Source organism: Hydrogenophaga sp. (assembly GCF_011772445.1).
Classification (GTDB): Bacteria; Pseudomonadota; Gammaproteobacteria; order Burkholderiales; family Burkholderiaceae_C; genus Hydrogenophaga.
Map to the genome: position 1 here is coordinate 1 of NZ_WVZN01000025.1, position 40791 is coordinate 40791.

A 40791-nucleotide genomic window follows, 5' to 3' on the forward strand; every position below is an offset into this window, starting at 1 on the left:
TCAAATCCGCGCCGCGATGCCCCGCTGCGCACGCCGTTGGCTACATGCGTGAAATATCCGGGCTAGCGGCGGCCCTTTCCCGACGCAACGCCCCACCGGCCCCATGGCCCGTGGGGCGTTTTCATTCACCTGCGACAATCCGCCCCCTGGCCCCTGCCTCGATGGTGAAATTGGTAGACACAGCGGACTTAAACTCCGCCGCTGCCCGAAAGGGGGCGTACCGGTTCGACCCCGGTTCGAGGCACCAGGCGCTTTCCACGCGGGGGCCTAGGTTTTTTCCGGACAGCCCGGTAGAGTGAGTTTCCATGAGCAGCCGATACGACGCCCCTTTCGAAATCCACGTGCACGGTGACGTGCCCCTGCGCGACGACGTGGTGTTCGACCAGATCCAGGAGGCCTTGAAACCCCTGTGGCAGTACGCGGGTGGCCGCTCGCTGGCCGCGGCCGCCGAAAGCAGCTACGAGGACGAGCCCGGCATCCGCTTCGACGCCGAGTCGCACACCCTGCAGATCTGCTGGACGGTCAATGGCGACGAGGACTTCCGCCAGGCCGTCGAGGACGCCTGCATGGGCCTCAATGAAATCGCCTCGGCCGGCGCGCCGCTGGAGGTGTCCTTCTACGACACCGAGTTCGACGAGGAAGACGAGAACAGCGAAGAGGAAGCGCGCGACGATTTCCTCATGTGCTTCGTCGGACCCACGCCCGCGGCCATCATGCAGGTGCAGCGCGACCTGCTGGTGCAGGACGTGGTGCAGGTGATGGAACGCCACTTCGACGCCTCGGAACTGGGCGACGTGGTGGCCTCTATCGACAAACTGTTCAACCAGCGCTTCGACGCGCTGGTCAGCTCCATGCAGCTGGGCAAACCGCCTCGTGGTCACGGTCCCTCGGGCCACGGCGGGCCGCGCAAACCGCGGCACCTGCACTGATGGCGTCTGGCGCCCTGAACCCCGGCGTGCGCAAGCGCGAGGTGTTCGGCTGGGCGATGTACGACTTCGCGAACTCGGGCTACACCACGGTGGTGCTCACGGCCGTGTTCGCGGCCTATTTCGTGGGTGCCGTGGCCGGCGGCGCCACCTGGGCCACCTTCGCCTGGACGGCCGCGCTCAGCGTCTCCAACCTGATCGTGATGTTCACCATCCCGGCCATGGGCGCCTGGGCCGACCGGCACGCGCGCAAGAAGCGCCTGCTGATGCTCACCACCCTGGGCTGCGTGGCCTCCACGGCCGGCCTGGCCCTGGTGCAGCCGGGCGCGGTGGCGCTGGGCGTGGTGCTCATCGTGCTGTCCAACCTGTGCTTCGCCTGGGGCGAATCGCTGATCGCGGCCTTCCTGCCCGAGATCGCCCGGCCCGAGGCCATGGGCCGCGTGAGCGGCTGGGGCTGGAGCCTGGGCTACGTGGGCGGCATGCTCACCCTGGGGCTGTGCCTGGCCTATGTGCTGTGGGCGCAGGCGCAGGGCCAGAAGGCGGGACAGTTCGTGCCCGTCACCATGATCGTCACGGCCGCCATGTTCGGCCTGGCTTCGCTGGTCACCTTGTCGCTGCTTCGTGAGCGCGCGCAACCCCAGGCCGGGCGCGAGGGCGGCTGGCGCGCCTCGCTGAAGCGGCTGCACGCCACCTTCCAGCAGGCGCGGCATTACCGCGACTTCATGTGGCTGCTGGCCTGCACCGCCGCCTACCAGGGCGGTGTGGCCGTGGCCGTGGCACTGGCCGCCATCTACGCGGAGCAGGTCATCGGCTTCGCTCAGCAGGAAACCATGGCGCTGATCTTCGTGCTCAACCTGGCGGCCATGGCCGGCGCCTTCGCCTTCGGCTACGGGCAGGACAAGCTCGGCCACAAGCTCGCACTCAGCCTCACGCTGCTGGGCTGGATCGCCACCTGCGTGATCGCCGCGCTCAGCACCACCAAGGGCATGTTCTGGTACGCGGCGGCCATTGCGGGCCTGTGCATGGGCTCCAGCCAGTCGGCCGGGCGCGCCATGGCCGGCATGCTGGCGCCGCCCGCGCAACTGGCGGAGTTCTTCGGCCTGTGGACCTTCGCCGTGCGCGTGGCCAGCATCGTGGGCCCGCTCACCTACGGCGCCATCACCTGGGCCACCAGCGGCAACCAGCGCCTGGCCATCCTGTCCACCGCGCTGATGTTCGTCGTCGGCCTGGTGCTGCTGGTGCCGCTGAACATGCGGCGCGGGCGCGAGGCAGCGCTCACGGCACCGTCGGCCGACGCGCCGGCCGGCGTTGCGGCCCGCGTTCAGCTCTGAATCGGCTCCACCACCGGCGACAGCCCCAGCCACTGCCGCGTGGCGCGTGCCAGCGCCTCGGGCTGGCCCGTGCAGCGCCAGACAGCGTCGCCCATCGAGGCGGCGCCGGGCACCGCGGCGGCGTCCGCCAGCACGTTCAGCACGCGGCGCGCCACCGCCTCGGCGGGGTCGATCAGCGTGAGCGGCCGCTCGCCGCAAGCGGCCCGCCAGCAAGGCAGCACCAGCGGGTAGTGCGTGCAGCCCAGCACCAGCGTGTCGATGTCCGGCGCCTCGTCCAGCAGCGCACGCAAGTGGCGGCGGCACAGCGCCTCGGCCCCGGTCTCGTCGCCGCGCTCGATCGCGTGGGCCAGTCCATCGGCCGCGCGCTCGTGCACGGCGGCGCCCGGCGCCGCGCTGGCCATGCAGGCCCCGCGCAGCGCCCGGTAGCGCGCGCTACCGAGGGTGGCGCGCGTGGCCACCACGCCCACCTGGCCGCTGCGCGTGGCGGCCAGGGCGGGGCGGATGGCGGGTTCGATGCCCACGATGGGCAGGTCCGGGTGGCCGGCGCGCAGCGCGTCGATGCCAACGGCCGTGGCCGTGTTGCAGGCCAGCACCAGCAGGTGCAGGGGTTCGCGTTCGCGCCAGTCGCGTACGAGGGCAAGGAGGCGTTCCTGCAAAGCCTCCGCGGGTCGCTCGCCATACGGCGCCCAGGCGTTGTCGGCCAGGTAGCTCAGGTGGGCGTGCGGCAGGGCTTCGCGCAGGGCCCGCCACACGCTCAGGCCCCCGACGCCGCTGTCGAAGACACCGACGACGGGGCGCGGGTCGCTCAAGCCGTGGCCAGGGAGATGCCCTTGAACTCGCCCGAGGCGATGCGCTGGCTCCACTCGGCCGGACCGGTGATGTGCGCGCTGGTGCCGCCGGCGTCCACCGCCACGGTCACGGGCATGTCCACCACGTCGAACTCGTAGATGGCTTCCATGCCGAGGTCTTCGAAGCCCACCACCCTGGCGGTCTTGATGGCCTTGGACACGAGGTAGGCCGCGCCGCCGACGGCCATGAGGTAGGCGCTCTTGTGCTGCTTGATCGCCTCGATGGCGACCGGTCCGCGCTCGGCCTTGCCGATCATGGCGATCAGGCCGGTCTTCTCCAGCATCATGCCGGTGAACTTATCCATGCGCGTGGCGGTGGTGGGGCCGGCGGGGCCCACGACCTCGTCGCGCACCGGGTCCACCGGGCCCACGTAGTAGATGACGCGGTTGGTGAAGTCCACGGGCAGGGGCTCGCCCTTGGCCAGCATGTCCTGGATGCGTTTGTGCGCGGCGTCGCGGCCGGTGAGCATCTTGCCGTTGAGCAGCAGGGTCTGGCCGGGTTTCCAGGCGGCCACGTCTTCCTTGGTCAGCGTGTTCAGGTCCACGCGTGTGCTCTTGTTGTAGTCGGGCGCCCAGTGCACGTCGGGCCACAGGTCCAGGCTGGGGGCGTCCAGGTAGGCCGGGCCGCTGCCGTCCAGCACGAAGTGCGCGTGGCGCGTGGCCGCGCAGTTGGGGATCATGGCCACGGGCTTGCTGGCCGCGTGCGTGGGGTACATGGCGATCTTCACGTCCAGCACGGTGGTGAGGCCGCCCAGGCCCTGCGCGCCGATGCCCAGGGCGTTGACCTTCTCGTGCAGCTCCAGGCGCAGCTCTTCCACCTGCGTGAGCTTCTCGCCCTTGGCCGCCTTGGTCTGCAGCTCGTACATGTCGATGTCGTCCATCAGGGACTGCTTGGCCATCAGCATGGCCTTCTCGGCGGTGCCGCCGATGCCGATGCCCAGCATGCCCGGCGGGCACCAGCCGGCGCCCATGGTGGGCACGGTCTTGAGCACCCAGTCCACCAGCGAATCGCTGGGGTTGAGCATCACGAACTTGCTCTTGTTCTCGCTGCCGCCGCCCTTGGCCGCCACCGTCACGTCCACCGTGTTGCCGGGCACGATCTCGGTGAAGATGACCGCGGGCGTGTTGTCCTTGGTGTTCTTGCGCGCGAACTGCGGATCGGCCACCACGCTGGCGCGCAGGGTGTTGTCGGGGTGGTTGTAGCCGCGGCGCACGCCTTCGTTGATGGCGTCGTCCAGGCTGCCGCTGAAGCCCTCGAGCCGCACGTCCATGCCGATCTTGAGGAAAACGTTGACGATGCCCGTGTCCTGGCAGATCGGCCGGTGGCCGGTGGCGCTCATGCGGCTGTTGGTGAGGATCTGCGCGATGGCGTCCTTGGCCGCGGGGCTTTGCTCGCGCTGGTAGGCGCGGGCCAGGTGGGCGATGTAGTCGGCGGGGTGGTAGTAGCTGATGTACTGCAGCGCACCGGCGATCGATTCGATGAGATCGTCGGCCTTGATGGTGGTGGGCATGGTCGGTCGTGGGCTGGGTGGATAACCTCGGGATTATCCCTCTGTGAGGATGGGCGCGCCGGGAGCGCCTCGGCAGTCCCCAGCCCGGCGCAGGGGCTCACTCCAGCGTGATCTTCGCCCGCTCCACCACCTGCTTCCACTTCACCAGGTCGGCCTTGACGCGCTCGGACAGCGCCTCGGGTGTGCTGGGAGTGACCTCGTAGCCCAACTGGCGCAAGCGCTCGACCAGATCGGCCTGCGCCAGCGCCGTGGCCGTGGCCTCGCGCAGGCGCTGCAGCACCTCGGGCGGGGTGCCCGCCGTGGCAAACAGGCCGTACCACAGGTCGTGCGTGGCGCCCACGCCGTTCTCGGCCAGGGTGCGCACCTCGGGCAGCAGGGGCGAGCGCTTGTCGCCGCCGATGACGCTGATGCCGCGCAGCTTGCCCGCCTTGATGTGCGCCGCCAGCGCAGGCACGGTCACCACCACCATGTCGATCTGCCCACCCAGGACGTCGTTGATGGCCGGTCCTGTGCCACGATAGGGGATGTGCTGCACGCGGGTGCCGGTGTTGAAACCGTAGAGCTCGCCGAAAAGGTGCGGGGAGGTGCCCACGCCCGGCGTGCCGTACTGCAGCGTATGCGCCTGGGATTCGGCGCGCAGGGACTGCGCGTCCGTGGCCTTGACCCGCTGCGGGTTGACGGCGATCGCCATCTGCGTGGAGCCCACCAGCGAAATCGGCGCGAAGTCTTTCGCCGGGTCGTACTTCAGGTCCTTGTAGAGATTGGGATTGGTGCCGAGGAAGTCGTTGGCGAACAGCAGGGTGTAGCCGTCCGCCGGGGCGCGGGCCACGAACTCCGCGCCAATGTTGCCCCCCGCGCCGGGCCGGTTGTCCACGATCACGGGCTGGCCCAAGGCGGCGGACAGGCGCTCGGCGAAGGGGCGCGCGATGCCGTCGAAGCCACCACCGGGCGGGAAGGGCACCACCATCTTGATCGGGCGGTTGGGATAGGGCTGCGCCATGGCCAGTGCCACCGCGCCGAAGGCGAGGCCGCCGATCAGCAGGCGGATGAAGGTCTTCATGTCTTGTCTCCTGTGCGGTGTTCGTTGTCGTGCCACCGCGCGTTGCCGGGCGGTGTGCAGGGAAATCAATGGCCGGTGAGTGGCGGTATGTGCATCTCCAGCAGTTCGCTCGGCCGGGAGGCGCGCACCGTGGCGCCGTCGGCATCGGTGCGCAGCGTGGCGTGTCGCTTCCACGTGCCCAGGGGCGACGTGCCTTCGCCGTCGAGCACGAAGACGATGGCGTGCGGGGCGAGGGGCACAGGCGTGTCGGCCGACAGGCCGATGAGGCTCAGGCGCGTGCCCCGGGCCGAGAAGCGGCCCAGCGGCTTGCGGCGCACACCCGGTGCAGCCGGATCGTCCTGCCACTCGATGGCTGCCGGGTCCAGGAAGACCGGCGCGTCCAGTTCGCTGGGCGAGTAGGCGATGCGCCGCCCGTGCACGTGTTCCCACACGGCTTCGTAGGCGTCCTGGTTCTTTCTGCCGCTCTCGCCTTCATGTCGGCGGAACACGCCGTTCTCGAACGTGCCGTGGCGGCGAAGCTCGTCCACGGCCTGCTGGAAACGCGCTTCCGAGATGTAGCCGCTGCCGCTGGCACCGCCGAACTGCAACACCAGCGTGGCCGATTCGCCGGCGATGCTCTGCGGCCCATAGTGCACGCCCTCGGGGAAGTAGGCGATGGAGCCGGGCCGCATCACGCCGTTGCGCGCGAAGTCGGCGTCGCCGTGCAGTTGCACGCGCACCTGATCGAAGTTGTGCCGGTGGCGCGGCGAGTGGAAGTCGGCGTAGGTGTGCGCGAGCTGCAAGTAGAAGTTCTCTGGCGTGCCTTCTTCGCCGTGCAGCAGCGACTGCGAGCGGAACAGGCCGGCGCGCGCGTGCTGGCGCTCGATGACGGGCACATCGTCGAGGTTGACGAGGGCTTGCATGGGTCTCCTTCGGTAGTGGGGCGGGTCGAAGGAGCCGGAGTGTCGGCGCGCGAACGACATCAATCAATACAATGAACCGACTATCGAATATCACCCAGATGCATGTCAACGACATCGACCTGAACCTGCTGCGCCTGTTCGACGCCGTGTTCCGCGCGCGCAGCGTGAGTCGCGCGGCCGACAGCCTGAACATGACGCAGCCGGCCGCCAGCCAGGGCCTCACGCGGCTGCGCGCGCTGCTGCACGATCCGCTCTTCATCCGCGCGCCGGGGGGTGTTCAGCCCACACCCAAGGCGCAGCGGCTGGCCGAGCCGGTGCGCCGCGCGCTGTCCGGCATCGAAGAGGCCTTGAACGAGACAGCGGCGTTCGATCCGGGGCTGTCGCGCCGCACCTTCCACCTGCACATGAGCGACAGCGGCGAAATGCGCTTCCTGCCGGCGCTCATGGCCGCCGTGCGCGAACAGGCGCCACACGTGCGGCTGGAAACGCGGCGCGTGCCGCGCGAGCAGATCACCGAGGCGCTGGACACCGGCCGCATCGACTTCGCCTTCGGCTTGCTGCCCACGGTGAAGGACACGCGGCGTGTGCAACTCATCCGCGACCGCTACGTGGTGCTGCTGCGCGAGGGGCATCCCCTCGCCGTGCGGCGCCGCACGGCCAAGGCCCTGCTGGCGGCCATGCGCGAGCTGGATTTCGTGGGGGTGCGATCGCACGCGGACACTTTGCGCATCCTGCAACGGCTGGGCGTGGAAGACCGCCTACGACTGGTGACGGACCACTTCACCGTGCTTCCATCCATCGTGCGCTCCACCGACCTCGCGGCCGTCATGCCCGGTGTGATTGCGCGCGGTTTCGATCGTGGCTACACCATCCTCGAGCCCGACTTTCCCTTGCGCGAATTCACCGTCTCGCTGCACTGGAGCCGCCGCTTCGAGGTGGACCCGGGCAACCAGTGGCTGCGCGAGTTGGCCGTGGGCCTGTTCAGCGGGACGGATTGACATGGCGGAGATGAACGAATACGTACCCGTGGAGATCCGTGCACAGGTGTCCGCGGCCTGCACCGCGCTGAACCGGCACTTGGGCGATGCGCTGCTCGGCGTTCACCTGTTCGGCTCGGCTGTCGATGGTGGGCTCAAGCCCTTCAGCGACATCGACCTGCTCGTGACCGTGGAGGACCGTGTGCCCCAGTCCGTGCGCCGTTCGCTGATGGTGGATCTGCTGCACGTGTCCGCGCCGCCCGGGTCGGCGGGCCTTCGCGCGCTGGAGGTCACCGTGCTGGCCCTGCCCGAGGTCGTGCCCTGGCGTTACGCGCCGAGGCGCGAGTTGCAGTTCGGCGAATGGTTGCGCGCGGATATCGTGGCGGGTGTCATCGAGGGGCCGGTGAACGACCCCGACCTCGCGATCTTGTTGACGAAGGCCCGCCAGCACAGCGTGGCATTGGTGGGCGAGGCGGCCAATGGCTGGTTCGATGCGGTGCCTCGGGCCGACCTCGTGCGCGCCTTGCTGGACACCGTGGCTCAGTGGAACGGGCCGGACGATTGGGCGGGCGACGAGTGCAACATCGTGCTGGCGCTGGCCCGCATCTGGTACACGGCCAGCACCGGCGGCATCGTGTCGAAGGATCACGCCGCCGCCTGGCTGCTGGACCGGGGCGAGGCCGCCCCGCACCGCGCCGTGATCGAAAAGGCGCGCGCGGCCTACCTGGGGCAGGCGCGGGACGAACTCGTCCGCCATCCCAATGCCGTCGCCGCCTTCGTGGTCCACGCCCGTCAAGCCATCGAGCGGCTGTGCACCGCGCCGCGCTGAAAACTCAGCGCTTGCCTTTGCCCCCGGCCTGCCGCTTGCGCCAGTACTGGAAGGCGTCCTCATGTAACTCGATGTCGAGTTCCAGCAGGCGCTGCTGCAACCGCTCCTGCACCTCGGCCACGGTCTGGTTGTAGACCAGCGGACCGATCTCCTCCAGAAAGAAGTTCAGCAGCGCGCCCGCGCCGATGTTGCCGATGCGCTGGTCCAGCTCCTCGTTGAAGTAGCGCTCGATGGACGCGATGGCCTGCGCGCGTTCGTCGCGGGGAAGTTCGATGGGCATGGCTTGGCTTCGTTGAAATCAATACACCGCAAACCGCCCCGTCCACTTCCTCTCGTAGTCCATCTTCGCGAAGTGCCCCGCCATGAAGTCGATGAAGGCGCGGACCTTGGCCGAGAGGTGTTTGCGGCTGGGGTAGGCGAGGTTGATGGTGAGGTGGGGCAGGTCCCAGTCTTCCAGCACAGGCACCAGGCGGCCGGCCACGATGTCGTCGTAGACGATGTAGCTGGGCTGGATGAGGATGCCCATGCCGTCCAGCGCGGCGGCGCGCACGATCTGGCCGTCGTTGGTCTCCAGCAGGCCCTTGATCTGGATGGTCTTGTGCTCGCCCGTGCCCACCTGGGTGAAGCGCAGCTCGTTCGGCGTGTTGGCGTGCAGGTAGACCAGCAGCTTGTGCTGCTGCAGGTCGTCCAGGCTCTTGGGGAAGCCGTGCTTCGCCAGGTAACCCGGTGAGGCCGCAAGCACCCGCCGTGTCTCGCCCAGCCGGCGGATGGTGATGTTGCTGTCGGGTTCGTACTCGCGCGTGCGGATCGCCACGTCGATGTTGTTGTCGATGATGTCGAGGTAGCGGTTGGCCGCCTCCACGTGCACGCTCACATTGGGGTAGCGCTCGGTGAATTCGCGCAGCAGCGGCGCGATGTGGTGCATGGAAAAACTCAGCGAGGCCGTCACGCGCAGCAGGCCGGTGGGGTTGAGCGCGGCGGCGTTCACGTCGGACTCGGCGTCGCGCAGGTCGCTCAGGATGTTGCGCGCGCGCTGGAAGAATTCCTGCCCCGTGTCGGTGAGGTACAGGCGCCGCGTGTTGCGCTCCACCAGGCGCACGCCCAGTCGCTCTTCCAGCGCCGCCAGGTGGCGGCTGGCGCTGGCATTGCTCAGGTTCAGGGTCTCCGCCGCGCGCGACAGGCTGCCGGTTTCGGCCACCTGCACGAACAGTTCGATCTCGGTCCAGCGGTCCATCGCTTGTCTCGTTGTCTTCTTCGGGTTGTCCCTGAGTCTCTTTCACCGGACGGAAAAGTCTTTTCGGTTCCGGGCATTGGTTTTCCATTTCGAGCGGCCTACATTCTGCCGCCACGGTGCCCCATGGGTGCAAGGATTTCGGAGACAAGACGGTGCGCAACCTCAACCAGGACAACATCACGCAGGCGGTCATCGCCCGCCTGGCCCAGACGCCGGACCCGCGCCTCAAGCAGGTGCTGACGAGCCTGGTGCAGCACCTGCACGCCTTCGCCCGCGAGGTGAAGCTGACCGAGGCCGAGTGGGCCTACGGCATCGACTTCCTCACCCGTGTGGGCCACACCTGCGACGACCAGCGCCAGGAGTTCATCCTGCTGTCGGACACGCTGGGCCTGTCGATGCTGACGGTGGCGCTGAACAACCAGAAACCCGCCGGCTGCACGGAGGCCACGGTGTTCGGGCCCTTCCACGTGGAGGGCGCGCCCGAGGTGCCGCACGGCGCCGACGTGGCCAACGGCGCGCCCGGCAAACCCTGCGAGGTGGCGGGCAGCGTGCGCGGCCTGGGCGGCGAGCCGGTGGCCGGTGCGGTCATCGACGTCTGGCAGGCCGACGCCGAGGGCCTGTACGACGTGCAGCGTGAAGGCCCGGCCGAGCCGCAGGGCCGGGCCGTGCTGCGCAGCGACGCCGACGGACGCTTTCATTTCCGCAGCGTGGTGGCCGAGCCATACCCCATTCCCGACGACGGTCCGGTGGGCGAGATGCTCACCGCCACCAAACGCCACCCGTGGCGGCCCGCGCACCTGCACTTCCGCATCCAGGCGCCGGGCTACCAGACGCTGGTGACGCACGTCTTCCGCGACGGCGACCCCTACCTCGATTCCGACGCCGTCTTCGGCGTGCGCAGCTCGCTCGTGGCCGACTGGGTGGAACAGCCCGACGGCCGCGTGACCCTGGACTTCGATTTCGTGCTCAACCCGAGCGCCTGACCGCTGACCGTTCCACTACAACAGGAGACAAGACCATGACGATCCAGAAACGCGCCTTCGTGGCCAGCGCCCTGGCCGCTGCGCTGATGGCCGCCGGCCTCACCACGGCCCAGGCGCAGCAGACCTTCAAGCTCACCATCGCCTCCAGCCACCCCACCTCGCTGCCCTGGGTGGGACTGATGAGCACGCTCTTCGTGCCCGAGGTGAACAAGCGTGTGGAGGCCCTGGGCAAGGGCTACAAGATCGAGTGGAAAGAGGCCTATGGCGGCCAGCTCTACAAGATGAACGCCACGCTCACCAGCGTGGGCCAGGGCATCGCCGACATCGGCTGGGTGTTCGCCAACCTCGAGGCGGCCAAGATGCCGCTGACGCAATACGCCACCGTCACGCCCTTCGCCACCGGCGACGTGCGCACCCTGCTGCAGGTGGCCAATGAGCTGAACGAGAAGGTGCCCGCGCTCAAGGCCGAGTGGGACCGCAACAACCTGGTGTTCCTGGGCGCCAGCGGCGTGGACACCTACCACCTGTTCACCAAGAATCCGATCAGCACCTACGCCGACCTCAACGGCAAGAAGCTCTCGGCGCCGGGCGCGCTGGGCCTGTGGCTCAAAGGCTCCGGCGCGGTGCCGGTGGATGGCTCGCTCACCAGCTACTACACCGACATTCAGACCGGCGTGAGCGAGGGCACCATTTCCATCGCCACCGGCATCCTGCCCAGCAAGGTGTACGAGGTGGCGCCCTACGTCACCACGGTGGACATCGGCGCGCTCTACAACGGCGGCATGGCCATGAACAAGGACAGCTTCAATGCGCTGCCGCCCGAGGTGCAGAAAATCGTCAAGGACGTGGGCCTGGAGTACTCGCGCGTGTTGGGTGACACCCTCATGCAGCGCTACGAGGCGGCACTCAAGGCCATCGGCGAGCAGGGCGCCAAGCAGGCGGTGCCGGTGAAGATCGCGCCCATGGCCCCCGGCGAGCGCGAGAAGTGGGCCAGGACCATGCCCAACATCGCGGGTGATTGGGTGAAGGCCAACGCCTCGCGCGGCCCGTCGGCGCAGATCGTGAAGACCTACCTCGAGGAACTGCGCAAGCGCGGCGCCAAACCCCTGCGCGACTGGGACAAAGAGCTCTGATCGGCCGCTTTCATGAGCTTCGAAGCCAACACCAACCTGGAGGAGGCGCCGGTCCCGTCGGCGCCGTCCAGTCCCTTCGGGCATGTCGTCGACGCGCTCAACGGCCTGGGCTCCCTCGTCATCGCCCTGGTCATGCTGCTGATGTGCGCCGACGTGTTCATGCGCAACGCCTTCAACCAGCCCATCGACGGCGTGGCCGAGATGGTCGCGGCCTCGATCATCGTGATCGTGTTCCTGCAGCTGCCGGCCACGCTGCGCCACGGCCGCATGAGCCGGGCCGACCTGTTTCTCGACCCTTTCCTGCTGCGCCGCCCGCGCGCCGGGCGCCGCTTGCGCGCGCTGTTTTCGCTGGTGGGCATCTTCGCTTGCGGGGTGATCGCCTACGCCACCTGGCCACTGTTCCAGCGCGCCTGGACGAACAACGAGTTCTTCGGCGTGGAGGGCGTGTTCACCTTCCCCACCTGGCCCATGCGCATCGTCGTGTTCACGGGCGCGCTGCTGGCCGCGGTGCAGTACGCGCTGCTGGCCTGGCAGGACTGGCGAGACAGCGCGCGGGCCGGTGCGGCGGAGGGCGGCCATGTCTGACCTGCTGCTGGGCTTCATGGCCATCGGGGTCATGCTGGCCTTCATCGTCCTGGGCATGCACATCGGCATCGCGCTGATCGTCACCTCCTTCGTGTCGGTGTGGCTGATGCGCTCGCCCGAGATCGCCGCGCGCTTCGTCGGCGCGGCGGCGAACGACGCCATCCGTGATTACCTGTTCGGCGTGGTGCCGCTGTTCGTGCTCATGGGCATGTTCGTGAGCGTGAGCGGGGTGGGGCGCGACACCTTCGACGTCTTCCAGTGGCTGCTGCGCAAGCTGCGCGGTGGCCTGGGGCTGGCCACGGTGGGCGCCAACGCGGTGTTCGCGGCCATCACGGGCATCTCCATCGCCTCGGCCTCGGTGTTCACCAAGGTCGCCACGCCCGAGATGATCCGCCATGGCTACACGCCGCGCTTCTCCGTGGGCGTGGTGGCGGGGTCGTCGGTGCTGGGCATGCTCATCCCGCCCTCGCTGCTGATGATCATCTACGGCGTCATCGCCGAGGAGTCGATCGGACGCCTGTTCCTCGCGGGCATCCTGCCCGGCCTGCTGCTGGCCCTGCTGTTCTGCGCGCTGATCCTGGGCTTGGCCTATCTGCGCCCGGCCAGTATCTACGCCTCTGGCCAGGCGGCGTCGGCCGACGACCAGGACACGGAAACCTGGCGCAGTGCCTCGGTGAAGTTCTTTCCCATCCTGGTGCTCATCGTGCTGGTGCTGGGTGGCCTGTACAGCGGTTTCTTCACGCCCACCGAGGCCGGTGCCGTGGGCGCGGCCGGCGCCTTCGTGATCGCGCTCGCGCGACGTCGCCTCACCTGGCGCAAGCTGTGGAACGTGCTCACCGAAACCGGCTATGTCTCGGTGTCCGTGCTGTTCCTCATCGTCGCGGCCTCGCTGTACAGCCGCATGCTCGCGCTCACCGGCATGCCCGCCGCCATCACCACCGGCATCACCGAGATGGGCCTGGGTCCCTGGGGCTTCCTCGTGGCCTACCTGCTCATCGTCATCGCGCTGGGCTGCATCATCGACTCGGTCTCGATCATGCTGATCATGCTGCCCATCGTGCTGCCCATTGCCGCCAGCTTCGGCATGGACAAGATCTGGTTCGGCGTGCTCACCGTGGTGGCGGTGGAAATCGGCCTGCTCACGCCACCCTTCGGTGTCTCGGTGTATACGGTCAAGAGCGCGCTCAACAACCCCTCCATCACGATCAAGGACATCTTCGCCGGCACCTTTCCCTTCGTGCTGGTGATGGTCTTCTCGCTGTTCGTCCTCGCCATCTTCCCGGGCCTGTCCACCTGGCTGGCCCGCATGTGAACCCATGATCTACGTCTTCCACCTCCTCGACAAACCCGGCGGCCTGGAACTGCGCCAGCGCCTGCGCCCCGAGCACAAGGCCTACCTCGGTGCCATGGCCGATCGCATCGCATTCGCCGGCCCCCTGCTGGCCGACGACGGCAGCACCATGGTGGGCAGCGTGCTCGCCATCGACTTCGACAGCCGCGAGGCCGCGCTGCAGTGGCAGGCGAGCGAGCCGTTCACGAAGGCCGGGCTGTACGCCAGCGTCTCGGTGTACGCCTTCCAGAACCTGTGGCCGCAGAAGGCGGGTTTCCCACCCAGCGCCTGAGGATCCGATGGCCACCGTCAAGCACATCGTGATGTGGAACATCCTCGGCGACACGGCCGAGGAGAAAGCGCGCAACACGCAGCGCCTGAAGGAAGCCTTCGAAGGCATGCGCGGGCGCATCCCGGGCATGCTCGCGCTGGAGATCGGCGTGGACATCAGCCGCGTCGACTACGCCTGCGATGTGGTGCTGTATTCCGAGTTCGAAACGGCACAGGCCCTCGCGGACTACGCCATCCACCCCGAACACCTGCGCGTGCGCCAGCAGCTCGAAGGCCTGCGCATCGCTCGCCACCAGGTCGATTACCTGCCTCTTTGACTTCCGAACCGAAAGGACATCCCTCCGTGACCCCGCTCGACCCCGCTGCCATCGACACCATCTTTCGCCAGGCCCGCACGGCCAACGGGTTCCTCGACCAGCCCGTGTCCATGGACCTGCTCAAGCAGGTGTACGAGCTGGCCGCGCTCGGCCCCACCTCGATGAACACCCAGCCCACGCGCTACGTGTTCCTGCAGTCGAAGGAAGCGCGCGAGCGCCTGCTGCCGGCCATGTCGCCGGGCAACCTGGACAAGACGCGCACCGCGCCGGTGACGGTGATCGTGGCCACCGACACGAAGTTCTACGAGTACATGCCCCGCGTGTGGCACCGCGAGGGCGCCAAGGAGAACTTCGAGGCCAACGCCGGCCTGGCCAGCGGCACGGCCACGCGCAACGGCACCCTGGGCGGGGCCTACTTCATCATCGCGGCGCGGGCGCTGGGGCTGGACTGTGGGCCCATGAGCGGCTTCGACATCGCCAAGGTGGACGCCGAGTTCTTCCCCGATGGCCGCTGGAAGACCAACTTCCTGATCAACCTCGGCCACGGCGACGACAGCAAGCTGTTCAATCGCAACCCGCGCCTGGACTTCGACGAGGCCTGCAAGGTGCTCTGAGCGCGCGGCGCGCACAAAAAAGCGCGGCCTGGCCGCGCTTTTTTTGTGGAAATCGGCAGGGCAGGGCTTACTGCACCTTGGCCTTGTCGCGCAGTCCCTGCTGGTACTGCTGCATCTTCTGCTGCGTGATCTGCTGGGTGATCTGCGGCTTGAGTTCGTCCAGGCTGGGCAGTTGCGCCTCGCGAATGTCGTCCACGCGGATCACGTGCCAGCCGAACTGGCTCTGCACCGGGGCGTCGGACAGCTGGCCCTTTTCCAGCTTGACCATGGCCTGCGAGAACTCGGGCACGTAGCTGGCCGCGGGGGCCCAATCCAGGTCGCCGCCGTTGGCGCCGGAACCCGGGTCCTTGGACTGCTTCTTGGCGATGTCCTCGAACTTGGCGCCCTTCTTGAGGTTGGCGATGATGGCCTTGGCCTCGTCTTCCTTCTCGACCAGGATGTGGCGCGCCTTGTATTCCTTGCCGGCGCTGGCGGCCGCGAACTTGTCGTACTCGGCCTTGACCTCGGCGTCGGTCACGGGGTTCTTCTTCTGGTAGTCCGCGAAGAGGGCGCGGATCATGATGGTCTGGCGGGCCAGTTCCATCTGGTTCTTGAACTCGGGGCTGTTGGCCACGCCCTGCTTCTGCGCCTCCTGCATGAAGATCTCGCGCAGCACGACCTCTTCCTTGATCTGGGCGCGGACCGTGTCGTCGACAGGGCGGCCACTGGCCTCGATCTGCTGCACCAGGGCGTCAACGCGCGCGGTGGGCACGGGTTTGCCGTTGACGATGGCCACGTTCTGCGCGGCCGCCCAGGGGGCGGTGGCCATCAAGACCGCCGCGGTCAGTGCCGTGAGGGTGACTTTCATGGAAATCCTCGGAGTTGGAAAGGTGTTGGAGCCGCCGCGCCCACGACGGTTCGCGGGGGGATGTGACAGAAGGTAGTCGGGGGCTGCGTCAGCGCTGGATCTCGATGGCCAGGGCGTGCAGCCCGGCGTCCGTGAATTGGCGCAGGGCATCATACACAAGGCGATGCTGCGCCACGCGGCCCAGCCCGGCGAAGGCCGGGGCCGCGATGCGCACCCGGAAATGCGTGCCGTAACCGAGCCCGTTGGCACCCGCGTGGCCCGCGTGCGCGGCGCTTTCGTCGATGACCTCCAGCGAGGTCGGCGAGAGGGTGTCGCGCAGCCGCGCCTCGAGCGCCGCGGCGGTGGGGATGGCCTGGGCGTTCATGCTTCCGAGCGGGGTTCGTCGTCCTTGATGTGCCGCGCGATGTACAGGCCCTGCGCGACGATGAAGGCCACCGGGAAGACGTAGCCCCAGAGCTTGAAGTTCACCCATTCTTCGGTGGTCTGGTAGGCGGCGAACCAGGCGTTGATGGCCGCCATGAAGAGGAAGTAGCCGACCCAGGCCACGGTGAGGCGCGCCCACACGGCCTCGGGCAGGCTCAGCTGCGTGCCCAGCAGCATCTGCAGGAAGTTCTTCTTCCAGCCCCACAGCGCGGCGGCCAGCACCACGGCCATGCCGAAGTACAGCACGGTGGGTTTCCATTTGATGAAGCGCTCGTCCTGCAGCACCAGGGTGAGCACACCGAACACCAGCACCAGCACCAGCGTGATCTTGTGGATGTTCTGCAGCTTGCGGTCGAGTGCGTAGACGATGCCGGTCTGTACCACGGTGGCGGCCATGAGCACGCCGGTGGCGAGGTAGATGCCCTGCAGCTTGTAGGCGGCGAAGAAGAGCAGGATCGGAAGGAAGTCGAGGAGCAGGCGCATGGGCGCGATTATCCGTGGACACTGTGTCAGGGAACCGCGGCGGGGCTTGCCGGCTCCGATGTCAGGGCGCTTTTCGCGCCGGGCGCCGTGTGACAACCCGATGGAGATTCCATGAACCCCCAAGAACAGCAAGCCGTCCTCACCATCGCCCTCATGGCCGCCCTGGCCGACGGCGACAAGGCCGACACCGAGCGGGAAAGCATCCGCGGCATCGCCGAATCGCTGGGCGCCGAGGCCGGCGCCAACGGGCTGGCCAAGGTGTATCAGGATGTTCTGCTCAAGCGCGTGGACCTGGCCGCCAGCGTGGCCCGGCTCAGCGACCCGGGGCAGCGCGAGCTGGCCTACGAAATGGCGGTGTGCGTGTGCGACGCCGACGGCGCCCGTTCGCCGGCCGAGACGGCCTTCCTGGCCGATCTGAAGGCCCGCCTGAAGCCCGACGCGGCCGAGTCGGCGGCCTTCGAGAAGGTGGAGGGCGAGCTGGTGGAGGCGGCGAGCGTGGCGGTGCCCGTGGCCGTGGCTGCCACGCCCGCAACCGCCGCGCCGGCCGCCACCGAGGTGCGCGGGCCCGACGGAGCTGCGCTGGACAAGTCCATCCTCAACTATTCGCTGCTCAACGGCGCGCTGGAGCTGTTGCCGCAGTCCTGGGCCTCGATGGCGATCATTCCGCTGCAGGTGAAGATGGTCTACGAGATCGGCCAGGCGCACGGCGTGGAGCTGGACCAGGGCCACATCCGCGAGTTCATCGCGGCGGTGGGCGTGGGGCTGACCTCGCAGTACCTCGAGCAGTTCGGCCGCAAGCTGATCGGCGGCCTGCTGGGCAAGGCGGCGGGGCGCACCATCGGCGGCGTGGGACGGGCGGCCACCGGCATGGCGTTCTCCTTTGCCACCACCTACGCCCTGGGGCAGGTGGCCAAGCGCTACTACGCCAGCGGTCGGCAGATGAGCACGGCGCTGCTCAAGCAAAGCTTCCAGGACCTGCTGGGCCCGGCCAGGCAGATGCAGGCGCAGTACCTGCCGCAGATCCAGCAGAAGGCGGCGACGCTGGACGCGGGGCAGGTGATGGCGATGGTGCGCGGGCGCTGAGCCGCTCGCTCAGACGGCGGCGGGCGCGCCCTCGCGCATCACCGCCGCCGCGATGTCCAGCGAGCGCAGGCGAAGCGCCGGGTCGAACACGTCGCTGACCAGGATGAACTCGTCGGCCTCGGTCAGGTCGGCCAGGCGCTGCAGGCCGGCGCGCACCGTGTCGGGGCTGCCGATGACGGCGGCGGCCAGGAAATCGGCGATGCCCTGGCGCTCGTGCGGCGCCAGCGAGGCCACGAAGCCCTCCACCGGCGGCGGCAGTTGCCCGCGCCGGCCGGTGAGGATGCCCAGCACCCGCTGGTAGGTGCTGCTGGCCAGGTACTCCGCCTCCTCGTCGGTGGGCGCAGCGATCAGCGGCACGCCGATGGCGGCGTAGGGCTTGTCCAGCGTGGCCGAGGGGCGGAACTCGGCGCGGTACACCTCCAGCGCCTGCAGCAGCAGGCGCGGCGCGAAGTGCGAGGCGAAGGCGAAGGGCAGGCCGCGCTGCGCCGCCAGCCGGGCCGAGAACAGGCTGGAGCCCAGCAGCCAGATCGGCACGTTCGTGTTCTGCCCCGGCACCGCCACCACGCGCTGGCCGGGCTGCACCGGGCCCAGGAAGGCGGCCAGCTCGGCCACCTCGCGCGGGAAGTCGTCTTCGGTCTCCACCCGGTCGCGGCGCAGGGCGCGCATGGTCAGGCCATCGGTGCCGGGCGCGCGGCCCAGGCCCAGGTCGATGCGGCCCGGGTACATCTCGGCCAGCGTGCCGAAGGCCTCGGCCACCACCAGCGGCGCGTGGTTGGGCAGCATGACGCCGCCCGAGCCCACGCGCATGCGCTGCGTGGCACCGGCGATGTGGCCCACCAGCACGGCCGTGGCCGAGCTGGCGATGCCGCTCATGTTGTGGTGCTCGGCCAGCCAGTAGCGCGTGAAGCCCAGGCGCTCGGCGTGCTGCGCGGTGCGGGTGGCGATGGCGATGGCCTCGGCCACGGTGCCGCCTTCGCGCACCGCGACGAGGTCGAGCATGGACAGCTTGATGTCGGCCAGGTTCGGCATGGCTTCAGTTCCCCTGGTGCTCGAGGGAGGCCGAGTTCATGCAGTAGCGCAGGCCGGTGGGCGCGGGGCCGTCCTCGAACACGTGGCCCAGGTGGGCGCCGCATCGGCTGCACACGACCTCGGTGCGCACCATGCCGTGGCTGCGGTCGGTGATTTCGGTGATGGCGCCCGGCACGGCCTTCCAGAAGCTGGGCCAGCCGCAGCCGGCGTCGAACTTGGTGCCGGCGTCGAACAGGTGGTTGCCGCAGCAGATGCAGTGGTAGCTGCCATCGGCCCAGATCTCTTCGTATTTGCCGGTGAAGGGGCGCTCGGTGTGGGCCTGGCGCGTGACCTCGAAGGCGCCGCGCTCGGCGCCCTTGGCGGCCAGGATCTCGCGCCACTCGGCGTCGGTTTTCTTGATGGGGAAGTCCATATGCATTCCTTTCATGGGTTCAACGCTGACGCCTTACGCCTGCACGGGCCTCACCCAGGGTGCCGCGGAACCGGCTTTGCCGGGCCGCAGGCGCCGCCCCCTGGAGGGGGTCGCGCGAAGCGCGGCGGGGGTGTTTCACTATGACGAGCAGGAGATCTCGATCTGCTGCGCCCAGTCGGGGGGGAAGGCGGCGAGGTCTTCCTCGCCTTCTCGTTCGTCGAAGGGCGCGGACAAAGCTTTCAGCAGGCGGTCGACTTCGCTGAAGTCGCCTTGCTGCGCGCGCTGGATGGCGATCTGCGCCAGGTGGTTGCGCAGCACGATGCGCGGGTTGACCCGGCGCATGGCGGCGGCCGTGGCGGCGGCGTCGAAGCCAGCCTGGGCGTGCAGACGCTCGCGCCAGCGCACGGCCCAGGCGTCGAAGGCCTCGCGCTGCAGGAACAGGTCGCGCACGGGCTCGATCGCACCCGCCGCCGCGTCGCACAGCCGGCGAAAGAGGATGGTGAAGTCCACCGCGTCCCTGGCCATGAGCTGCATCAGCTCTTCGGTGAGTTCGGCATCGCCCTCGCGCGTGTCGGCCAGCCCCAGCTTGGCGCCCATGCGGCGCGTGAGGGCGGCGGGGAACAGGGTCTTGTAGGGCTCCAGCGCGTCCAGCGCCTGCTGCTGGTCGTCCATCAGCGGCAGCAGGGCCTGGCCCAGGCAGAACAGGTTCCAGTAGGCCACGTTGGGCTGGCGGTGGTAGGCGTAGCGGCCGCCGTGGTCGCTGTGGTTGCAGATGTGCGCCGGGTTGAAGGCGTCCATGAACTGGAAGGGGCCGTAGTCGATGGTGAGGCCCAGCACGCTCATGTTGTCGGTGTTCATCACCCCATGGCAGAAGCCCACGGCCTGCCACTGCGCCAGCAGCTCGGCGGTGCGCGCGCTCACCGCCTCCAGCAGGCGGGCGTACGGGTTGCCGGTGCCGTCGCGGCAGGCGGGATAGAACGCGTCGATGACGAAGTCGGCCAGACGCCGCAGTTCGTCCGTGAGGCCGTTGGCGGAGAAGTGCTCGAAGTGCCCGAAGCGGATGAAGCTGGGCGCCACGCGCGTGACCACGGAGGCGGTTTCCACCGTCTCGCGGATCACCGGCTGCGGCGAGCCCGTGACGATGAGCGCGCGCGTGGTCGGGATGCCCAGGCCGTGCATGGCCTCGCTGCACAGGTACTCGCGGATGGAGCTGCGCAGCACGGCGCGGCCGTCGCCCATGCGCGAGTAGGGCGTGCGGCCCGCGCCCTTGAACTGGATCTCCATCGGCCCGGCGGGCGTGTCCAGCTCGCCCAGCAGCAGGGCGCGGCCGTCGCCGAGCTGGCCGGCCCACACGCCGAACTGGTGCCCGCTGTACACCGTGGCCAGCGGCCTCGCGCCCTCGATCGGCAGCGAGCCGCTGAAGGCGCGCACGGCGCCGTCCTGGCGCAGGCGCTCGGGGTCCAGCCCCATCGATTGCGCCAGCGGGGCGTTCAGGCTCACCAGGTGGGGCTCGGGCAGCGGGGTGGGGGGCAGCTCGGTGAAGAAGGCCGGCCCCAGCCCGGCAAAGCGGTGGCGCCACGGCAGGGCCAGGTCCAGCGCCGCCGGCGTGGCGGTGTCGGTGTCGTTCATGTGGGGGATTGTCCCCTGGGGGGGTATTCCGGCCTGTTTTCAGGGCCTTGACCGATTGCCAGCCCCGCGGCGGACCAGATAATGTGCGCCGGTTATGCGCCGGCCAGACGCTGGCGCCAGGGGGAATAACAACCATGCACGAGAAAAATGCGCACTGACGCCCAGGCCATCCTGTTTGTCGACGACGAAGCCGTGTCCCGCCAGTGGTTCTCGCGTTGCTTCGGCGACGAGTTCGAGATCGCCACCGCCGCCAGCGTCGAGGACGCGCTGACCATCCTCGCCGATCGCGGCGAGTCCTTCGCAGCGCTCATCACCGACTACCGCATGCCCGAGCAGGACGGCATGAAGCTGCTCAAGGTCGTGCGGCGCGAGCACCGCTACCTGGTGCGGCTGCTGGTGACGGCCTATGCCGAAAAGGACGTCGCCATCGCGGCGGTCAATCAGGGCCAGGTGCTGCGCATCCTGGAGAAACCCCTGGAGGACGAGCCCACCCGCGAGGCCCTGCGCGAGGCGCTGTCGCTCTACCGCCACCAGGCGATGGAGCGCGCGCTCAACGAGGGGCGGGCCGCCGCGCTGCGCGAAAGCCTGGGTTTCCTGGCGCACGAACTCAACACGCCGCTGGCCACGGTGCGCGGCAGCGTGGCGGCCGTGCTCGAACGCCACCGCCCGCCCGAGCCGGGCGACCCGCCGGGCACGGTGCGCTTCGAAGGCCTGGGTCCGAAGGAACTGCTGGCCGCGCTGGAGCGCGCCGAGCGGCGCGCGCTGTATTGCCAGTCGCTGGTGGCCACCTTCGTGCAGTCGGCGCGCGACGCCTACCCGGGCGCGGCGCCCCAGACCGTGAGCGCGTCCGGCCTGCTGGGCGCGTTGCTGGACGAGTACCCGTTCGAGGACCGCGAGCGCCGCTGGGTCGAGGCGGAATTGCGGCACGACTTCCGCCTGCCCGGGCGGCGCGACCTGCTGTACCTGGTGATGTGCACGCTCACCAAGAACGCCATCCTGGCGCTGCGCGAGACCCCCTCGCCGCGCCTGCACGTGGCGGTCGACAGCGTGGCGGGGCCGGGGCAGCCGCGTGGCTTCATCCGCTTCATCGACAATGGCCCGGGCATTGCGCCCGACGTGCTGGCGCGGCTCACGCGCGAGCCGGTGACCACCCGCGCCGCCAGCGGGGGCAACGGCATGGGCCTGATGTTCTGCCAGCGCGTGATGCAGGCCGCGGGCGGGCAGATCCGCGTCAAGTCCATCCTGGGTGAGGGCACCACGGTGGAGCTGATGTTCGAGCGCGGCGTGCAGCCGGTGGACGCGGTGGCCTGAGCCGCGCGGGCCCGCCGGTTCAGTCGGCTTCGCTCACCGCCTCGGCGCCCAGCAGGCGGGCCCGGTACTGACCCGGCGACACGCCGAACCAGCGCTTGTTCGCGCGAAAGAAATTGCTCTGGTCAGCAAAGCCGAGCAGATCGGCCACCTGCGCCAGGGCGTAGCGCGGTTCGGCCAGGTACTTGCGCGCCAGGTCGCGCCGCGCGTTGTCCAGCAGCTGCTGGAAGCTCGTGCCTTCTTCGTGCAGGCGGCGCTGCAACGTGCGGTCGGCCATGGCCAGGCCGCTGGCGATGTCCTCCCGCCGGGGCTCGCCCAGGTGCAGGCAGCGGATGATGGCCTCGCTGGCGCGCTGGCCGACGCGGGCGTTGCCCAGGTGCACCATGCGCGCTTCGATGACGCGCCGGTGCATGTCCAGGAGCGCCGGGTCACTTGAGGGCAGGCGCGTCTCCAGGTCCGCGTTGTCGAGCAGCAGGCGCGTGGCCGGTCGATCGAAACGGACCGGGCAGCCGAAGGCGCGCTGGTAGGGCTCGGCGCTCACCGGCTCGGGAAAGATGAACTCGGCGGCCAGCGCCTGCACCTCGCGCCGCGTGATCCAGCGGCACAGCATGGCCAGCGCGAGCAGGCCGTATTCCTGACGCTGGCGCGGGATCGGCTGCGTATTGCCGATGTGACCCAGCACCAGCCAGCATTGCCCCGTGCCTTGTGGCTCGAGTTCGAAGGTGGCGGCGTCGGAGATCACGGCCAGGTAGCGCGCGAAGCTCTCCAGGCCGCAACGCAGCGTGGGGCTGGCCAGCATCACGTAGGCCACCATGTCGTAGTTGACGTGGCGGGTGGCGAGCTCGCGGTCCATGCCCAGCGCCGGCTGGCCCGACCACGCCACCGCCAGACGCCACAGGCGGCTGATGTCCTCGGCATCGAAGCGGGCTTCGGGCTGCTGCAGCAAGGCGATGTCGATGCCGGCCGCCGCGAAGAGGCGCGGCACGTCCAGCCCCTGCGAGGCAAACATGTCGGCGATGCCCCGGACCCAGGTGACCGAGCTGGTCCGTTTCGCTGGGGGTTGGCGTTGTGAAGTCACTGGATTGGCCACGTTGCGATAGCGGCGCGGGGCACGCCCGTTCCTAGAATTTTTTGCGAGGACGGTGTCGCCAGGCGGAGCCGGATTCAACGGGATTTCAGTGCACGGCGCAAGCTGTTGTTTACCCCGAAAACACGAGGAGACAAGACATGTTCGAAAGCACACCGGTGTCGGTGAAATGGGGCATGGCCGCGGCCTTCGCGCTGCTGGCTGCGTGCGGTGGTGGCACCACGGCCGAGCCACCGACGCCTTCTGCGCCACCCGCGCCCGAAGTCCGACAGCTCGCCCAGGGCAGCGTGCGCGGCGTCGATGCCGCCGCTATCAACGGCACCTACCACTGGAAGGGCATTCCCTACGCCCAGCCGCCGGTGGGCGCGCGGCGCTGGAAGGCGCCGGCCGCGCCCCTGGCCTGGAGCGGCATCCGCGACGCCACCGCCTTCGGCGCCGCCTGCCTGCAGAACGGGCGCATCTATGGCCCCGGCGCCAACAACCGGCACGACGCAACCATCGGCACCACGCTGAACAACCCGGTGGGCAGCGAAGACTGCCTCACGCTCAACGTGTGGCGCCCGGCGAACGGCGGCACCGGCCTGCCGGTGATCGTCTTCGTCCACGGCGGCAGCAACATCTCGGGCTACACGGCCGACCCGGTGTACGACGGCGCGGCCCTGGCGCGCGACACCAACACCGTGGTGGTGACGCTGAACTACCGGCTCGGCGTGCTGGGCTTCATGAACCTGCCACAACTCAAGGGCGGCACCGACCCCGACGAGGACTCGGGCAACTTCGCGCTGCTCGACATCGTGCAGGCCCTGCGCTTCGTGCGCCAGAACGCCGCGGCTTTCGGCGGCAACGCCGACAGGCTCACGCTGATGGGCCAGTCGGCCGGTGCCATCAACGTCTGGGCGCTGATGGCCTCGCCGCTGGCCGCCGGGCTGTTCCAGCAAGCGGTGCCGCTGTCGGGTGGCATTTCCCTGGCGAGCAACCTGCCGCCCGGCACCATCCCCACGCTCAACCCCGCCTCGACCTACCTGACGCAGGCCAACGGGCTGCTCGCGCGCCTGGCCATCGCCGACGGCCTGGCCGCCGACTTGCCCGGCGCGCAGGCCTGGGTCGGCACGCAATCGGCCACGCAGATCGCCGACTACCTGCGCGGCAAGAGCGGCGCCACGCTGCTGAGCACCTTGCTGCTGAACGGGCTCACCGGCTCGGGGCCGATTCCCGATGGCGCGGTGCTGCCCACCGACCCGATCGCCGCCATCGCGGCCGGCCACTACCACCGGGTGCCCGTGCTCGCGGGCAACACGGGCGAGGAGGGCAAGCTCTTCGCGCCCTTCCTCACATTGTTCGGCGGCCCGCCGGGCTTCCGGATCGACGACGCCACGCGCTTCAACATGATGGAAGCCTTCGACCCCGACGCGCCCACGGCGCTCACCGAGGGCGACATCCTCGACGCCGCCTACACGCCGTCGAACACGCCGGTCACCGGCTGGAGCGCGCGCGCGGCGCAGCTGTCCGCCGCCTTCATGGCGCCCAGCCGCGACAACGTGCTGAACACGCTCAAGGCCCGGCAGGCTGAGGTCTGGTATTACCGGTTCGACTGGGCGCAGCAGCCCGCGCCGTGGAACACCGTGTACGGCGCCGCGCACGCCTTCGACCTGCCGTTCCTGTTCGGCAACTTCGGCCCTTCGCTGTTCGCCAACACCATCGGCGGCAACGCCAACCGCAGTGGCCGCCTCGCGCTGTCCGCGCACATGATGGCCACGCTCGGTGCCTTCGCGCACCACGGCAACCCCAACCACGCCGGCCTCGGCGTGAACTGGCAACCCTGGCCGGCGCAACTGCGCTTCGACGCGACGCTGACGGTGCCGCAGATCAGCGTCGTGCCCTGAGCCTGTCCCGGATCGGACATGTCGGGGTTTTCTCTCGGGGAGACGCGGCTCTGCACCGCGCTTCAGCCGCTACGATGAACGCCCCATTCCCTTGCCGGTAGACAGGAGACATTCACATGCTGGGCCAGATGCAGAGCCAACCGCTGCTCATTTCGAACCTCATCGTGCACGCCGAGCGGCACCACGGCGCCACCGAGATCGTTTCGCGCCGCGTCGAGGGCGACATCCACCGCACGACCTGGGCCGAGGTCTCGCGCCGCTCACGCCGGGTGGCCAATGCGCTCGACGGGCTGGGCCTGGCTTTCGGTGACCGGGTGGCCACCCTGGCCTGGAACGGCTACCGCCATCTGGAACTCTATTTCGGCGTCAGCGGCACCGGCCGCGTGCTGCACACGCTCAACCCGCGCCTGCACCCCGAGCAACTGGTGTGGATCGTCAACCACGCCGAGGACCGGGCCCTGTGCTTCGACATGACGTTCCTGCCGCTGGTGAAGGCCGTGTGGAGCAAGTGCCCCACGGTGAAACACTGGATCGCGCTGTGCGACGAGGCTGCACTGCCCGCCGACAGCGGCATCCCCGGCCTCACGAGCTACGAGGCCTGGATCGGCGCGCAGAAGGACAGCTACGCCTGGCCCGAGTTCGACGAGAACAGCGCCTCCAGCATGTGCTACACGAGCGGCACCACCGGCAACCCCAAGGCCGCGCTGTACTCGCACCGCTCCACCACGCTGCACGCTTATGGTGCGGCCATGCCCGACGCCATGGGCTGCTCGGCGCGCGACAGCATCCTGCCCGTGGTGCCCATGTTCCACGTCAACGCCTGGGGCCTGCCGTATTCCGCGGCGGCCGTGGGCTGCAAGCTGGTGTTCCCGGGCCCGGCGCTGGACGGCAAGTCGGTCTACGAACTCATCGAGGCCGAGCGCGTGACCATGGCCGCCGGCGTGCCCACGGTCTGGCAGATGCTGCTGGGGCACCTGCAGCAGAACGGGTTGAAGTTCAGCACCCTCAAGCGCACGGTGATCGGCGGCTCGGCCTGCCCGCCGGCCATGATCAACGCCTTCAACGACCAGTACGGCGTGGACGTGCTGCACGCCTGGGGCATGACCGAGATGTCGCCGCTGGGCACGGTGTGCACGCTGAAGAACGCGCAGCTGGCCTTGCCTGCCGAAGAGCAGCTCAAGGTGCGCCTCAAGCAGGGCCGCGCCATCTTCGGCGTGGACATGAAGATCGTGAACGAGGCCGGCGAGGAGCTGCCCTGGGATGGCAAGGCCTATGGCGACCTGCTGGTGCGCGGGCCCTGGATCATCGCCAGCTACTTCAAGGGCGAGGGCGGCGACCCGCTGCGCTACGACGCCCAGGGCCACGGCTGGTTCCCCACCGGCGACGTGGCCACCATCGACGCCGACGGCTTCATGCAGATCACCGACCGCACCAAGGACGTGATCAAGTCCGGCGGCGAATGGATCAGCTCCATCGACGTGGAGAACATCGCCATGGCGCACCCGGCCGTGGCCATGGCGGCCTGCATCGGCATGAAGCACCCCAAGTGGGACGAACGGCCCATCGTGGTGGTGGTGAAGAAGCCCGGCGCCGAGGTCACGCGCGACGAACTGCTGAAGTTCTACGAGGGCAAGACCGCCAAGTGGCAGATCCCGGACGACGTGGTCTTCGTCGAGGCCATTCCGCTCGGTGCCACCGGCAAGATGCAGAAGATGACGCTGCGCCAGCAGCTGAAGGGTTACGTGCTGCCGGGGCTGTGACGGTCGCTCGGTGACACCCGCGTGGCCGCACCATGACGGCGCGGGGTGTCGCCCAGGGGATAGGAGCCCGGGCAATCCCTGAAGCGCCCCGGTGCCGATGCGACTTACCCTGCGCAGGTTTGTGGTTCAACGGATTCATCAAGGAGACAAAGGCATGAAACTGACCGTGAAGATCCTCGCCGGCGCCGCCATGCTGGCCGCCGCGGGCGCGTCCTTCGCCCAGGCGGGCGAGACCGTGAAGATGGTGCGCATCGACCCCCTGACCGGCCTGCTGGGCCCCGTGGGCGTGAGCCAGTTCAAGGGCTACCAGTTCTTCGCCGAGAAGTTCAGCGGCAAGGGCAACCCGGCCGGCGTGAAGTTCGAGATCACGGCGATCGACAACAAGCTCAGCCCCGCCGAAAGCCTCAACGCGCTGAAGGCGGCCATCGACCAGGGCGCGCGCTACATCATCCAGGGCAACGGTTCCTCGGTCGCGCTGGCGCTGTCCGACGCGGTCGAAAAGCACAACGCGCGCAACCCCGGCAAGGAGGTCATGTACCTCAACGACTCGGCCGTGGACCCGGACCTCACCAACAGCAAGTGCAGCTACTGGCACTTCCGCTTCGACGCCGACACCTCCATGAAGATGGAGGCCATGTCCAGCTTCATCGCCACGCAGCCGGACATCAAGAAGATCTACCTGCTCAACCAGAACTACTCGCACGGCCACCAGGTCGTGAAGTACGCCAAGGAAACCATCGGCCGCAAGCGCCCCGACATCCAGTTCGTCGGCGAAGACCTGCACCCGCTGGCCCAGACGCGCGACTTCGCGCCCTACATCGCCAAGATCAAGGCCGCGGGCGCCGACACCGTGATCACCGGCAACTGGGGCTCCGACCTGTCGCTGCTGATCAAGGCCGCCAACGAGAACGGCTACAACGGCAAGTTCTTCACCTACTACGCCGGTGTCACCGGCACGCCCACCGCGCTGGGCACCAACGGCGCCGGCCGCGTCTACCAGATCGCCTACAACCACTACAACATGGGTGGGCAGATGGAGAAGTGGATGAAGGAGTTCAACCAGAAGTACAACGACGACTTCTACACGGGCTCCACCATCCGCATCTACGAGATGCTGGGCGCGGCCATGGCCAAGGCCAAGTCCACCGATCCGGTCAAAGTGGCCGCCGCCATGGAAGGCCTGAGCGTCAAGAGCTTCAACGGCGAGGTGCAGATGCGCAAGACCGACCACCAGCTGCAGCAGCCGCTGTACATGTCGGTCTGGCAGAAGGCCGACGCCAAGTACCCCTACAGCCCCGAGAAGACCGGCATGACGCTGGCACCGGTGGCGGAGTATCCGAACTACGTATCGAGTACACCCACGAGCTGCCAGATGAAACGCCCGGGTTGAGCGAGCAGAGCTCCCCCGAGGAGCCCGAGGCGGGGTGCCGTTTCGGGCTCTTTCAATTTCAACGATGAAGGTCTGAGGGAATGGAGTTTTTCATCATCTCGATGCTGAACGGGCTGAGCTACGGGCTGCTGCTGTTCATGCTCAGCTCGGGGCTCACGCTGATCTTCAGCATGATGGGCGTGCTCAATTTCGCGCACGCCAGCTTCTACATGCTGGGCGCCTACGTGGGCTACACGGTGGCGCAGTTCGTGGGCTTCTGGCCGGCGCTGGTCATCGCGCCCATCGTGGTCGGGCTCATGGGCGCGGCCTTCGAGCGCCAGTGCCTGCGCCAGGTGCACAAGTACGGCCACGTGCCCGAGCTGCTGGTCACCTTCGGCCTGTCCTACGTCATCGTCGAGCTGGTGCAGCTCATCTGGGGCCGCATTGCCGTGGAGTTCCGCCCGCCGGAGTTGCTGCAGGGCCCCGTCTTCACCCTCATCAACCATTCCCTCGATGGCCTGCGCCTGGTCTGGGGCGCGGCCGCGCCCGAGCTGTGCAGCGCCACCGACGCCGCGGTGCGCGTGGTCTGCTCGCCGTTCCCCGCCACGCGCGGCTTCATGATGCTGGTGGCGGTGGTGATGCTGCTGTCGGTCTGGCTGCTGCTCACGCGCACCCGCATCGGCCTGGTGATCCAGGCCGCGCTCACGCACCCGCAGGCCGTGGAGGCCCTGGGCCACAACGTGCCGCGCGTGTTCATGCTGGTGTTCGGTGCGGGCTCCGCACTGGCCGGCCTGGCCGGTGTCATCGGCGGGAGCACCTTCCTCACCGAACCGGCCATGGCCGCCACGGTGGGCTCGGTCATCTTCGTGGTGGTGGTGGTCGGCGGCATGGGCTCGCTCTCGGGCGCCTTCGTGGCCTCGCTGCTGATCGGCGTGATCCAGACCTTCGCGGTGGCCTTCGAGTACTCGCTGCTCACGCTGTTCGAGCAGATCGGCGTCCCGCTGTCCGACAGCCTGCGCAACAACTCCTACATCCGGCTCACGCTGTCGCAGGTGGCGCCCATCCTGCCGTACCTGTTCCTGGTGCTGATCCTGATCTTCCGCCCGCGTGGCCTCCTGGGCAAACGCGAGACATGAAAAACATGAATACACCCCAGCCGCGCTTTGCGCGACCCCCTGAAGGGGGCGTTACCAGCGGCCCGGCAAAGCCGGTTCCGCGGTACCTCCCGGTTCGACCTGGGCATGCGTCGCGCATGGCCATCTGGGGCGGCTTTGCCCTGCTGCTCGCCATCGCGCCGCTCATCTGGGGCAGCGGCCTGGGCCTGACGGTGCTCTCGCAGATGGGCATCGCCATCATCGCCTGCCTGTCCTACAACATGCTGCTGGGGCAGGGCGGCATGCTCAGCTTCGGGCACGCGGTCTACACCGGCCTGGGTTCGTTCATGGCCATCCATGCGCTCAACCGGGTCACCGAAGGCGCCATGCAGATGCCCGTGTCGCTGATCCCCATCGTGGGCGGCCTGGCGGGCCTGTTCTTCGCGGTGCTGTTCGGCTACGTCACCACGCGCAAGTCGGGCACCACCTTCGCCATGATCACGCTGGGCCTGGGCGAGCTGGTGTTCGCGCTCTCGCTCATGATTCCCGAGTTCTTCGGCGGGGAAGGCGGCGTCTCGGGCGACCGCATGGCGGGCGAGCCCTTCATGGGCATCACCTTCGGGCCGCAGCGGCAGGTGTACTACCTCATCGCGGTCTACACCTTCGTTTGCGTGGCGCTCATGTACGCCTTCACGCGCACGCCGCTGGGCCGCATGCTCAACGCCGTGCGCGACAACCCCGAGCGAGTGGAGTTCGTGGGCTACGACACGCAGAAGGTGCGCTACCTGGCCTTCATCATCGCGGGCTTCTTCGCCGGCATCTCGGGCGGCCTGGCCGCGCTCAACTTCGAGATCGTCACGGCCGAGGTGGTGGGCGCCGCGCGCTCGGGCGCCTACCTGCTGTTCACCTTCCTGGGCGGCGCCACCTTCTTCTTCGGGCCCATCATCGGCGGCGTGCTGATGGTGCTGGCGCTGATCCTGCTGTCGGAGCTCACCAACGCCTGGCTGCTGTACCTGGGGCTCATCTTCCTCTTCATGGTGATGTACGCGCCCGGCGGCATCGCGGCGCTCATCATGATGAACGTTCGCGTGGCCGCGTACGGCCGCCTGCGCGAACTCACCGGCAGCTACCTCGCGCTCATCGCCGCCACCGTGGTGATGCTGCTGGGCGCGGCGGCCATCATCGAGATGGTCTACCACCTGCAGCTCAGCACCACGCTGGGCGACGAACTGAACTTCCTGGGCCTGACGCTGCACGCGCGCGGCTGGGCGAGCTGGATCGGCGCGGTGCTGGTCGCGGCGGTGGGCTTCGGCCTGTTCGAGCTCACGCGCAAGCGCTTCGCGCGCCGCTGGGGCGCGATCCAGGAAGACATCGAAAACCAGATCAAGCAGAAGGAGGCGGCGTGAGCGGACCCGCACCCACCCCGGCGCTGGAACTGAAAGACCTGCGCAAGAGCTTCGGCAAGACCGAGATCATCCGCGGCGTGAACCTGGCCGTGCGGCCCGGCGAGCGCGTGGGCATCATCGGCCCCAACGGCGCGGGCAAGTCCACGCTGTTCAACCTCATCAGCGGGCGCTTCGCTCCCACCAGTGGCCAGGTGCTGCTCAACGGCCAGCGCATCGACGGCAAGCGACCCTTCGAGATCAACCGCGCGGGCCTGTCGCGCAGCTTCCAGATCACCAACATCTTCCCCAAGCTCAGCGTGTTCGAGAACCTGCGCTGCGGGGTGCTGTGGAGCCTGGGCTACCGCTACACCTTCCTGAAGTTCCTGGCCGACCTGACCGACGCGAACGAACGCGCCGAGCAGTTGCTGCACATGATCCAGCTCGACCGCAAGCGCGACGTGCTGGCCATGAACCTCACCTACGCCGAACAGCGCGCGCTGGAGATCGGCATCACCATCGCCGGTGGCGCCAACGTGATCCTGCTCGACGAGCCCACGGCCGGCATGAGCAAGAGCGAAACCAGCCGCTTCATCGCGCTCATCAAGGAAGTGACCGAAGGCAAGACCCTGCTGACCGTGGAGCACGACATGGGGGTGGTGTTCGGCCTGGCCGACCGCATCGCCGTGGTGGTGTACGGCGAGGTGCTGGCCTTCGACACGCCCGACGCGGTGCGGGCGAACGAGCGCGTGCAGGAGGCCTACCTGGGTTCCCATGTGGCCGAAGCGCAGGAAGCGGGGCACTGACCATGCTGAAGATCGAGAACCTGCACGCCTACTACGGCAAGAGCCACGTCCTGCATGGCGTGGACTTCGAGGTGCGCGCCGGCGAGATCGTGGCGCTGCTGGGCCGCAACGGATCGGGCCGCTCCACCACCGCCAAGGCCGTGATGGGCCTGGTGGACTGCGAAGGCAGCGTGTCGTGGAAGGGCCAGGAGATCGTGGGCCGCAAGGCCTACGAGGTGGCCCACCTGGGCCTGGGCTATGTGCCCGAGAACCGCGACATCTTCCCCACGCTCACGGTGCACCAGAACCTCATGCTCGGCCAGAAGGGCGCGGGCAAGGGCTCGCGCTGGGGCTTCGACGACATGTACGCCATGTTCCCGCGCCTGAAGGAGCGCCAGCACACCGAGGCCGGCGTGCTCTCCGGCGGCGAGCAGCAGATGCTGACCATGTGCCGCACGCTGATGGGCGACCCGGACCTGATCATGATCGACGAGCCCACCGAGGGCCTGGCCCCCAAGATCGTGGAACTGGTGGCCGAGTACCTGCAGGCACTCAAGGCGCGCGGCGTGTCGGTGCTGCTGATCGAGCAGAAACTCACCATCGCCATGCGCATCTCCGACCGCGCCCTGGTGATGGGGCACGGCAGCATCGTCTTCGACGGCACCCCGGAACAGTTGAAGGCCGACCCGGCGGTGCGCAAGGAGTGGCTGGAGGTCTGAGTCCGGCTCAGGTCGGCGGTGCCGGGTCGGGCGTGGCGCCTGCCCGCACGCCGCAGTACTGCCACAGCGCGCGTTCGGTGGCCTCGAGCAGTTCGCGCAGTTCGCGGGCCCAGGCGGTGCCCGTGGGCCGCTGGCCTTCCAGCCAGGCGGCGTAGCGCTCGCGCGAGCGCGCGTGCAGCGTCTGGGCGCCGACCTCGCCGGCCAGGCCCACCAGCGCATGCAGCGAAGCCGACACCGACTCGCGGTCGCTGGCGGCGGCCGCCTGCTCCAGCGACTGCACGTGGCGCCGCAGGTCCAGCAGGGCGCGTGGCAGCAGGTCGTCCAGCAGGCCCAGGCGGCGGAAGTTCTCGATGCGCGCGGTGTTCAGCAGCTCGGCCGCCGGCGCCGGCGTGGGGGGCACCGGCGCGGTGCTGCGGCCTTCCAGTGCCGCGCTCAGCGCGCGCTGCAGCGCCGTCGGGTCGATGGGTTTGCCCAGCACACCCTGCATGCCGGCCTCGCGGGCGCGGGCCTGCACGGTGGGTGAATCATTGGCGGTGAGCGCCAGCACGGGCACGCGGCCCGCATCGCCGGCCATGGCACGCAGGCGCCGCGTGGCGGCGATGCCGTCGAGCCCGGGCATGTTGATGTCCATGAGGATCGCGTCGGGCAACTGGCCGGCCTCCAGCATGTCCAGCGCCTGCTGGCCGTGTTCGGCCTCCAGCACGGTGAGGCCCAGCTCGCCCACCAGGGCGCGCGCGATGGTGCGGTTGAGCGGCTGGTCGTCGACGATGAGCACGCTGCGCCCGGCGAGCGAGACGCTGGCCGGTGCCACGGTGGTGACCGGCGCGCCCGCGGGCGCCAGCGGAAAGCGCAGCGTGAATTCGGTGAAGCGGCCCCATTCGGAGCGGCATTCGATGTCCCCGCCCAGGCCGCGCATGACGCGGCGGCAGAAGGACAGGCCCAGGCCCGTGCCTTCGGCCTTGCCGGTGGTCTGGAATTCCTCGAACAGGTGCGGCACGAACTCGGGCACGATGCCCGGTCCGCTGTCACGAACCAAGACGCTGGGCACGGGCCGGGTGGTGACCGTGAGCCGCACCGTCATGTCCGGGTGCACAGGCGCGTAGTACAGCGCGTTCTTCAGCAGGTTGAAGAACACCAGTTCCACCGCCGTGGGGTCGCCACGGAAGCGGAAGTCCTGCTCCACCACGACCTGCACGCGCTCGCGGTGTTCGGCGGCATCGAAGGCGAAGTGCTGCACCGCCCTGTGCACGGTCTCGGCGGCCGAGAGGGTGTGCAAGCGGCCCTGGTCGGGCGCGTCCGGTTGCAGTTGCTTGAGCGTGATCTCGATCGCCTGCAGCCCGCGTGCGATGGCCTCGTGACCCTGTTGGACATTGGCCCGCAACTGCTGCACCTGGCTTTGCGCGAGAGCGACCGACTGGTCGGCGCCGCGACCGCCGATGGCATTGGCGATGTTGTCGAGCGCGTGGCGCACCTGCGCCAGGGGCGTGCGCATCTCGTGCGCGACAGAGCCGGCCAGACCGATGTAGACGCGGCGCATGCGCTCGAGTTCGACGCGCTTCTGGCCTTGTTGCGACAAGGCGCCGCCGGCCACCAGCAAGGCGGATCCGCCCGCGGCGAAGACGAAGTCGCGCGGCACGGCGGGGTTGGGGTCGAAGACGAAGTACAGGCCCAGCGCGAGCGCGTAACCGAGCAACAGGATGGTGACACTGTTGCGCCAATCGGCCAGCAGCACGATGAGCACCGTGCACATCACCATGTTCACCACGAAGGGTGTGCCGCCCCCGTTGAGCAGCATGGTGTACGACATCAGGAAGGACAGCGAGTAGAAGACCACCCACCAGGAATACGCGATGTAGTAGGGCTTCAGGCGCTCGGGCCACCAGCGGCGCAGTGCCAGACCCAGGCAGAGCACGACGGCGGGCAGGCGCCACCACAGGTCGTCGTAGCCGCCGTCTCCCGCGGCGCGGCGCAGCACGTACAGCACGGGAAAGGCGATGACGCCCACAACGCCGATCCATTGCAGCAGCGGCCGGTCCAGCTCGTGGTGGGCCCGGTAGCGGTCGAAAAGGCTCCCCCCGCGTTTGCGCATGCGTTTCCTCGCCTGTCGGTGTCACCTCCCTTGCCATCCAGGGAGTGGGGCGCGCCGGCGGTGGCCGCCGGCGCGCGGGTCACTGTAGCAGCAGTGCTTCGCTGGCGGATTCCAGCGGGGCCGGCGCCGTCACGGGTTCGTCGATGTGGAAGGCCCGCATGGACGCCTCGACGGACGCGTGGACCAGCGCGCAGTCCAGGCCGGCCTGACTGCGCAAGGCGTGGATCTGGAAGCCGAAGCGGCGGTACAGGCGCGTCATGCGCATCACGCAGGAGCCGTGCATGTGGTCCACGTGCTCGCGGCGCATCAGCTCCATCAGCGACAGGCGCAGCAGCGGCGTCAGCAGATCGGCGCGGCGGTGCTCGGGCGCCATCACCAGGCGGCCCACCTCCCAGCTGTTGCGGCCCAGGATGGCGGGATCGGTGACCAGGTCGGCCCAGAAGCGCTCGGTCAGCGTCAGGCCATGGCCCGAGGGAATGAAGCGGATGGTGGCGATGGCTTCGTGGCCGCGCATCAGGGCCATGACCACGCCCGCGTCGTCCTTGTTGTCTTCCAGGGCGGCCAGGCCGGGGTCCAGCAGGTACTCGGACTTGAAGTCGGCCAGGTCGCGCAGGTGGGCGATGCGCATGCGGTCGGCGCGTGTGGGCAGCACGAGGGCGCTCAGCGGCTCGGGCGCCTGCCAGGGTGTGACGCCCGGCGCGGACCACGGGACGACGGGCTGACCGAGGACGCGCGCGCCAGGGGGGGATGTGACAGTGGTGAGGTTCTTGATCAGGTCCATGGGAATTCTCCAAACGAAAAGCGATGGGCGGTGGCAGCAAGGTGTGCCAAAGTTGGCACTTGGACATTGTCAATCGCGCATGTCTCACGCAGGAGTCGTGAAAGCCTGGTGTCGCGTGCGGCAGACGCTGTCTGTCGGTCCGCGCGCTGCTTCGGCTTTTGAAGCAGGCGGCGAACGTTTCGGGGGCGATTAGCACCGCCGTATTCGTTTTGATTCCGCGTGGCGTCACACGTAGCGATAACGTCCGCCCGCGTGTTTTGTCCCACCCGCGACAAACGCGGTTGGCGCCCTGGAGGTGCCTTTCTAGAATGTCAAAATCGAACGACCGTTCTTTTCCCCAAACCGCCATCGAAGGAACCCACATGACGGCTGAGTACAAGGTCCATGGAGACATCGCGCTGATCACGCTCAACAACCCGCCGGTCAATGGCCTGGGCCTGGCCACGCGCCAGGGCATCACGGCCGGGCTGGAACAGGCGCAGGCCGACCCGGCCGTCAAGGCCGTCGTGCTCACGGGCGCAGGCAAGGCGTTTTCGGGCGGCGCGGACATCAAGGAGTTCGGCACGCCCAAGGCGCTGGCCGAACCCAACCTGCTGAGCGTGATCCTGGCGGTGGAGAACTGCAGCAAGCCCGTGGTGGCCGCCATCCACAGCGTGGCCATGGGCGGTGGGCTCGAGCTCTCCCTGGGTTGCCACTACCGCATCGCCGCGCCGGGCGCCAACATCGCGCTGCCCGAAGTCAAGCTGGGCCTGATCCCCGGCGCCGGTGGCACGCAGCGCCTGCCGCGCGTGCTGGGCGTGGAGGCCGCGCTCAACATGATCGTCAGCGGCGAGCCGGTGAAGAGCGAGATGCTCGCGCAACTGCCTGGCCAGAAGCTGTTCGACAGGATGGCCAGCAGCCCCGAGAAGCTGCTCGACGAAGCGATGGCCTTTGCGAAGGAAGTGGCGGCGAAGCACGCCGACGGCAGCCCGCTGCCGCTGGTGCGCCACCTGCCCTGCAAGCACAAGGACGGTGACGCCTACTTCCAGTTCGCGCGCAACATGGTCAAGGGCATGGCCAAGAACTTCCCCGCGCCGGCCAAGTGCGTGGACGCGGTGGAAGCCGCCACCAGGCAGAAGTTCGACCAGGGCATGCTCACCGAGCGCGAGATGTTCATCAACCTGATGTGGACGCCCGAGTGCCGCGCGCTGCGTCACCTGTTCATGGCCGAGCGCGCCGCGAGCAAGATCCCCGACGTGCCGGAAGACACGCCGCAGCGCAAGATCGAGAAGGTCGCCGTCATCGGCGCCGGCACCATGGGTGGCGGCATCTCCATGAACTTCCTCAACGCGGGCATTCCTGTGACCATCCTGGAGATGAAGCAGGAAGCCCTGGACCGTGGCGTGGGCGTGATGCGCGGCAACTACGAGGCGCAGGTCAAGAAGGGCAAGCTCAAGCAGGACAAGCTCGACCAGCGCATGGGCCTGCTCAAGACCACGGTGGACTACAACGACATCAAGGACGCCGACCTCGTGATCGAGGCCGTGTTCGAGGAGATCGGCGTCAAGGAGACGGTGTTCAAGAAGCTCGACGAGGTGATGAAGCCCGGCGCCATCCTCGCGTCCAACACCTCCACGCTGGACGTCAACAAGATCGCCAACTTCACCAAGCGCCCGCAGGACGTGGTGGGCCTGCACTTCTTCAGCCCGGCCAACGTGATGAAGCTGCTGGAGGTGGTGCGTGGCGACAAGACCGCCAAGGACGTGATGGCCACCGTGATGGCCGTGGCCAAGAAGATCAAGAAGACGGCGGTGGTCTCCGGCGTGTGCGACGGCTTCATCGGCAACCGCATGATCGAGCAGTACGGCCGCCAGGGCGGCTTCCTGCTCGACGAGGGCTGCACCCCGGCGCAGGTGGACCGCGCCATCGAGAAGTTCGGCTTTGCCATGGGCCCGTTCCGCATGGGCGATCTGGCCGGCAACGACATCGGCTGGGCGATCCGCAAGCGCCGCTACACCGAGAAGCCCGACATGAAGTACAGCAAGACCGCCGACCTGCTGTGCGAGAAGGGCCGCTTCGGCCAGAAGGTGGGCAAGGGCTGGTACGACTACGTGCCCGGCAAGCGCGACGCCATTCCCAACGCCGAGGTGGAGCAGATGATCGCCGAGCACCGCAAGGCGCTGGGCATCACGCCGCGCAAGATCTCCGACGAGGAGATCGTGCAGCGCCTGGTGTTCTCGCTGGTGAACGAGGCCGCGCACATCCTGGAAGAGGGCATCGCCAACAAGCCCAGCGACATCGACGTGGTCTACATCTTCGGCTACGGCTTCCCGGTGCACCGCGGCGGCCCGCTGAAGTATGCGGACGAGGTGGGCCTGTTCAACGTGGCGCAGGCCATGAAGCGCTTCCAGAAGAACCCGCTGGACGACGCGAAATTCTGGGAACCCGCGCCGCTGATCCAGCGCCTGGTGGCCGAAGGCAAGAACTTCAACGGCTGATGGCCGCGATCGAATCAGGAGATATCACATGAGCAACGCCGTCATCGTTTCCACCGCCCGCACGCCGCTGACCAAGAGCTGGAAGGGCGCCTTCAACATGACCCATGGCGCCACCCTGGGTGGCCACGCCGTTCGCGCCGCGCTGGAGCGCGCGGGCGTGGAGGGCGCCGCCGTCGAGGACGTGATCATGGGCTGCGCCAACCCCGAGGGCGCCACCGGTGCCAACATCGCGCGCCAGATCGCCCTGATGGCCGACCTGCCCGTGAGCGTCTCGGGCATGACCGTCAACCGCTTCTGCTCCTCGGGCCTGCAGACCATCGCCATGGCCGCCCAGCGCGTGATCGCGGGTGAGGGCGATGTCTACGTGGCCGGTGGCGTGGAGAGCATCTCCTGCGTGCAGCAGGAGATGAACATGCACATGCTGCGCGACCTCGAGCTGGACAAGAAGAAACCCGAGATCTACTGGAGCATGCTGCAGACCGCCGAGCAGGTGGCCAAGCGCTACAACATCAGCCGCGACGCGATGGACGAGTACGGCGCCGCCAGCCAGCAGAAGGCCTGCGCGGCCCAGGCCGCCGGCAAGTTCAACGACGAGATCGCGCCGATCACGGTGACCGCAGGCGTGGCTGACAAGGTCATGGGCCTCATCACCAAGAAGGTGACCGTGAGCGCCGACGAGGGCCTGCGCGAGGGCACGACCAAGGAAGGCATCAGCGGCATCAAGCCGGCGCTGCCCGGGGGTGTCATCTCGGCCGGCAACGCCAGCCAGTTCAGCGACGGCGCGGGCGCCTGCGTGGTGGTGAGCGAGCAGTACGCCGCCTCGAAGAACCTCAAGCCCATCGGCCGCTTCCTCGGCTTCGCCGTGGCCGGTTGCGAACCCGACGAGATGGGCATCGGCCCGGTCTTCGCGGTGCCCAAGCTGCTCAAGAAGCTGGGCCTGAAGGTGAGCGACATCGACCTGTGGGAGCTCAACGAGGCCTTCGCGGTGCAGGTGATCTACTGCCGCGACAAGCTCGGCATCCCGGACGAGCGCCTGAACGTCAACGGCGGCGCGATCGCGGTCGGCCACCCCTACGGCGTGTCGGGCCAGCGCCTCACCGGCCACGCGCTGATCGAGGGCAAGCGCCGCGGCGCCAAGCACGTGTGCGTGACGATGTGCATCGGCGGCGGCATGGGCGCTGCAGGAGTATTTGAAGTGTTGTGACGCCGCGCGTTGCGCGGTCGCACAACGCCCCCCGCGCCGCTTCGCGTCACCCCCCGGAGGGGGGCGATGCCTGTGGACCGGCAAAGCCGGATCCACGGCATCCTGGGTTCAGACACGCGCTCCGGATGCCGGCCTTCGTTCTGTCTGACTGATGGAGAACCCATGTCCCTTCGCCCCACCGTCGACTTCCTTCTGAATGACTGGCTCGGGGTCGAATCCCTGAACCAGCGCGAGCGCTTCGCCGACCACAGCCGTGAGACCTTCGACGCGGTGCTCGACACCTGCGAGCGCATCGCGCGCGAGAAGTACGCGCCCTTCAACCGCACGGTGGACACGCAGGAGCCGCATTTCGATGGCGAGCGCGTGGTCCTGCCGCAGGCCACGCACGACGCGCAGAAGGCCTACGCCGAGAGCGGCATGCTCAGTGCCGCGCAGGACTATGCGATCGGCGGCATGCAGTTGCCTTACACGGTGGAGGCGGCGGCCAACGCCTTCTTCGCCATGGCCTCGGTCAGCATCGGCAGCGGCATGCTCACCGTGGGCAACGCCAACCTGCTGATGGCGCACGGCACCGAGACGCAGAAGCGCGTGTTCGCGCTCAATGAGTTCTCGGGCCGCTGGTCCGGCACCATGTGCCTGAGCGAGCCGCAGGCCGGCTCCAGCCTGAGCGACGTGGCCACGCGCGCCGTGCCCGATGGCGATGACTTCATGAGCGACCCGCTGGGCCCGCGCTTTCGGCTCAAGGGCAACAAGATGTGGATCTCGGCCGGCGAGCACGAGCTCACCGAGAACATCATTCACCTGGTGCTGGCGAAGATTCCGGGGCCGGATGGCAAGTTGCCGCCAGGCGTCAAAGGCATCTCACTCTTCATCGTGCCCAAGAAACTGGTGGACGCGGACGCGAAGCTGACCGGCGAGCGCAACGACGTGGCCCTGGCCGGCCTGAACCACAAGTGCGGCTGGCGCGGCACCACCAACACGCTGCTCAACTTTGGCGAAGGCAAGTTCCCCGCACGCGCGGATGGCGCAAGCGGCCTGGACGGCCGCGGGGCGGGCGCCATCGGCTACCTCGTCGGCCAGCCCGGCGAGGGCCTGCGCTGCATGTTCCACATGATGAACGAGGCCCGCATCGGCGTGGGCATGGCCGCCACCATGCTGGGCATGGCGGGTTACCACGCGTCCCTCGACTACGCGAAGAACCGCCCGCAAGGCCGCCCCGTGGGGCCCGAGGGCAAGGACCCTTCCAGGCCGCAGAGCCGCATCATCGAACACGCCGATGTGAAGCGCATGCTGCTGGCCCAGAAGAGCTACTGCGAGGGCGCGCTGGCGCTGGAGCTGTACTGCGCGCGCCTGGTCGACGAGCAGCACACCGGCGCGCCCGAGGCCGCCGACGAGGCGCGGCTGCTGCTGGAGGTGCTCACGCCCATCGCCAAGAGCTGGCCCAGCGAGTGGTGCCTGGAGGCCAACAGCCTGGCCATCCAGGTGCACGGCGGCTACGGCTACACGCGCGATTTCCCGGTGGAGCAGTACTGGCGCGACAACCGCCTGAACATGATCCACGAGGGCACGCACGGCATCCAGGCCATGGACCTGCTGGGCCGCAAGGTGCTGATGGAGAACGGCCGCGGCCTGCAACTGCTGGCGCAGCGCATCAACGGCACCATCGAGCGCGCCATGCACGTGCCCGACCTGGCGGTGCATGGCAATGCCCTGGGCCAGGCGCTGGCTCAGGTGGGCGCAGCCACCAAGGCCGCCTGGGCCACCGGCCAGCCGGCCGAGGCTCTGGCCAACGCCGTGCCCTACCTGCAGGCCTTCGGCCACACCGTGCTGGCCTGGATCTGGCTCGACGTGGCCCTGGCCGCGCACGCCGCGCCCGACGGCCCGGCGCGCACCGGCCGGCTGGGCGCGATGCGCTTCTTCTTCCACTACGAGCTGCCGAAGATCGGCGCCTGGCTCGGGGTGGTGAGCCGGCGCGATGCGACCTGCGCGGCGCTGCCGGAAGAGGCGTTCTAGGTGTTGAGTTGCAATAGGTTGTTCCCGGAGAGCCGGGAGGCCGGAGGCTTGTAGCCGAGGGCC

At 68.5% G+C, this 40791-nt stretch carries 38 protein-coding genes and 1 tRNA gene; 24 read left to right on the forward strand and 15 right to left on the reverse strand.

Annotated features, from left to right (window positions below; genetic code table 11):
• The first annotated feature begins 155 nt into the window (after positions 1–155).
• From GTO19_RS11090 to GTO19_RS11100, 3 genes are all read left to right on the forward strand, one after another.
• Positions 156–247, forward strand: a tRNA-Leu gene (locus tag GTO19_RS11090).
• A 58-nt stretch (positions 248–305) separates the two neighbouring features.
• The gene (locus GTO19_RS11095) at positions 306–929 is read left to right on the forward strand and encodes a DUF6806 family protein (protein ID WP_291022160.1); all 624 of its coding nucleotides are present in this window, start codon (positions 306–308) and stop codon (positions 927–929) included.
• Positions 929–2257, forward strand: a complete 1329-nt coding sequence (locus GTO19_RS11100; RefSeq protein WP_291022162.1) for an MFS transporter — start codon at positions 929–931, stop codon at positions 2255–2257. Before GTO19_RS11095 ends, GTO19_RS11100 begins: the two co-directional genes overlap by 1 nt.
• Here the strand turns inward: GTO19_RS11100 and murI are convergent.
• The 4 genes from murI to GTO19_RS11120 all read right to left on the reverse strand — a co-directional run bounded on the left by murI (position 2248) and on the right by GTO19_RS11120 (position 6578).
• Positions 2248–3066: a glutamate racemase gene (gene murI / locus GTO19_RS11105; RefSeq protein ID WP_291022163.1), complete on the reverse strand. Its 819-nt coding sequence runs from the start codon at positions 3064–3066 to the stop codon at positions 2248–2250. The two genes, GTO19_RS11100 and murI, sit on opposite strands and share 10 nt — an antisense overlap.
• The gene (locus GTO19_RS11110) at positions 3063–4616 is read right to left on the reverse strand and encodes a fumarate hydratase (protein WP_291022165.1); all 1554 of its coding nucleotides are present in this window, start codon (positions 4614–4616) and stop codon (positions 3063–3065) included. Before GTO19_RS11110 ends, murI begins: the two co-directional genes overlap by 4 nt.
• A 97-nt stretch (positions 4617–4713) precedes the next feature.
• Positions 4714–5676 (reverse strand): tripartite tricarboxylate transporter substrate binding protein, encoded by a 963-nt coding sequence (locus GTO19_RS11115; RefSeq protein WP_009518670.1) that lies wholly within the window; start codon positions 5674–5676, stop codon positions 4714–4716.
• Positions 5677–5741: 65 nt separating this feature from the next.
• On the reverse strand, positions 5742–6578 hold the full coding sequence (locus GTO19_RS11120) for a hypothetical protein (RefSeq protein ID WP_291022169.1): 837 nt from the start codon (positions 6576–6578) through the stop codon (positions 5742–5744).
• Between the two features lie 98 nt (positions 6579–6676).
• On the opposite strand from GTO19_RS11120, the gene GTO19_RS11125 reads away from it, so the two are divergent.
• Both GTO19_RS11125 and GTO19_RS11130 read left to right on the forward strand, forming a co-directional pair.
• Entirely contained in the window at positions 6677–7576 is a 900-nt protein-coding gene (locus tag GTO19_RS11125; protein ID WP_291022171.1) for a LysR family transcriptional regulator, read from the forward strand.
• A gap of 10 nt (positions 7577–7586) precedes the next feature.
• Complete coding sequence (locus GTO19_RS11130; RefSeq protein WP_291022173.1) at positions 7587–8384, forward strand: aminoglycoside adenylyltransferase family protein; 798 nt, start codon at positions 7587–7589, stop codon at positions 8382–8384.
• Positions 8385–8388: 4 nt separating this feature from the next.
• Here the strand turns inward: GTO19_RS11130 and GTO19_RS11135 are convergent, their stop codons facing one another.
• Positions 8389–8664 (reverse strand): DUF2164 domain-containing protein, encoded by a 276-nt coding sequence (locus tag GTO19_RS11135; protein WP_291022176.1) that lies wholly within the window; start codon positions 8662–8664, stop codon positions 8389–8391.
• A gap of 18 nt (positions 8665–8682) precedes the next feature.
• Positions 8683–9618 (reverse strand): LysR family transcriptional regulator, encoded by a 936-nt coding sequence (locus GTO19_RS11140; protein ID WP_291022177.1) that lies wholly within the window; start codon positions 9616–9618, stop codon positions 8683–8685.
• A gap of 152 nt (positions 9619–9770) precedes the next feature.
• On the opposite strand from GTO19_RS11140, the gene GTO19_RS11145 reads away from it, so the two are divergent.
• Genes GTO19_RS11145 through GTO19_RS11175 form a run of 7 tightly spaced genes read left to right on the forward strand, consistent with a single transcriptional unit; the run spans position 9771 to position 14871 of the window.
• Entirely contained in the window at positions 9771–10601 is an 831-nt protein-coding gene (locus GTO19_RS11145; RefSeq protein ID WP_291022179.1) for an intradiol ring-cleavage dioxygenase, read from the forward strand.
• 35 nt (positions 10602–10636) lie between these two features.
• Positions 10637–11734, forward strand: a complete 1098-nt coding sequence (locus tag GTO19_RS11150) for a C4-dicarboxylate TRAP transporter substrate-binding protein (RefSeq protein WP_291022181.1) — start codon at positions 10637–10639, stop codon at positions 11732–11734.
• Between the two features lie 12 nt (positions 11735–11746).
• A complete protein-coding gene (locus GTO19_RS11155; protein WP_291022183.1) occupies positions 11747–12319 on the forward strand; it encodes a TRAP transporter small permease subunit in 573 nt (190 codons plus the stop codon).
• Positions 12312–13631, forward strand: coding sequence for a TRAP transporter large permease (locus GTO19_RS11160; protein ID WP_291022185.1), 1320 nt, complete (start codon positions 12312–12314; stop codon positions 13629–13631). The genes GTO19_RS11155 and GTO19_RS11160 overlap by 8 nt, the downstream gene beginning before the upstream one ends.
• 4 nt (positions 13632–13635) lie before the next feature.
• Positions 13636–13941, forward strand: a complete 306-nt coding sequence (locus GTO19_RS11165; RefSeq protein WP_291022188.1) for a YciI family protein — start codon at positions 13636–13638, stop codon at positions 13939–13941.
• A 7-nt stretch (positions 13942–13948) separates the two neighbouring features.
• Positions 13949–14257: a Dabb family protein gene (locus tag GTO19_RS11170; RefSeq protein WP_291022190.1), complete on the forward strand. Its 309-nt coding sequence runs from the start codon at positions 13949–13951 to the stop codon at positions 14255–14257.
• Positions 14258–14283: 26 nt separating this feature from the next.
• Positions 14284–14871, forward strand: a complete 588-nt coding sequence (locus GTO19_RS11175; protein ID WP_291022192.1) for a malonic semialdehyde reductase — start codon at positions 14284–14286, stop codon at positions 14869–14871.
• A 67-nt stretch (positions 14872–14938) separates the two neighbouring features.
• On the opposite strand, the gene GTO19_RS11180 is transcribed toward GTO19_RS11175, so the two are convergent.
• The 3 genes from GTO19_RS11180 to GTO19_RS11190 all read right to left on the reverse strand — a co-directional run bounded on the left by GTO19_RS11180 (position 14939) and on the right by GTO19_RS11190 (position 16624).
• Positions 14939–15718, reverse strand: a complete 780-nt coding sequence (locus tag GTO19_RS11180) for a peptidylprolyl isomerase (RefSeq protein ID WP_291022193.1) — start codon at positions 15716–15718, stop codon at positions 14939–14941.
• 88 nt (positions 15719–15806) lie between these two features.
• Entirely contained in the window at positions 15807–16082 is a 276-nt protein-coding gene (locus tag GTO19_RS11185) for a BolA family transcriptional regulator (protein ID WP_291022195.1), read from the reverse strand.
• Positions 16079–16624 carry a septation protein A gene (locus GTO19_RS11190; protein WP_291022197.1) on the reverse strand — a complete coding sequence of 182 codons (546 nt, stop codon included), beginning with the start codon at positions 16622–16624 and terminating at the stop codon, positions 16079–16081. The genes GTO19_RS11185 and GTO19_RS11190 overlap by 4 nt, the downstream gene beginning before the upstream one ends.
• A gap of 111 nt (positions 16625–16735) precedes the next feature.
• Here GTO19_RS11190 and GTO19_RS11195 point away from each other — a divergent pair, with 111 nt between their 5' ends.
• The gene (locus GTO19_RS11195) at positions 16736–17707 is read left to right on the forward strand and encodes a DUF533 domain-containing protein (RefSeq protein WP_291022199.1); all 972 of its coding nucleotides are present in this window, start codon (positions 16736–16738) and stop codon (positions 17705–17707) included.
• Between the two features lie 9 nt (positions 17708–17716).
• On the opposite strand, the gene GTO19_RS11200 is transcribed toward GTO19_RS11195, so the two are convergent.
• From GTO19_RS11200 to GTO19_RS11210, 3 genes are all read right to left on the reverse strand, one after another.
• A complete protein-coding gene (locus GTO19_RS11200; RefSeq protein ID WP_291022201.1) occupies positions 17717–18736 on the reverse strand; it encodes an LLM class flavin-dependent oxidoreductase in 1020 nt (339 codons plus the stop codon).
• A 4-nt stretch (positions 18737–18740) separates the two neighbouring features.
• A complete protein-coding gene (msrB, locus tag GTO19_RS11205; RefSeq protein ID WP_291022203.1) occupies positions 18741–19148 on the reverse strand; it encodes a peptide-methionine (R)-S-oxide reductase MsrB in 408 nt (135 codons plus the stop codon).
• 138 nt (positions 19149–19286) lie between these two features.
• Positions 19287–20777: a YdiU family protein gene (locus tag GTO19_RS11210; RefSeq protein ID WP_291022205.1), complete on the reverse strand. Its 1491-nt coding sequence runs from the start codon at positions 20775–20777 to the stop codon at positions 19287–19289.
• A 147-nt stretch (positions 20778–20924) separates the two neighbouring features.
• Between GTO19_RS11210 and GTO19_RS11215 the strand changes: the two genes are divergently transcribed.
• Positions 20925–22088, forward strand: coding sequence for a hybrid sensor histidine kinase/response regulator (locus tag GTO19_RS11215; protein WP_291022207.1), 1164 nt, complete (start codon positions 20925–20927; stop codon positions 22086–22088).
• Between the two features lie 19 nt (positions 22089–22107).
• On the opposite strand, the gene GTO19_RS11220 is transcribed toward GTO19_RS11215, so the two are convergent.
• Positions 22108–23094 carry an AraC family transcriptional regulator gene (locus tag GTO19_RS11220; protein ID WP_291022209.1) on the reverse strand — a complete coding sequence of 329 codons (987 nt, stop codon included), beginning with the start codon at positions 23092–23094 and terminating at the stop codon, positions 22108–22110.
• 218 nt (positions 23095–23312) lie between these two features.
• Between GTO19_RS11220 and GTO19_RS11225 the strand changes: the two genes are divergently transcribed.
• From GTO19_RS11225 to GTO19_RS11255, 7 genes are all read left to right on the forward strand, one after another.
• Positions 23313–25055 carry a carboxylesterase family protein gene (locus tag GTO19_RS11225; RefSeq protein WP_291022211.1) on the forward strand — a complete coding sequence of 581 codons (1743 nt, stop codon included), beginning with the start codon at positions 23313–23315 and terminating at the stop codon, positions 25053–25055.
• Between the two features lie 116 nt (positions 25056–25171).
• The gene (locus GTO19_RS11230) at positions 25172–26815 is read left to right on the forward strand and encodes a 3-(methylthio)propionyl-CoA ligase (protein WP_291022213.1); all 1644 of its coding nucleotides are present in this window, start codon (positions 25172–25174) and stop codon (positions 26813–26815) included.
• A 154-nt stretch (positions 26816–26969) separates the two neighbouring features.
• Entirely contained in the window at positions 26970–28205 is a 1236-nt protein-coding gene (locus GTO19_RS11235; RefSeq protein ID WP_288254792.1) for a branched-chain amino acid ABC transporter substrate-binding protein, read from the forward strand.
• A gap of 80 nt (positions 28206–28285) precedes the next feature.
• On the forward strand, positions 28286–29320 hold the full coding sequence (locus tag GTO19_RS11240) for a branched-chain amino acid ABC transporter permease (protein ID WP_291022217.1): 1035 nt from the start codon (positions 28286–28288) through the stop codon (positions 29318–29320).
• Between the two features lie 116 nt (positions 29321–29436).
• Entirely contained in the window at positions 29437–30684 is a 1248-nt protein-coding gene (locus GTO19_RS11245) for a branched-chain amino acid ABC transporter permease (RefSeq protein ID WP_291022219.1), read from the forward strand.
• Complete coding sequence (locus GTO19_RS11250) at positions 30681–31466, forward strand: ABC transporter ATP-binding protein (RefSeq protein WP_291022221.1); 786 nt, start codon at positions 30681–30683, stop codon at positions 31464–31466. Before GTO19_RS11245 ends, GTO19_RS11250 begins: the two co-directional genes overlap by 4 nt.
• Positions 31467–31468: 2 nt before the next feature.
• Positions 31469–32164 carry an ABC transporter ATP-binding protein gene (locus tag GTO19_RS11255; RefSeq protein WP_291022223.1) on the forward strand — a complete coding sequence of 232 codons (696 nt, stop codon included), beginning with the start codon at positions 31469–31471 and terminating at the stop codon, positions 32162–32164.
• Between the two features lie 7 nt (positions 32165–32171).
• Here GTO19_RS11255 and GTO19_RS11260 read toward each other — a convergent pair whose 3' ends face one another.
• Positions 32172–34253 (reverse strand): response regulator, encoded by a 2082-nt coding sequence (locus GTO19_RS11260; protein WP_291022225.1) that lies wholly within the window; start codon positions 34251–34253, stop codon positions 32172–32174.
• 79 nt (positions 34254–34332) lie between these two features.
• Positions 34333–35034 (reverse strand): hypothetical protein, encoded by a 702-nt coding sequence (locus GTO19_RS11265; protein WP_291022226.1) that lies wholly within the window; start codon positions 35032–35034, stop codon positions 34333–34335.
• A gap of 362 nt (positions 35035–35396) precedes the next feature.
• Here GTO19_RS11265 and GTO19_RS11270 point away from each other — a divergent pair, with 362 nt between their 5' ends.
• The 3 genes from GTO19_RS11270 (at position 35397) to GTO19_RS11280 (ending at position 40728) form a co-directional block, all read left to right on the forward strand.
• Complete coding sequence (locus tag GTO19_RS11270) at positions 35397–37511, forward strand: 3-hydroxyacyl-CoA dehydrogenase NAD-binding domain-containing protein (RefSeq protein ID WP_291022228.1); 2115 nt, start codon at positions 35397–35399, stop codon at positions 37509–37511.
• A gap of 28 nt (positions 37512–37539) precedes the next feature.
• On the forward strand, positions 37540–38715 hold the full coding sequence (locus tag GTO19_RS11275; RefSeq protein WP_291022230.1) for an acetyl-CoA C-acyltransferase: 1176 nt from the start codon (positions 37540–37542) through the stop codon (positions 38713–38715).
• Between the two features lie 162 nt (positions 38716–38877).
• Complete coding sequence (locus GTO19_RS11280; protein WP_291022233.1) at positions 38878–40728, forward strand: acyl-CoA dehydrogenase; 1851 nt, start codon at positions 38878–38880, stop codon at positions 40726–40728.
• Positions 40729–40791 lie beyond the last annotated feature (63 nt).

Bases quoted from the DNA above. Each gene is read 5' to 3' on its own strand.
- GTO19_RS11115 (WP_009518670.1), bottom strand. From the start codon at position 5,676: ATGAAGACCTTCATCCGCCTGCTGATCGGCGGCCTCGCCTTCGGCGCG.
- GTO19_RS11225 (WP_291022211.1), top strand. From the start codon at position 23,313: ATGTTCGAAAGCACACCGGTGTCGGTGAAATGGGGCATGGCCGCGGCC.
- GTO19_RS11140 (WP_291022177.1), bottom strand. From the start codon at position 9,618: ATGGACCGCTGGACCGAGATCGAACTGTTCGTGCAGGTGGCCGAAACC.
- GTO19_RS11270 (WP_291022228.1), top strand. From the start codon at position 35,397: ATGACGGCTGAGTACAAGGTCCATGGAGACATCGCGCTGATCACGCTC.
- GTO19_RS11095 (WP_291022160.1), top strand. From the start codon at position 306: ATGAGCAGCCGATACGACGCCCCTTTCGAAATCCACGTGCACGGTGAC.
- GTO19_RS11240 (WP_291022217.1), top strand. From the start codon at position 28,286: ATGGAGTTTTTCATCATCTCGATGCTGAACGGGCTGAGCTACGGGCTG.
- GTO19_RS11235 (WP_288254792.1), top strand. From the start codon at position 26,970: ATGAAACTGACCGTGAAGATCCTCGCCGGCGCCGCCATGCTGGCCGCC.
- GTO19_RS11120 (WP_291022169.1), bottom strand. From the start codon at position 6,578: ATGCAAGCCCTCGTCAACCTCGACGATGTGCCCGTCATCGAGCGCCAG.
- GTO19_RS11210 (WP_291022205.1), bottom strand. From the start codon at position 20,777: ATGAACGACACCGACACCGCCACGCCGGCGGCGCTGGACCTGGCCCTG.
- GTO19_RS11245 (WP_291022219.1), top strand. From the start codon at position 29,437: ATGGCCATCTGGGGCGGCTTTGCCCTGCTGCTCGCCATCGCGCCGCTC.
- GTO19_RS11160 (WP_291022185.1), top strand. From the start codon at position 12,312: ATGTCTGACCTGCTGCTGGGCTTCATGGCCATCGGGGTCATGCTGGCC.
- GTO19_RS11200 (WP_291022201.1), bottom strand. From the start codon at position 18,736: ATGCCGAACCTGGCCGACATCAAGCTGTCCATGCTCGACCTCGTCGCG.
- GTO19_RS11170 (WP_291022190.1), top strand. From the start codon at position 13,949: ATGGCCACCGTCAAGCACATCGTGATGTGGAACATCCTCGGCGACACG.
- GTO19_RS11155 (WP_291022183.1), top strand. From the start codon at position 11,747: ATGAGCTTCGAAGCCAACACCAACCTGGAGGAGGCGCCGGTCCCGTCG.
- GTO19_RS11130 (WP_291022173.1), top strand. From the start codon at position 7,587: ATGAACGAATACGTACCCGTGGAGATCCGTGCACAGGTGTCCGCGGCC.
- GTO19_RS11255 (WP_291022223.1), top strand. From the start codon at position 31,469: ATGCTGAAGATCGAGAACCTGCACGCCTACTACGGCAAGAGCCACGTC.
- GTO19_RS11165 (WP_291022188.1), top strand. From the start codon at position 13,636: ATGATCTACGTCTTCCACCTCCTCGACAAACCCGGCGGCCTGGAACTG.
- GTO19_RS11150 (WP_291022181.1), top strand. From the start codon at position 10,637: ATGACGATCCAGAAACGCGCCTTCGTGGCCAGCGCCCTGGCCGCTGCG.
- GTO19_RS11280 (WP_291022233.1), top strand. From the start codon at position 38,878: ATGTCCCTTCGCCCCACCGTCGACTTCCTTCTGAATGACTGGCTCGGG.
- GTO19_RS11275 (WP_291022230.1), top strand. From the start codon at position 37,540: ATGAGCAACGCCGTCATCGTTTCCACCGCCCGCACGCCGCTGACCAAG.
- GTO19_RS11260 (WP_291022225.1), bottom strand. From the start codon at position 34,253: ATGCGCAAACGCGGGGGGAGCCTTTTCGACCGCTACCGGGCCCACCAC.
- msrB (WP_291022203.1), bottom strand. From the start codon at position 19,148: ATGGACTTCCCCATCAAGAAAACCGACGCCGAGTGGCGCGAGATCCTG.
- GTO19_RS11100 (WP_291022162.1), top strand. From the start codon at position 929: ATGGCGTCTGGCGCCCTGAACCCCGGCGTGCGCAAGCGCGAGGTGTTC.
- GTO19_RS11190 (WP_291022197.1), bottom strand. From the start codon at position 16,624: ATGCGCCTGCTCCTCGACTTCCTTCCGATCCTGCTCTTCTTCGCCGCC.
- GTO19_RS11185 (WP_291022195.1), bottom strand. From the start codon at position 16,082: ATGAACGCCCAGGCCATCCCCACCGCCGCGGCGCTCGAGGCGCGGCTG.
- GTO19_RS11220 (WP_291022209.1), bottom strand. From the start codon at position 23,094: ATGTTTGCCTCGCAGGGGCTGGACGTGCCGCGCCTCTTCGCGGCGGCC.
- GTO19_RS11110 (WP_291022165.1), bottom strand. From the start codon at position 4,616: ATGCCCACCACCATCAAGGCCGACGATCTCATCGAATCGATCGCCGGT.
- GTO19_RS11195 (WP_291022199.1), top strand. From the start codon at position 16,736: ATGAACCCCCAAGAACAGCAAGCCGTCCTCACCATCGCCCTCATGGCC.
- GTO19_RS11125 (WP_291022171.1), top strand. From the start codon at position 6,677: ATGCATGTCAACGACATCGACCTGAACCTGCTGCGCCTGTTCGACGCC.
- GTO19_RS11265 (WP_291022226.1), bottom strand. From the start codon at position 35,034: ATGGACCTGATCAAGAACCTCACCACTGTCACATCCCCCCCTGGCGCG.
- GTO19_RS11135 (WP_291022176.1), bottom strand. From the start codon at position 8,664: ATGCCCATCGAACTTCCCCGCGACGAACGCGCGCAGGCCATCGCGTCC.
- GTO19_RS11230 (WP_291022213.1), top strand. From the start codon at position 25,172: ATGCTGGGCCAGATGCAGAGCCAACCGCTGCTCATTTCGAACCTCATC.
- GTO19_RS11180 (WP_291022193.1), bottom strand. From the start codon at position 15,718: ATGAAAGTCACCCTCACGGCACTGACCGCGGCGGTCTTGATGGCCACC.
- GTO19_RS11215 (WP_291022207.1), top strand. From the start codon at position 20,925: ATGCGCACTGACGCCCAGGCCATCCTGTTTGTCGACGACGAAGCCGTG.